We start from the raw sequence: 57,671 nt of genomic DNA on the forward strand, positions 1-57,671 counted from the left end.
ACCGCGAGTTTCAGGAACACATGTCCGTATAAATAGGACTCCCAGTAAACAAATACCACCGAAGATGGCAAAAACAGCTTCTTGAGGCATAAAAGCAATCATGATTGGGAAAAGCAATCCGACCAAGAAAGAACCAATCCAGTTAAATGATGAAGCTAATCCTGACGCACGTCCGCGAATGGCTAGCGGGAATATTTCTCCAACTATGACCCAAGTTAAAGGAGCCCATGTGAATGAATAAAACGCAACATAGATACTTAGAAAAACAACCATCATCATCGGATTCACATTAGGAATTAGTATGTTTAAGATGGCCGGAAAAATAAAGGAGAGTCCCATAATGGTTCCGCCAACTGTTAATAAAGTACGGCGCTTAAATTTATCAGCAATGACCAGGAATACTAATGAACCTATTACGAGGATAATCCCCTGAATGATTGGCCACATCAACGCGGAACTGGCTGCATGACCCGTAGCATTTTCCACAATCAAAGGAATGTAATAGAAGATGGCATTTGCACCCTGGAATTGTTGAAAAGCTGCTACACCTACACCCGCAAAGACCAAGTAACGGTATTTACCACTTAAGAGAGTTCCCCAAGACGTTTTCTGACTTACCGTTTTTTCTTCTTTTGCAGCTTCTTGAATTTGTTTTATTTCAGCATCAATATCTTTTTTATTTGAACGAATATAGCCCAATACCTTACGAGCTTCATCAAATTTATTATTCTTAATTAAAAATCTTGGTGATTCAGGTAACTTTAACATTCCAAAAAATAAGATGATAGCAGGTACTGCAGCCAAACCAAGCATCATCCGCCATGCCATAGTTTCTGGCAGGTCTTTCAATAGATAATCAACAATGTATGAGAGCAACATCCCAGAAACGATCATGGTTTGATTTATTCCTGACAGACGACCGCGCAATTTTGCAGGCGCCATTTCCGACATATAGGCTGGAACCAACGCAGAGGCAGCCCCAACAGCTAGTCCTAGAAACATCCGTGATACAATCAAAAATAGTATTCCATCATGGGGGGCTATGCCTGACAATATGGATCCCACAACAAAAATGACAGCAGATATTAAAATCATTTTGCGTCGTCCTAAACGGTCAGACAGCTGACCAGCTACGACACCTCCAAAAATAGCTCCAAACATTACCGAAGAGGTAATCCAACCAATAGCGGTAGCTCTTCCTTCGAGGCTCCAATCACTTTCTAAAAAAGGTAATGCTCCCGTCATAACACCTATATCATAACCAAAAAGAATGCCGGCAAAAGCTCCAAAGAAATAAATAAAGCGACTTGATATTTTCTTTTCATTAACCATGAATGTTCCCTCCACTAGGTGCAAAAATATATTGCTAGAAATCCTACCACTAAGACTATTAATAGCCTTAACATATATAAAAGCGTTTTCAAGTCCTGCAAAATTGCTATAATACCAGTAAGTTTTTAATAGAATATTTACGTTCATAGCTTGTCTTACATGATAGTAGGTGTTGCCTATTTAATAATAGAGATGCTCTGTTTAATTTAATGAATAACGCATTAGGGTACTTTTGAATCAAATATAATGAATCCAAAAACATTTAGTTTTATTTCTTCATCTTAAACGCTTTCATATATATAAACAAAGAACACGCTTACAAATAAAAGCATCTTATTCTACCTTCTGGGATAATCTATTATCCTCCAAGAAAGCATAAGCCCCCTCGGAGGATAAAGCCATTACCTAATAACTACATAATCTAAGTCAACAAGCTTTGCATACGTGATAATTTGATCTGTTGTCAGATTCAATGAAACAACTGTATGGTGACCGCCGCCATTCTCAATCCACGCTTTAACCCCATCCTGGAAGTTTGGCTTTACTTCCCATAGTACACGTGCTACTGGAAGATTAGGTGCTTTAACAGTTGGCTCAAAAGCAGAAACTTCATTAATCAAAAGCTTGTAATGTGTACCAAAGTCAGCCATTGAAACAACAACACCATCTCCTGCCTTACCATCGAAAACTAAACGAGCCGGATCTTCACGATCACCGATACCTAATGGAGATACGACAATTTTTGGCTTGTTGCAAGCTAATGTTGGATCTACTTCAAGCATATGTGATTGAAGAGCAGCTTCTTGCCCAACAGCTAGTTCATAAGTGTAATCCTCCATAAATCCAGTCGATTGGTTATGGCTCATCACTTTAAGTAAGCGATCTAGGGCTGCAGTCTTCCAATCCCCTTCACCAGCAAATCCATATCCTTGGGCCATCAAACGTTGCACTGCAAGGCCAGGAAGCTGTTTCATGCCATATAAGTCTTCAAAGTTAGTTGTGAATGCATTGTAACCACCATCATCAAGGAAACGCTTAATGGCAATTTCATAGCTTGCTTGCACCTTCACGCTCTTTTCCCAATCTTCTTTGCTGTATATGCCATAATCAAATTCATATAGTTCCGCATACTCAGCAATTAAATCGTTCACTTCTTCGTCCTTAACGTCATTCACATATTGAACAAGATCGCCTATACCAAAGTAGTCAACAGTCCATCCAAATTGAATTTGAGCCTCTACCTTATCCCCTTCGGTTACTCCAACATTACGCATGTTATCACCAAAACGAGCAACTTTTATATTGAAGCTTTCGTTATAAGCAACCGCTACATCCATCCATTCTGCTATTTGCTTTTGGACTTCAGCACGTTTCCAGTAACCTACTACAACTTTATTTTGCTTTTTCAAACGCGCATTGATAAATCCATATTCACGATCACCATGAGCTGATTGATTCAGATTCATGAAGTCCATATCAATGGTTTCCCATGGAATACTTTCGTTAAACTGCGTTGCTAAATGTAGCAATGGCTTTTGTAATAATTTTGTTCCGCGAATCCACATTTTTGCTGGTGAGAAGGTATGCATCCAAGTAATTACGCCCGCAACCTCATCACGATAGTTCACTTCTTTCATAATGCTTGTAATTTTATCTGCACTTACAGCTAAATCCTGCAATACAAGCGGGTAAGGTAATATACCGCTTTCATTTAAGGCATCCGTCATCGTTTGTGCGTGTGCTTTGACTTCCGCCAGTGCTTCTTCCCCATATAGATGCTGTGAACCTACGACAAACCAAAACTCTTTTACTTTAGACATAATAATCCTCTTTTCGTAGTTTGATAGTTTGTATTATTTTTGCCCATAGTAGGCATTTTTTCCATGTTTACGTAGATAGTGCTTATCTAAAATACGTTGTGGCAATTCTTCAGCAAAATGATTTAGTTCTCGTGTAAATAAATTCATTTTTGAGACCTCTTCTAATACCACACTGTTCATAACCGCTGATTTTGCATCTTTGCCCCAAGTAAATGGTCCGTGTCCATGAAGTAAAATACCGGGAACTGCCAATATATCTAATCCACGTTGTTCAAATGTTTCGATAATGACCTTTCCAGTTTCCACTTCGTACCCACGGTCAACTTCCTCTTGAGTTAAAAACCTTGCACATGGAATGGAACCATAGAATGTATCGGCATGAGTAGTTCCCATCGCCGGAACATCTAAACCTGCTTGAGCCCATATAGTCGCCCAGGTTGAGTGCGTATGCACAATGCCGCCAATCTCTGAATAATGCTTGTAAAGTACTGCATGAGTTGCTGTATCTGATGAAGGATTCAATTCCCCTTCAACCACCTGACCATCCAAATCAACAACCACCATATCACTTGGCTTCATCGTCTTATAATCAACACCGCTCGGTTTGATAACAAATAAGCCACTATCACGGTCAATTGCACTTACATTTCCCCATGTATATTTGACGAGTCCATGCTTGGGCAATTCTAAATTTGCTTCAAATACTTCCTCTTTTAACTTTTCTAACACTTGAACCCCTCCAAACTTGGACTCATAAAATCAAATGATCGACAGCTGCCTGCTCAATTACAAGACCTTTTTTATATCGCTCTATAAATTTCTCAAAACCTTTAACATCAAACTGATCCGGATATATTTCTTGACTATCAACCTCGAAAAAGACTTTTTGGTCAAGGAATTCTTCCAAGTATTCCTTCTCATTTTTGTTCATCATGTAAGAAGCCAGAATAGCCATCCCCCACGCACCGCCCTCTCCGGCTGTTGCCATAACGGATACTGGTGCATCAATGGCAGCTGCGACGATTTTTTGACCTACAATAGGTGTTTTGAATAATCCGCCGTGAGCCAAAATGCCGTCAATTTCAACACTTTCTTCTTTAGTCATAATGTCCATTCCAATTTTTAATGCGCCAAATGCAGTAAAAAGATGAGCTCGCATAAAGTTTGCTAAATTAAACTGACTACCAGGAGGTCGTACGAATAGCGGTCGCCCCTCATCTAATCCTGTAATATTCTCACCGGATAAATAGCCATAGCTTAGCAATCCGCCAGCATCCGGTTCAGCCTCCAAAGCTTTATTCAGCATCACTTCATATAATTGATCCGTTTCTATCTTTTGGCCCATTGCTTCAGAGAACTCACGGAATAATTTCAGCCAGGCATTTAAATCACTGGAGCAGTTATTAGCATGAACCATCGCTACAGGACTGCCATCAGGTGTTGTTACTAAATCAATTTCCGGATACACTTTTGAGAGTTCTTTTTCCAGTACAATCATGGCAAAGACTGATGTTCCTACTGAAATATTACCAGTACGCTTTCTCACACTATTTGTAGCAACCATTCCTGTACCCGCATCACCTTCCGGCGGACAAAGCGGAATACCTGGTTGTAAATTCTGTGATTGATCAAGAATTTTTGCCCCAACTTCAGTCAATTCACCAGCTTGTTCTCCTGAAAGATAAACTTTAGGAAGAATCTCCTCTAGGCTCAAAGGACAACCCTTCGTGGAAATTAGTTCATCAAATTGCTTAACCATTGATTCATTATAATTCTTTGTTGATTCATCGATTGGAAACATACCTGAAGCATCTCCAATACCGATCGCTTTATTACCAGTCAGTAACCAGTGGATATAACCTGCTAAAGTCGTAACATAATCAATACGCGGCAAATGTTTCTCTTCATTTAAGATAGCTTGATAAAGATGAGCAACGCTCCATCGTTCTGGGATATTGAATTTAAATGTATCAGTCAATTCTTTAGCTGCCGCACTCGTTGTTGAGTTACGCCAAGTACGAAACGGAACAAGTAATTCTCCTGTATGATCAAAGGCCATATATCCGTGCATCATGGCTGAGATTCCAATAGAACCAATCTTCCGAATCGTTATCCCATAGTTTCTTTCAACTTCTTGCTTCATCTCACGATACGCTGCTTGTAGTCCAGTAATAATATCGACTAGGCTGTATGTCCAAAAACCATCCTCCAAGCGGTTTTCCCACTCATAGCTTCCAGATGCAACCGTTTCAAAATTATGATCAATTAACACTGCCTTGATACGTGTAGAACCAAATTCAATTCCAAGAGAAGTCTCTCCCCTAGCAATTGCCTCTTGTATGTTTGCTTTGTTCTTTCTCATATAAACCCCCATCTGATAGCGGTTTCAATATCCGGAATGATTACGCTTTCTATTTGTTAACTTGATTATATTTATTTGTACGTACAAATGTCAACTAATGTGTAATTAGTACACACAAATTTAACATTCTCGATTTTAGTACAAATCAAACAAAGACCCACAAAACCATTTATTGGGTATACTGTTAAAAGAACTAATGAAAGATGTTACTTATAAAATAGAATTAGATTGCTTATTTTATTTCTTACTAATTCAAAGTAAAATATGTACATACAACTATTTCGAATCAATCAATTAGTGCAAGAGCACCAATGAAGGAAGTGAGCTATAAATGAAACCAAAATATCAGGTCATCATTGATGATATAAAAAGCAAGATTCTTTCGGGAGATTATAAAGTTGGTGACCAAATCCCTACTGAAGCTTCCCTCCAAGAAAAATACGAAGTGAGCCGACAAACTGTTCGTAAAGCTATTTTAGAACTATCAAACGAAGGATTTTTAAGAAGTGAAAAAGGGTCTGGCACTTATGTCAGTAACCAATATCAAGCAAAATCTGGCGGTCAATCTAACACTAAAACAATCGGAGTCATTACAACCTACATTTCTGATTATATTTTCCCCTCCATTATTCGAGGGATTGAAGGCAGATTAAATGAAGAGAATTATTCGTTATTATTAGCCAGTACAAATAATGATGTCGAACAGGAAAAGAAAGCTTTGGAAATGATGCTGTCATTTGGAGTGGATGGTTTGATCATAGAGCCTACGAAAAGCAATCTATATAATCCAAACATCTCTTATTACCTGTCATTTAAAGAACAAGAGGTTCCATTCATTATGATTAATGCTTATTATGAAGAATTAAGTGTTCCCTTTCTTTGTCTTGATGACGTCCAGTCCAGTTATCTCGCAACAAAGGAATTAATTTCGAAGGGACATACACATATCGGGCTAATATCAAAATCAGATGACCTACAGGGAAAATATCGAATGAAGGGATATATAAAAGCGCTTGGAGAAGCCAAATTAGGATTTCGACCTGAGCATGTGCTTACATTCGATACAGAAACAAAGCCCAATTTATCAGCTAGCTTGAAGAAATTTTTAGAGGAAAATATTCACCTATTAACCGCGATTGTTTGCTATAACGATGAAGTCGGTTTAGAAGTAGTAAATGTGTGTAAACAGCTTAATATTTCCATTCCAGAGAAGTTATCAATAATCGGGCAGGACAATTCCTATATTGCCAAAAATGCTACTATTGCACTGACAACATTAACCCACCCACAGGAACAAATGGGACGTGATGCAGCTGATTGGCTCATTAAGAAATTGCAAGGAAAACGAGATTTACCAAACGAAACCTATTATCAGCCAGTGTTAGTTGAAGGAGAAACAGTAAAAGATTTAGAGATACATTAAGCAATAGTTATGAATATATTTTATTTCATATGGTGCTACTAAATTACTTAATGAAAAAGAAAAGCCCTGTTTATGCTCGTTATGATACCCGAGCATAAACAGGGCTTTACTCTATTTCTGCTATATATGGTATTTGACTGTGCACTAATCAAATCTTAACTACCAGTTAGCTACTTCCACCTCTGCTTTTAACCATTTTTCCCAAACAGAATCCGTTATTTTGAGTAAGCTTAATGAAATACCTTTCATATCTAAGGAAGTTAAATGGTTTCCAACCTTCACAAATCTAATATCCAAGCCTTCCAGCTCGCATAAACGTCGGATGTCATTGGTAAAGATATACTGTTCCATCAGCGGTGTAGCCCCTAACCCATTCACCAAAATGGCAAATCGATCTCCTTTTTTCCATCGATAAAGACTTTTAAGTTTATTCATAAGCTCTATGGCTAAAATTTCAGAGGAATGAAATTCTTCTTTCCGGTATCCCACTTCACCATGAATCCCAATTCCGTAAAATACTTCATTATCCTGTAGTATAAATGACCTTCTATCTGTCTCAGGATGGGTTACCGGTGAAAGTGCAACTCCCAATGTATGTAAATGATTGATGACAGACTGGCCAATTTCCGTTAGTTCGTTTAGAGAATATCCCTCACGTGCAGCAGCTCCAAGTATTTTATGGACAAACACAGTACCAGCCACACCACGTTTCCGCTTATTGAAGGAATTGTCGTCTTCAATGGAGACATCATCACTTACAATGACATGATCAACAGTCCAGCCTTCTTTTTGGGCGATGGATTCAGCCATCAAAAAACTCTCTAAATCTGCTTTAAAATTTTTGACTATGAGCAAGACACGCTTATTTTTATCAATCATCCGAATGGCGGCTACTATTTGCTCAGTTGTTGGCGGCGTGAAAATTTCTCCATTAACAGAAATGGAGAGCATTCCTTTCCCTACATATCCATAATGAGCCGGTTCGTGTCCGCTGCCGCCTCCGCTAATAATGACTACCTCCTCTCTTATATCTTTTAAATCTTTCCGATAAACAATATCATGCTTGGGCTCATAAGAAACCCTTTCTTTATGTTCAAAACAAAATCCAGCCAACATGTCTCTTACAACATGCTGAACATCATTAATTATTTTTTTCATTCTTATTCCCTCTCGCTGCTCACTCCTGCAGAAATGGCAGTAATTGATCATTTATCATATATTTCATCAAGGATGACATCGTGGAAGATTCGAGAGTGCAATCTTTCTCAATCCACTCTTTGATTATCCCTACAAACCCATAGCTATAAAAAGAAGCCATTAATTCTTTCCTTTCATTAGAAACCTTTAATCCGCTTCCGTCCAAACGGTTAGTAATAATCTCAAGATACAAATTCTTTGTGTGTTCATATAAGTATTCGTTAAAGGAATTTTGCTCTTCTACTTTAAATGCATTTTGATAGAATCGTCGATTCTGACTGAAGTATTCCAATAACAAATGCAAGATGTTCTCCCACTTTTCATATCCAATAAAGTCTGTAATATTTTCCTTCGTTTCTTCTTTATAAATCCAGCCAAGCAATTCATATTTATCTTGAAAATGGTAGTAAAATGTTTGCCTTCGCATCTTACAGTTTACCATAATGTCGCTTACTGAAATTTTATGAAAAGATTCAGTTACCATTAAATCTTTTAATGATTTTGCAATTATTTTTTGTGTGATAATCGATGAGGTCATGGGTTACCTTCCCTATTAAAATTGTAATTTAATTATACAAAAATGATATAATTACGGCTATTTTGACAAATACGGTTATTTGTCCGTTTACTTTAAAACGCTTACATTATACTGTTAACAGTATGAATAAATTTAGCAAGACTACCAATTTTTAATAGAAACGGGAGGCAATACAAATGAAGAAGATTATAAATAAACCTGAGAACCTCGTAATGGAGATGGCTAATGGATTAATCATGGCACATCCGGAACTCGAGTTTCTGAAGAAATATAAAATTATTAAGAAACGAGTAATAAATGAAAACAAAGTGAGCTTAATTAGCGGGGGAGGCAGTGGGCATGAACCTGCACATGCGGGCTTTGTCGGAAAAGGTATGCTTGATGCTGCAGTATGCGGGGATGTGTTTGCTTCGCCATCACAAATACAAGTGTATCAGGGAATCAAAGCAGCTGCCGGTCAAAAAGGGGTCCTGATGATTATTAAAAATTACAGCGGTGACATCATGAACTTTAAAAATGGTGCCGCTTTAGCAATCGAGGATGGTATCCAGGTTGAATATGTTCGAGTAGCTGACGATATAGCCGTTGAAGACAGTCTGTATTCTGTAGGACGCCGCGGTGTTGCAGGAACTGTACTTGTTCATAAAATTGCCGGTGCAGCTGCCGAAGAAGGCAGAGACCTTATGCAGGTAAAAGCAATTGCAGAAAAAGCCGCAGAAAATGTAAAAAGCATCGGGGCAGCTCTTACATCCTGTACCGTTCCAGCTAAAGGAACTCCGACATTCAAATTAGAAGAAGATGAAATCGAATACGGTGTCGGCATTCATGGAGAACCAGGAATCAGAAGAGAAAAATTGATTTCTGCAAATGAGTTGGCTAAACAAATGATAGATGATCTTCTAAAGGATTTTGGACAAGATGGGGATGAAACATCTGATATTGCTATTCTTGTAAATGGCTTCGGAAGTACTCCACTTCAAGAACTCTATTTATTTAACAATTCGGTTATGAGAGAAATGAGTAACAGAAATATTCATGTTTATAGAACCTTTGTCGGCAATTATATGACAAGTATTGATATGGCTGGAGTATCCTTGACAATTATGAAGCTTGATGATGAGCTGAAATCATTATTATCAAGCGAATGTTCTGCTGCGGCATTTAAAGTGGATGCACCTGTTGAGGGTGTTCAGTATACCGATCCTATTGATGAGATTGAAGAAAGAAGCGTTTCATTCAATACTGAGACAAGTGAGGAATACGCTGTAATCCACGATGATGTCCTTTCCTTAGAGAACATCATCTATCTCATTGATAAAATGAGCGAAGTCATTATCCGTAATGAGATACCATTCTGCGAGCTTGACTCTCATGCCGGTGACGGAGACTTTGGTATGAGCGTTGCTAAAGGATTCAAGCAATTGAAGCGAGAATGGAGTTCTATCTTAAACCAAGAACCATTAACTATTGGAGCATTCCTTGATGCATGCTCAATGGTCATTATGGAATATTGCGGTGGAGCGTCCGGTCCAATTTGGGGTTCTGCATTCCGTGCAGCCGGCAAAGCCGCAGGCGATAAAAATGAATTAACGATCGAGGAGTTTGCAAACCTATTACAGGCAGCTGTTAAAGGAATACAAGTAACTGGAGAACGTTCATTTGGTAGAGGTGCAGTCGTCGGTGACAAAACTCTGATTGATGCTTTAGTTCCATGTGCTGACTCTTGGTCTGAGTGCGCAAAAGCTGGAATAGACTTTAAAACTGCCTTTGAAAATGGGGCAGCAGCTGCTGTTAAAGGCGCTAAATATACAGAAACAATCGTCGCCCGCATGGGACGTGCTGGTACGGTTGGAGAAAGAAGCCTGGGTTATCCTGATGCTGGAGCTTATGGACTTGGAGTTATCTTCACAGAGCTCTCCAGCAGCCTAAGATAACAGCATTGATTGCCAACCATACAATTCTTATAACCTAGCCACTCTAAGGAGCTGCAACTTTGCAGCTCTTTATTTATCATTTAGTCTTAGAATAATAAAGCAGCTTCAGTTGAGAGGGCTATTTTCGAAGGATTTTAACAATGTAAAAAGAAAAATTAAATGACCAACTTTTGATCATCCTTGTTCAACTTAGACATCTTTAATAAATATTATTTAAATAATAGGTATAGAACAATGGCACCGACTACGACTATTCCCCCTATTGTTGGACTTCCATAAACGGTTCTATTCCAACCATCCTCGGTGTCTATCTTATTTTTGTTACGCTTATCTTGGTCCTCATTCAACAATAACACCTCCATATAATTGCTATAACACTATTAAAGAACTACTACCTTAGGCGATGAAATTTTGAAAAAGATGGACGGTCAAAACTGTTGTTAACAAACACCCACAGGAAGTTAAGATTATTGTTTTTCTATTGTCTTGTTTTTCTTCAGGTTTATTTAACTCATTAATTTGTATAATCCATATTGTCATAGTTACAAGGGCAAGAATTCCGATGGACATACCAATCACTTCCTTTTCCCTATTATTTTTTTGTAAATTATCCCACTTCGATTGTAACATTCTGTAAATTTGTAACAAGTCTTTCTTCGCTAACTTGTCCCTTTACTACCATAAGAAATTTAACATGAAAAGGCATTAATCCTTCTTGGTCAACTTGGCCTTCTGCTCTTTCCCCTGTCAATTCCAACCTTTCCCCCTTAAATCCACTCTTTTCCGTGTTCACGAATGAATTTAATATCGTTTTGATAATGTTCAAGGTGTCCTTCATCTATCATTTTTTGAAAATTACTATCGCCTTCTTTAGCTTTTCTTTCAATTGTTTTACATAGCCCTTGTAATCGCAACAATACCATCTCTAAAAAGTCTTCTTCCACTTCCTTTCCATAGGATTCAAAAAACAATTTTACTCTGTGTTTTATTTTCATAGCGTGGTCTAAGAAATTATAAATAACTTCTTCACCTGTTTCAGATTGATAAGTTCTACTTAAAGGAATACAAGTATAAAGGGTATAGGCAATGTCCCAGAGTCTCGGTCCAGGACCAGCAACATCAAAATCGATTATCCCTACCGGTCGTTTACGATTAAAGATAATGTTATATATAGCGAAATCATTATGACAAAGCACCTCGAATGGTTGCGGAGTATTATCTATCGACTTCCAATCTTCTTCAATTAAAAAATCACTCACTGAATCGTGGTAGAGACTAAGCATCTGAGCTATTTCTTTTAAAACTTCATCAGACCACATATATCCCTTTAAAGGATAATTACCAGCTTCACCTTCTATATATGACAAAATCTCTCTACCTTTTTCATCAATGCCAAAAAATTTAGGTGCATAAGCGAATCCTTTATTTTCCAAATGTATTAATAGCTTGTGAATTTTCGTACTGTCTGGCTTTAAATCTCTTCGAACGGTATCTCCTAAACGATATACGGTTGAGACATTTCCTCCAGTTAGAATTTCTTCTTTTTCGTATTTTGACATTTCACAAATACCCCTCAGTATTATAATATTTGCCCCCGTTTTAGTTTCTGCCTAGTGTTCAACATTCCTGCTTTTTTATCTCCATAAGAAATTCAACACGAAAAGGCACTAATCCTCCTAAGATCAACGCCCTAAAGTTTAAGTGAGAATTCCACTTACTATATGAATTATAAACATGGCTAATTACGTTTTTGGATTATTTGACGCACAGGAGATGCCAAAGCTAAAAATATAAGTGCTATAAAAGCTATATTAATTAAAGAAATTTGCTCCATCATAGGTGTATGCGTTGAACGGCTCGAAGAAAAGATAGACCACCAACTTGGTTCGACATATTGTAGAGATACTCTGTACCAAATGATAAAAATTGAAAACACTAATAACCGGTAAATCTTCATAAAAACTCTCCTATACTTTTTAGATAAGTAAGGCTCGAATTAGTTACCATTATCTCTTATTTTCCGAACTTTTCAGCCAGTGTCTAAGTCCTTTGCCAGCATAGGGTTCATCGCTAAATCGCGGAATAATATGTAGATGAGAGTGCATAAAATGTTGACCTCCAATCGCATTGCAATTCCAACCAATGTTGTACCCATCAGGTCGATATGTTTCATCCAGGAGATCTTTCACTTCTTGCAGTAATGAATAGGTTGCAGACCATTCATCTTCTGTTAAGTCAAACACTGTTTCACGGTGTTTTATTGGAACTATTAAACCTGACCCGACTAATACTTCTTGTGGCATTTGTAGAAACATACAATGTTCATTTTTTACAACAACTTCTTGCAGTTCTATTGTGTCAGGATTACAAAATGGGCATTCTTTCACTTCAATAACCTCCTCAGTTTCAGTTTTATTTTATATTATTTTACTCTTATTATAGTAACCTTTAAGAAAACAATTTTTAGAATAAACAAAAACGCAAAGGCAGTCATATAATCCTCCAAATTTAAAATTTGGTTAAATAATTCGATTAAAACATATAAATCCTTCTTAATCTAACCTGCATTCCTAGTTAACCGGCTTGTTATAGGAAATCAATTGAAAAAGATAGGAAAGGGTCCTCCAGAAAGTCAGTAAAACTAACGTTCCGGATAACCCCCAAAAACTATTGTTATGCTTTTGTTTTTCTCACTTCGTAAAATGAATAAGCCCCGATTAATATATATGTTATAGCTAAACCCATAATTAACTGCAATTCTTCATTTAAAGTTGTTCGAGCTAATACGATGGTCGGTAAGTGAAATGAAATTAAAAAAACGGGCAGGATTGCGGTTTTTGCCCAAATGGAGAATGTAACGATAAAGCAAAGAAAAAGTAAGCCGATGACTGTACTCCCTAAAACACCAAAGTTAATGGTTGGTGTAGGATAGATTGAATCAGCGACAAGCAAACCCATAAAGACGACCATACTAATGAAAATAGGGGCTAATAATATTAAAAACTCTCGAATTTTAGACACTTGATTCCTGGCTGTATAGCGAAATGCAATCATTACTCCGATAAAAAAGAGCACACAATACACAGCCGTTCCAATGATTTTTAATACACTATAGCTTAATGTACCTTTCAAAAGATCTCCGAAAATCGAAAATGACATTGCTCCAGCTATAATCAGGGGTATATATTTTACCCATGCTTTATAATCCGTCCTCATTTCATTGGAGATACTCTGCATATACTCTTTAGGAGAAGATCCAATAATCTGATCAATAGATTTACCATTTAGCTCGGCTTCATATAAATGCTCCTCAAGTTCTTTCGTAATATCATTAATCTCCTGATCATTTTTTCCACTTGAAAACAAGTATATCTTTAAATCATCAATAAACTTCTGACTTTTATCAGACAGTTGAAGTTGCTCCACTTTTGCATCACCTCATCCTTCAATTTCTTTCTTAATGACCGCGTTTACGCTGTTCTCAAGGTAACCCCATCTAACCAGAAAATTTTCTAAAGCTACCTGTCCTTCATCTGTTAATGAATAATATTTTCTCTTTGGTCCAGCAATTGAATCCCGGCGAACAGACGTAATAAGTCCTTCCCGTTGCATTCGGAGCAATAATGGATAAATGGTACCTTCGCTGATTGTCTCAAATCCATACTCACTTAAACGTTCTGCCATCTCATATCCATAACATTCTTTTCCTTTGATAATAGCCAAAAGGCAACCATCCAATATACCCTTCATCATCTGGGTTTGCGACATCTATAATCCACCACTCTTTTTATCTTGCATTGCAAGGTATATTACCAGTATAAACCACACTACCTTGCAATACAAGATAATTGTTAATTACTTACAAATATCTTTCTTATATGAAGGTCAAAAAGAAAACACTAGGGCAAGATCCCCTATTAAATTCAAGTCTCTCCATCTCTCAAATAGAAAGAAGCAATGTAGCCCACTACATTGCTTCTTTAATGAATCCGCTCGATTAATTTATAAGCTTATCCTTCTATTTATTTTTTAATTGGTATCCATATTTCTGAATAATAATCCTTAGAAGATGGATCTCCATCACTTAAGTAAACCTCCATCTCAGGTCCACCCGAATGCTCATAGCCTGTTGCCGGAAACCATTCAGAGAAAATTCGATTCCACACCTTTGGCATGGCATCAGGCATAGCGCCATGAACAGGAAAAACAGCCCAGGTAGCAGCCGGAATCTGTCGTTCTTCCCAATCATTTGGGACATGTTCTATATGTTTCTCTGCCCCGATCAAGTAAGTTAGATTTTCTTGTAGTTTATCAAAGTCCATACAAACTCCAATTAATCCAAGAGATCCACTATTTTTAGCAAGTACAGCGGCGAATCCATTCTGATTAGATTCATCCCAGAAAGAGGCTATTTTCCGATTGTTCTCTCCCCCACTAGTACTCGTGCGTATGCTTTTCCCAACAACCTTAAATGCTTCCTTTTCGACAATCTTATAATCCATTCCCACATCACCCTTTAACTGAATTTGAAAGGAGAGCCTCGGATAAGCCTTCAAGGATTGAGTATTTTTCTTTGCAGATGACGGACTGATTCCATGAATTTTCCGGAATGCTTTTGCAAAGGATTCCGGAGTTTCATAGCCGTATTTCAGTGCAACATCGATTACCTTCGACTTGGAATATACCAGTTCCTGCGCAGCAACTGTGAGACGGCGATTCCGAATATATTCACTCACGGTATATCCCGTCAGCATACTGAACATCCGCTGGAAATGAAATTTTGACATACAAGCAATTTCAGCAATATCTTCCATACAAAGATACTGTTCCAAATTACCTTCTATATACTCGATACTGTCGAGCATCCTTTGAAGTCCCTCCATGTAAGCACTCTCCTTTCTAAACTCAGTCTACCAACATCGGTTTAGTAAATCCGGTTAATCCGTGCTCTTTTATGACAGTCCAGAAAAGAATAAGAGCACCCAATTAGTTCATTAAGCTATCTCTATTTAACTACCTGAATATCACATAACAAAAGTTTTACTCAAACAATTATCAGAGTTCACTTTCCCAATTCCAAAATTCTATTTCGTCTACTTCTAATTCACTTACTTTTCCTTCATCCTGTAATTTTAATACTTCTTTAGTTGGTCCTGTAATAACAGCCCCATAATGCTTATAACTATGTTTTTCCATGTATTGAATACGTTTTGAAAGATTTAAATCTCCTATATAAAAATTTTCTGCTTTTTCTTCATATTCTTCCAGGAATTACAGTGTTTTTCGGAATTGCTTATGCAGTGGTTTTCCTTCGCCTACCTCGTATTCCGGTGAAGAAGACCCTTCAGAAACTATTTCTGTTCCAAAAAAACCTTTTTCCTCTTGTTGAAAATCTACGATCATGTCATCTTCATGCCAAATTGGTTCACTAGGAAAACCAATTGGTTTAAAATAGCTTCCTCTTTCTTTTCAAAACCAGTATCTACTGCAAGCCATATTAATCTCATATCCTTAGCCTCGAATAATGAAAATACCTCTTCTGTCTCTAGTAAATCAGTAAATGAAACATAGGCTGAAACAACCGTCCCTTCTGGAACCTTTTTTAATCGTTCCCACCCTGAAAAACCTCGTGGGCTTGAGCCCGGATAAATAAAAGCAGGACTGTTATTAGATATAGGGCTGAAATAGGTAACTTCAGGATATGACATCCTTGAGAAGAAAAAATCAGTTTCCATTTCACCTACCTTGATCGTATCATCTCCAATAACTTTATTTATATCTTTTGAGGCTGTCATTCCAAAATAGGCAGAAGTGCTCGTACTTGTACCATCCATATGACCATAAGGATTCATTACAGTCAGACTGTAATCAACGATATTACGTAATTTCTCTACTCGGTCAGGAGCTCCGAACGAGTAATACATCAGAGTTAGGATGGAAGAAAAGAATGAAAATAGAAGAAATAAACCTATAGCCATAAGTGCTGTTTGAAATCTTGCCTTCCATTTTGCAAATTTCATAATTCGTTGTTGTTTTTTTATGCCAATATCAGAATCAGTTAACTTTCCCCTATTTTCTTCATCAGTTTCTTCCAAATATCTCTCCATGCTCTCCAGTTCTTTCTCAATCTCTTTTGCCTCTTCTGCAGAAAGTTCACCTTTTTCATATGATTCCAGGCGCTTTTTAAATTCATCACTCATATTCTTTACTCCTTCTTTTCCTTATTGCTTTTCTCCCGCGAAATAAAAGAACTTTTACATATGCCTTACTAACCTTCATTACTTCAGCAGCTTCCTCATATGATAGACTATTAAAGTCACAAAGCAGTACTGCCATCTTATGTTTTTCAGGTAATGCATTCACTTCACGTAATAGCTCTTCTATTTCCTCATGAATCACAATCGTTTCATCAATCGCTCTGTTCTTATCTAAAAATCTAGAAAAATAGCCTTCATCCTGAATTGTTACTCTTTTATGCTTTCTATGATGATCAATATATGCATGATATGCTACCGTAAAAAGCCATGCCTTTACACTTCCACTTTGATAATTCTCAATAAATAGGCACGAAAGAAGGTCTCTTGAACAAGGTCCTCCGCTGTATGATGATTATGACAAAGAGAGAAAAGGAAACGATATATATCAGAAAAATAAGTGCTATAGAGACTATCTATTGAATCAGCCTCATTACCCCCTCTCACTAATACCATGTATAAATATAAAAAAGGTTACAGAAAATAAAATATTTTCCAAACCACCAATCATTATGAGCATACCAAAAGAAGCGGAATAAAGTTTATTTTTGATTGGTTTGACGTTTATATAAACATCAAAAAGACATCAATAGATGCCTTCTTTCGTGCACAATAAATGTATATAACCACCAGGGGGGATGGATGATAAAAAAAAAAAGACCCGAATTCGTATAATTCACGAAACAAGGATCGATCTGGCAAATGTATTTTTCGGAGTCTTCAAGTATACTACCTCATTACAAAAGTAATATCGATACTATAATTCCTTTTTAGACTTGGATGAATCAACTAATTAACTTATATTTACTTTCCTCGATTAACAAAACAATATTCTTTATATAACTTGATTAATTCTTGGACAATTCCAGGTCTCTGCTTCGTTATCTAAGCGTTCATTTAGAAAACCGAGAAAGAATACTGGATTAAATATGGAACCTAAAAGAAAGATTTATCATTTTTTTGTCGAATTCTATTATATATAGCTTAACTAAAATAGCCTCCAGCATTTTAGGAAGAGACAAAATTAGAATAGAGATAGGGTGACGAAGACATGGACAGTATTTCAAACAAAATAAAGTTTGAATACAATTTTGTAGTAGATAAAGAAATGATCTCAAAAAAGCATAAAAGGGATGTGCCTGCCATATTAGCCGTGGATGCCACATTTACAATAAAAATCAACAACGAATTATACTTTGAAACAGAACTAGCTATACTCGAATTCTATAAAGCATTGTATAGATGGAAAGAAGAGATTACGAAGAAGAATCCTACACCGGAATTCCATTATTACACGATTGAATATGCTGACTATGAGAATGGAGCTATCCTGTCATTAATCCCCTTTTCCAATAAGGCCAGAGTGAAATCAATCTGGGCAGAACAAGATCTATATAATGTTTTCGATCTAGACTATATTGTAATGGAATTCATTCTACTAGAAGAGATACTAAAACGGGATATAGAGGATTATTTTGATATAAGATTAAAAGATTTCATCAAACACATTCCTGTCCAAATTTCAAACCCGCTTTTGCTAAAGGGGAATTTGTAAATGGTTTAGGTAGCAGGACATGTTCAAAAAATTATATTAAATAGACAAACCTATCTGCTAATCGGATTCAATAAAAAAAGACCCAGTTTTCATAAAAGATTATTTATACGAAAACTGGGTCGATTAACAAATGTTTATTTAGTTAGCCAAGAGTATTTTTATTGGTTACACCTTCAACATAATCTCCACAACGCACTCAATATGAGAAGTTTGTGGGAACATGTCCACTGGTTGGATATATTTTGGTCTGTATTTTTTGCTTAGGTAGTCCAAATCCTTGGCCAGTGTGGATGGGTTACAGGATACATAGACGATTTTTCTTGGACGTGTGCGCAGGATGGCATCCATTAATTTATGATCCAAGCCGCTTCTTGGCGGATCGACGACAACGACATCTGGCTTCCAGCCTTCGCGCAGCCATTTAGGCATGAGAACTTCTGCTTTGCCTACTTCGAAGCTGACATTATCCATATGATGCTTTTTAGCATTCTGAATGGCATCTTCAATTGATTCCGGAATGACATCCATGCCTCTAACTTCTTTACAAAAATCCGCAAGCCACAATCCTATCGTTCCTACTCCGCAATAAGCATCTACTACTCGTTCATGACCGTGAAGGCGAGCTGCTTTTTTCACTTCATCATAGAGCTTCACGGTTTGTACTGGATTCAATTGGAAGAAGGTACGCGCTGATAGCTCATAGGATAAATCGCCAAGTTCTTCTTCAATTGCTTCTTCTCCCCACAGATGAATCGTCTTTTCGCCGAATATAAGCGGAGTCTGTTCTTTATTCACGTTTTGAACAATGGAAACGACTTCCGGTAAACGTTTGTTGATTTCTTCTATGATTTGGCGCTTCTTAGGAAGCTTTTCAGAAATGGTGATGATCACCACTTGGACCTGATCCGATGAGAAGCCGACACGGGTTACGACCGTTTTAACAATCCCGCTTTTCTTTTTCTCATCATAGGATGGCAATCCAAATTCCTGCAAAATATCCAATACTGTACGAGTAACCTTGTTCGTTGCTTCATGCTGAACGATACAATTTGGAATATCAATCAAGTTATGAGTATTTGCCGCATAAAGGCCGGCAATCAACTCTCCAGTCTCATTGGTGCCAACCTGGAATTGGTTTTTATTACGGTAATTCCATGGATTCTCCATCCCAATTGTTGGACGGATATCTACATTGCTGGCATCGTATTGGCTATGGCGCTCCAATGATTGAATAACGATATCACGTTTTTCCTTCAATTGTTGGCTGTATTCCAAATGCTGCAATTGGCATCCACCACATACGTCATAAACCGGACATGGTGCTTCGACTCGATGTGGCGATGCCTTTTTAATCTTTTTGACAAGACCTTCCGAATACTTCGGATGGACCTTCGTAATCTTTACTTCTACAATTTCATCCGGCAGAGCACCCGGTACAAATACAACCTGACGTTTATAGTAGCCGACTCCCTCACCATTTATGCCAAGGCGTTTAATAGTTAGTAAAATCTCTTGTCCTTCACGGACTAATGTTGCCTGTTGGTTCATCAATATTCCTCCGTTTTTCAATGCTTCTCCATAAGTAAAGTGAAGCGTAGCTTAAATAAGGATGCCACTCCTTACTGAATTGCTCCATCTCTTCCATTGTTGGCTTTCGTTCTAGGTTATATAGCAGCTTAATAGCATTCTGAATGCCGATGTCTGCTTTTGGAAATAAATTCGGGCGGCCAAGACCAAATAACAGGAAGTTTTCAGCCGTCCATCTGCCTACACCTCGAATTCTTGTTAATTCTTCTATAATTTCTTCATCTGTCTTTGTGCGCAACTCTTCCAACCTGAGTTCACCGCTTGCAATCTTTTCTGAAAGGCCAATGACATACTCTGCTTTTCTGCCGCTGAATTTCATTCCTTTTAACTCATCTACTGTGAGAGCAGCGGTTGTCTCTGGAGATGGATAAAACGATACTCCGTCCTTCTGATACCCATAGGCTGTGACAAAATCCTTCGTTAGTTTTTGAGCAAACGCCATATTCAGCTGTTGATGGATAATACTTTTCACGAGACAGCCATATAGGTCGAATTCTAAAATAAGCGGGGTACCGCGATGGCGAGTAAAAATATTATTGAGCTTCGTCTCGCCAAAGTGAGCATGTATATCAGAAAGTGGCAAATGCCACTGAAAAATCTCCTTTAAACGATCCGTTGCCAATACTTGTTCCTTTTTGCCGCTAATTGTAAAGGCCGGCTTATCTACCGTACCGATCGCTTGGACGGTATAAACATTGGGCTTACCATGAATCAGTAAAGGGACCTGAATCAAGCGATTGCGGTAATCTATTTCATACAGAGGATCAAGACCGATCCTTTCCAATACCAGGTCAAAATCATAGGGAGCTTCTACATGAATGGTTTCTTTCCACATCATTATCACTCCTTTATGGACTAGTCCAGTTATTATAACAGGTTTTGCAGCTATATGGGTACATAGGAAAACGGCCCATTAAATTGGAGCCGTATCCATGTTCTTCTTCGTTATTACCGCTTTAATCGCACTGTAGCTGATTTCATTAGGAAGATGCTCTTTAATTGGCTTTAAAAAATCATTCCCCACTTCCTCAATCGCCTGTAGAACCTGGATTTCCTCCTCAGGTGAGAAGAAATACTCCCAATTCAGAGGCAATCCTTCTTCTGCACATCGGAATAGATGCCTTTCTACTGTTTGGGAGGATAAATCTCTTTCTTTTGCAATCTCCTTCAGCGTAAGCCCTTGTTTATATAATTCATACGTATCCATATGTGAGTTGGCAGTACCTGCCTTGGATTTTTTCACCGCAGGCATTTTTTCCTCTTGTTCTACAATTGGTGCTTCATAATCATTTTCCTTTATAAACGCTGTGATCACTTCCACAAATCGCTCACCATACTTATCTGTCTTTTGAGCTCCGACTCCCTTCACCTCAAGGAACTCATCTGTGGTTTGCGGTTGTTTAACGCACATATCGCGCAAAGCTTGGTCGGAGAATATCAAATATGGAGGCACATTTTCCTCTCCTGCAATTTGTTTTCGCAAATTACGCAGCACTTCGAATAAAGGATCATCTGTTGAAATAGCGGTGATCCGCACAGCTTCTTTTCTCATTACCGCACGTTTCCCGAGCAACACTTCTTTGCCGGCAGCTGTGACATATAAGAGCGGATATTGCCCACCCGTAATCCCAATTAATTGCTCAGATGTTAGAAAATCAATCAGTTCAGCGACCTCTTTGGTTGATTGATTTTTCATTAACCCATACGTTGATAAGGATTGAAAGTTTTGTTCAAGCAATTTCTTATTGGATGAGCCCGTTAACACTTGGGCAATCATTGTTTTTCCAAAACGTTCGCCAGTTCGGATTATACAGGATAAGACCATTTGGGCATCTTTTGTCACATCCTTCGCACTTCGTTCATCTAGACAGTTAGAGCACCGCCCGCAATCATCTGCCTCCTGCTCACCAAAATAGTGCAGAATATAAGCTTGCAGGCAGCCTTGTGTATGGCAATAGTCACGCATTTGATACAGCTTTTGCAACTCTTGATTTTTATGGTTTTCATCACCAAACGATTGATCAATCAAAAAGCGCTGGACCTGAACGTCCTGTTCAGATTGAAGCAATATACATTCACTCGGCAAGCCATCACGTCCGGCACGGCCTGCCTCCTGATAATAACTTTCCATATTTTTAGGCATTTGAGCATGAATCACATATCGTACATTCGATTTATCTATCCCCATCCCAAACGCATTCGTTGCGACCATGACAGTAATTTCATCACTTAAAAATTTGTTTTGCTCTGTTTCACGTTCTGTACTTGATAAACCCGCATGATATCTCCCAACTGTTATACCTTTTTGTTGGAGACGTTCATATAGATGGTCCACTGTTTTTCGTGTGGCACAATAAATAATCCCGGATTCCTGTTTATTTTTTCCTACATACGCATCAATATATTTTTGTTTATTTTGCCCTTTCACGACCTGGAAGCTTAAATTTTCCCGTTCGAAGCCAGTTATAACCGTATGTGACTCTTCAATATTCAAGGATCGGCGAATATCTGCCTGCACTCGCGGAGTTGCTGTTGCTGTCAGGGCAAGGACAACCGGATTGGAATTCAATTGTTCGGCTAATGATTGGATGCGTAAATAACTCGGGCGGAAATCATGACCCCATTGTGATATACAGTGAGCTTCATCTACAGCAATTAATCCAACCGGCAATTTACGGATATCCTCAATAAAGCCATGGGATTCCAGTCTTTCAGGCGCCAAATATAAGAGCTTATAGGCCCCCTGCTGGATGTCATACAAACGATCATTCACTTCACTCGCGGTTAGGGAACTATTAATAAAGGTGGCGGGTATTCCGGCCTGATCCAGTGAATCTACCTGGTCCTTCATGAGAGAGATTAATGGAGAAATAACGAGGGTAACGCCCGGTATTATCATCGCCGGGATTTGATAACAAATTGATTTACCTCCGCCTGTCGGCATAATTCCTAGTGTATCGATTCCTTGTAGCACCTGCTCAATAATTTTGGCTTGTCCATTGCGAAAAGAATCATAACCAAAATACTTCTTTAAAAGAGAGCTTGCTTCTGTAAGCATGAATTCCCTCCTCCATTCATTGATCATTCTACCATCCATTATAGCTTATAGAGATTGATCTATACTAGTGAGACAAGATAGCTGGAGTCTTAAAAATCACCAAATATATCCTTCTTATGATAAACTGATAGTAATCTATAACTGGAGGTTTTCCGATGCTGGCTGATTCCTTGAAATCATATCAAATAATAGATGAAACTCGTGAAATGGAAGATTTAAATAAACCAATTTTGATCAGTACTTTCACTCTTATGGTCGGATTGCTTATCCCCTATTGGTTCATTTGGAAAATCGGTGAGATTGACCTATTCTTTTTAATTGAACTGGCTGTTGGATACATCCTCCTAATTTTCATGCATGAAGTACTGCATCTAGTAGGCTACATATTTTTCGGGAAAGCCAAAATAAGTGAGGTTAAACTGGGTGTTTTATGGAAGTATCTTACTCCTTATGCCCATTGCAAAATACCAATCAGGATCAAAGCTTATCGGATCAGTGTTTTATTACCGATTGTCCTCGGAATCGTGCCATTAATTTATGCATTTTTAAACGGAAATGATTATTGGTTTTTTATTGGATTGTTTATGACTATCGGATCATTAGGGGACCTTATCATTCTTTGGATATTGCGCAAGTATTCAGTAGATGTCCTTGTTCAGGACCACTCCAGTAAAATTGGCTGTATTGCTTACACTCCTCAATCTTAAATGTTTTTCGATTCCATACTGTCAATGAAAATGAAAGTGAAAGGCTCCCAAATCGATTGACAGGAATCCAACCATCAAAAAGGGAACCCCACACAGGAATGCCCTTATCTTACCATTTTCTCAAGATAAATATGATGCCCGTTGTTTTTTCAATATTAATACTAAAAACCGCTTATTATTTGTAAGCGGTTTTTTTGTTTAGGCACATTATATCTTTATGTCTATTTTCTGTTTTTGTGGTGTCTTCTGTGGTTTTTCACAATTCATATCATCCAAGCTTTTAAAGGTATACCCTCTCTTTTTTAAATCTGTAATCACCTGGCCAAGTGCTTCTGCATTGTCCTTAGACACAGAATGTAAGAGCAAAATGGCACCGGGATGAATTTGAGCCATAATTTGATCATAGGAATGCTTCCACCCCTGCTGACGATTCACATCCCAATCAAGAAAAGCAACCGACCATAAAATATGTTTATAGCCCAGATCATTTGCCACCTGTAAAGTTCGTTCACTAAATATTCCTCGTGGCGGTCTGATATAGGACATATCCTTTTGCCCTGTTAATTCCTCTGTCTTCTTCTTAACCCGTTCCAGTTCATCAGCTATTTTATCATCCGATACCTGTGTGAAATTGGGATGGCTCCATGAATGATTGCCAACTATATGCCCTTCCTTCACCATTCTTTTCACTAACGGTTCAGCTGTATTCAAATAATGACCTGTAACAAAAAAGGTAGCCGGAACTTTATGTTCTTTCAGTACATCCAGTACCTTCTCCGTATATCCATTTTCATAGCCATTATCAAACGTTAAGTAAATCTCTTTCTTTGTCGTGTTTACTTTATAAACAGCACCGTATTTTTCAACGATTGCATTATATTTAGGCCCTGCATCAGCAGGCTGTTCATTCTTTCCCTTATTAAAGCCCCAACCATACTGTACGTTTGAAATCGCCTCAGCAACGCCCAGGAATAATGTCCCCGAAAGCATGATGGCAGATAATCCGGTGATAAGCCATTTTTTCACTATTTTCCCTCCTGAATATACTTTTGATAAAGATAGTTTTAATCAGAGTAAGGGAATTTATGCAGCACAGCGAATGATTGCATTAACGATATAATATAAAAAAGACAAATCCGCTTATAACGGATTTGCCATATAATCTTATTCATTTATACCTCTTTATTAGGTTCTGTTTCCGGTCGATTTTGAAAGCTTTGAAACTTCTCCTCAATTGAATCCACGATTTCAATTAGGCGGTCAATATCTTCAATATCCGCTGTTTCAGGCTCAATCCGGTCTAAAACCTCCATAAATAACTCAAGTCGGTCTTTTAAGTATTTTACTTGTTCATCTTTATTATAAATCGGTGTTGTCAAACTAATCCGGCTCCTTTCATCATAAATATTATCCTAAACGATAGTAGCCTATTTCGCAACTGACCATTTTCTATTTTACCCAAAAGCAAGAAGCTTCAACCAAAACCGGCTGAAGCTTGCAGACTTAAACGGCAATCAATATGGTCGGTTGACCGCTCTGAACTGGAATGAAACATGATCTTGAATAGGAATCCAGGCTCCAATCCCTTGTGAGGTTACATTCCTTACTACAATCTCACGTTTGCTTCCTTTCAATACTAAATAGACCTCACCATATGTGACTTTACCCTTCTCGTTTATTGCCGGCGCATACCCATAGAGGTAGCCAAGTCTCATTGGCGGTATATTGTATACTCTGTCTTTTTTTGTACCGCTACCTATGATGGTCTCAAATGCCAGTGGCAGTTTAGATTTTTCTGATGCTCTCGCCAGCATCATTTTTTGAATATCCTGACTGGAAGGTACTTTTGCTGTCAATCCTCCGCGCACCACTTTTTGTGTCTCTTGGACATAATGAATTTGGAAATTCGTATCCCCGCCACGGTTATCATAAAAATTCGTATTGATTTTTTGATACTCCCAGTTTGGAGAGGTTTCCATCGATTCATAATTTAAAGCCCACTTACCTAAGTAAACAGTGGCTCTATACCAAAAGGCAACCGGATTGGTTCCGATATTGGTTTCATTAAGCATGTGAACTAATTCAGGATTTTCTATTTTAACGTTGCTGGACTTAAGCAATTGTTTGGATAACTCACTTGGCTCAAGCATTGGCGTGTCCTGACTGGAATTGGGATATGTGTTTTCTTTATTGATCGATAAAACGGACTCCGGAATTTTATACTTAGCTTCCTCAACCGTAGGGTCTGCTCCTTCTTTTGGGGCAGCCCAGTTATGCTGGGTTGGAATAATAACGAGCATGGCTATAACGATCATGATAAAAAAATTTCTTCTCATGCTTGAAGCTCCTTTCTTACATACAAAAAAGAATGATTGTTCCGTTATTTTCCCTCTTAAGCAAAAAAACTATTCAAAAATCAGGATTGTTTTATTACACCTTGCAGTTACTAGAATTAACAGATTGTTAAGCTATATTAACTGTTTATTTAGCACATTACAAACCAGTATTTTTTGTCACAGTTTTGTAAAATTCAGAATATTTACAAAACTACAGGAAGGTGCTATACTAAAACCACCATATCGTAAAGGAGGCGAAATCAACAGCCGGAATAACTGCAGGGAGGAATGCTTATCGAAACCATCCTCACACGGAAAACTTAATGTAGATTTCGTCACAAATCAGGACAATAAAGATAAAGGATGTGACCTATAGGGCTAACTAACATGACTGTTTAAAACAGAAATATCTACCTTTGAAAAGATACATTTATTTTTGGAAGGATTAGAATTTAGTTAGACATGACTTATGATGAAGCAAATTGGAAAAACATAAAAAAGACTCTGAATCCATAGTAGATCAGAGTCTTTTTTAATTTATTATTATAACAGAAAGAAACCTATCCCCATCACTAAATAAGCAGCAAGTAAGGTGAGTCCTTCAAACCAGTTTGTTTCCCCATCGTTCGTTATTACAATCATTAAAAAGACAGATAGCACCATCGCCACAAGTTCAGGCAATGTAAAGACAAGTGGCATTTGCGTTTCAAATAATAAAGATACCAGAACAAGTACCGGTGCTACAAACATGGCCACCTGTAAAGTAGAACCAACAGCAATTTCAACAGCAATGTCCATTTTATTTTTGTAAGCGAAAATAATGGCAGATGCATGCTCAGCTGCATTTCCGACAATTGCTACAATGATAACCCCGATAAATAATTCAGACCAGCCCAATTGATTCCCTACGTCTTCGAATGTATGTACCAAATTCTCAGATACATAGGCTACTGCCACTGTTGCCAAAGCTAGGACCATAATCGACCATTTTTTGCTCCACTCTGCTTCTTCAGTTTCTTCCTCTGCAAAAGACAAGTCTTCCTTACGTTGATAGACACCGCGATGGGTGACCAATTTAAAGAATAAAGCAGCCAAATATAAACAGATCAGGATAATGGATATGCCTGTACTCATGACCATTTGGTTACTTCTTTCCATCTCTCCGGCAAATACTTCAGGAATGATAAATGCAACTAATACACCGAATGTTAATAGCCCTGCATTGTGCCTGGCATCAAATACATTAAATTTTTGTCTTTTATACTTAATACCACCCAAGAAAAATGAAGCCCCACTAACTAATAATAAGTTACCGATGACACTTCCTGTTAAAGAAGCCAATACAATTCCCACCAGTCCCGCTTTAAGAGAAAAAATGGAGATGATCAGCTCAACAGCATTTCCAAATGTTGCATTTAGCAATCCTCCAATCCTCGGTCCGGATATGATTGCTAAGCTTTCTGTCGCCCTTCCCATAAAACTTGCCAGAGCAATAATCGTTAAACAATAAACAGCAAACATGAGCAGACTTGGCCAATGTAAAATGGAGCCGGCTATGGATACCGGTAGGCCAATCATTAGCATTGCAGAAAATATTTTTTGTCCCATCCCTTGAATTCCTTCTTTCTAATCTAAAATATATTCATTTATTCCCGAATTACCTTTAGATTAGTCTTCAAAATCTCCTTGCTAAAGTTTGTGAACAACTCTAATATTGATTCAGATAGATATAGGAGAGATAATTATGAACTATCAAAAAATTAGATTTTCTGCACTTATTATTCTAGTTGCTGTGTCAGGTTTCTCACAGGGAATGCTGTTACCCTTAATTGCCATTATTTTTGAACAGGATGGAGTAAGCTCCGGTCTAAACGGATTAAATGCTACAGGACTATATCTGGGAATACTATTAATCTCACCTTTCATGGAAATTCCTCTGCGAAAATTTGGTTATAAACCCCTGATTTTTTTCGGCGGACTGTCGGTGATTATTGCGTTTCTGTTATTTCCGATCCTAGATTCTTTCTGGTTTTGGTTCATTCTCCGTATGATTATCGGAATTGGAGATCATACCTTACATTTCACAACCCAAACCTGGATAACCGCTTTTACGCCAGTAAACAAGAGAGGCAGAAATATATCCATTTATGGCTTATCCTTCGGCATAGGTTTCGCAGTTGGGCCATTACTGACTAATTTAATTGAAGTTAATCGGGCATTACCCTTTATCGTTGCATCAGCAATCAGTCTTATTGCTTGGTTGACCGTCTTTTTATTAAAAAATGAATTTCCAGATGAAGATTTGGAAACAACCAATGTTTTCGGTACCTTACATCGTTTCAAAAAAGTTGCCAAGTATGCATGGGTTGCGTTCTTGCCTCCTTTTGGTTATGGATTTTTGGAAGCATCCCTAAATGGAAATTTCCCTATCTATGCTTTACGAATTAATATGGATGTTCAACAAGTCTCCATCATCTTGCCTGCTTTTGCAGCAGGCAGCATTATTACCCAGATCCCATTAGGAATTTTAAGTGATTCCTTAGGGAGGAAACGCGTTCTTCAATATGTTCTTTTTAGCGGTTTTGCCATCTTTTTAACAGCTGCCTTAATTGAACAAACCGTTACAGGTTTATTTATCTGTTTCTTTATTGCAGGTATGCTTGTCGGCTCCACCTTCTCTTTAGGAATCAGTTATATGACCGATCTATTGCCTACACAACTGCTTCCTGCCGGCAATATTATTTGTGGAATAGTCTTTAGCCTTGGAAGCATCTCTGGGCCATTTTTTGGCGGCTTGGCCATTCAATATCTGCCTAATGGGAATTTCCTTCTTGTAATCAGTGTTATCCTGTTACTGATTTTCATCGCTCTTAGCAGATTTAAAAGAAATCCAATTAATGACCAGATTCAAACCTCTGTGTAAGCAGAGGTTTTTTCATTCGACTTTATTACTGTAATTGTTGCTGTATTTATTCATCCACTCAATTTTATCTCATATTCACCTTCACGCATCTTCAGTTAAAATTTCCCCTATCCACAAATAAGCAAGGTAGAAAATTGCTATTTTTTCTTTTCCAAATAAATTCACTTAACTTCTTTAGCGACTCATGTTATACTAATATGTAGATAATAATTATTATAAATAAGAAAGAAAAATGTTGCTGTCACAGTATTTGTGGCAGCATCCGTTATTTTATAAGCCTAATGATTTTGAACATCATTCTCAATTAGAAAAGAAAAACAACGAGATCTATTCTCAATTACAAGGAGGTTATTCACATGGAAACAGCACTGAATAAATCAAGCTTGAAAAATTCACCTAGCCAATATAATAGATGGAAAGAATTCACCTCTAAACTTACGTCCAATTGGGAGCTCTTGGCTGCCGGTTTAAGCGGAATTCTGATTTTATGCGGCTGGCTATTATCAACAAAGGATTTGAATGCCTCATCTGCCTTCGTCTATATACTGGCATATGTAATTGGGGGTTATGCCAAGGCTAAAGAAGGCATCACTCAGACGATTGAAGAGAGAAAACTGAACGTAGAGCTTTTGATGATTCTGGCAGCGATTGGGTCAGCCATTATCGGATATTGGACTGAGGGAGCAATCCTGATTTTTATTTTCTCTTTGAGCGGTGCACTTGAAACGTATACGATGAATAAAAGTCACAAAGAAATTTCTTCATTAATGGATTTGCAGCCTGAACAGGCTTTGAGAATAGTCGATAACACTGAAGAAATAGTACCGGTTTCTTCCCTGAAAGTTGGAGATTTGATTTTAATTAAGCCTGGGGAACGCATCCCCTCAGATGGAGAAATCTTATTTGGAGAGACTGCTGTTGATGAAGCTGCAATTACCGGAGAATCGATTCCCGTCAGCAAATATATTCAAGACGAGGTATTTGCAGGGACGGTTAATGGACATGGAACCATAAAAGTTAAGGTTACAAAACCTAACAGTGAAACTTTATTCCAAAAAATTATCACACTTGTTCAAAATGCGCAAAGTGAAAAATCTCCTTCTCAATTATTTATTGAAAGATTTGAGGATACGTATGTAAAAGTTGTTCTTGTTGTCGTTGGAATTATGTTGTTTCTCCCACATTTTGTTCTGGGTTGGTCCTGGACAGAGACCTTCTACCGGGCAATGGTTTTGTTAGTGGTAGCTTCTCCATGTGCATTAGTTGCTTCTATCATGCCGGCTACTTTATCCGCGATTTCGAATGGCGCTAAAAGTGGGATTTTATTCAAAGGCGGTATCCATCTAGAAAACCTAGGCAATGTAAAGGCCATTGCTTTCGATAAAACAGGGACACTAACTCAGGGGAAACCCGTTGTGACGGATATTTTAATCCGCGATGACATCGATCAAAAAGAATTTTTATTAAGTGTAGCTTCCATTGAACAGAATTCGAATCATCCGCTGGGACAATCCATTGTTAAGCATGTTGAACAGCTTTATTCACAGACCATGCCGCGCGTAGAATCTGAAGAAATATCCGGATTTGGTGTTCAAGGACATGCAAATGGGCACTATTGGAAGATTGGGAAGAAGGATTTTGTAGGCGAAGAAGCCGCCATGTCATTTAAAAATGGAGCGGCACTTGAATTAATGTCTGAAGGGAAAACATTGTCCTATGTAAAAGATGAGAAAGGTATTGCAGGAATAATTGCATTAAAAGATATCATTCGTAAAGAGACTGCCGATGCTCTCGAAGCATTGAAGGAACTGGATGTATATACATGCATGCTGACTGGAGATAACGAGCACACTGCCAAGGTAATCGCCAAAGAAAGCCATTTATCTGGGTTTGTTGCTGGATGTTTACCTGAACAAAAGGTAGAAGAAGTTAAAAAACTTAGAGAGAAATATACTACCGTTGCCATGGTTGGGGATGGCATTAATGATGCGCCTGCGTTAGCTACTGCTTCTGTCGGAATTGCCATGGGTGAAGGATCTGATGTGGCTCTTGATACAGCTGATATTGTTCTCATGAAAAATGACTTACCAAAAATAGCAGAAGCCATTCAATTATCCAAACGAATGAACCGAATCATTCGCCAAAATGTTATCTTTTCAATTTCCGTCATTATGATTTTAGTTGTATCAAACTTTTTTCAGGCTCTCGACCTACCATTCGGTGTAATCGGCCATGAAGGCAGCACCATATTAGTCATCCTAAACAGTCTCCGTTTATTAAAATCTAAATAGAATACAAATAGAGGCTATCCTGTAAGTCTGTTAATGACTTTCCGGACGGCCTCTATTTTCTTTATTCATGGGAAGTTAATCTGAAACACATCAAATCTTCCTAAAACTACGGTGGCTGTTCATTTAATAATCAATCACCGTTCGTCCGCACATTAGTTCTGAACCATTATAATTTGAATCCACGCTCTACTTATTTAATCGTCCAGTGCCTCTTATTTCTGGACAATACTGCATTAATTTCTCCGCCTACAATAATGACAAGACCTGATATATATAACCAAAGCATTAAAACAATCAAGCCTCCGAGACTGCCATATGTGGAAGAATAGTTACCAAATGTACTCACGTAAACTGAAAATGCCCACGATGATAGCGCCCATCCGACACTCGCGAAGATTGCCCCTGGTAAAACGTCTCTACATTTCATTTTAAGGTTGGGCCCAATCCAATACAAAATTAAAAATACAAAGGTAATGACAGCAATAGAAATCACCCAGCGCAGTAAATCATAAACAAAGGAAGGCTCGTATCCTAGGAAATCAAATACAATATTGAGAATATATTTCCCAAACACTGGCAATAGCAAAGAAACCACTACAACCAGGATTAATCCAATGGTTAAAATCAAAGCTAATCCTCTTGTTTTAATAAATGATCTGGTTTCCTCAACATCATATGCATGATTAAGAGCCTTTATAATGGCATTGGTCCCGTTGGATGCTGACCACATCGTTGCCAAGATACCAAAAGATAACAAGCCGCCGTTTTGGTTAGCCATGACATCTTTTAAACTCGATTCTAATAAATTTGCCGATTCTGCAGGAGCATACGTATGCAAAAGCTCCATCAAATCCGCTTGGGAAACCTGCAAAAAAGGCAATAACGTGATAACAAATATTAAGAGCGGAAAAATTGAAAGTAAGAAGTAATAGGCTAATTGCGCTGCCAAGCCTGTTACTTCATCACCTTGAATTTTATCGTATAAATGTTTAAATACGCTTTTATTTACATACTTCTTCCTACCTTCCATTCCAGTACCACCTCTATTCAGCTTGTTTGACTTTATTTGCGCGTAGAAGTGGTACTTATATCATCAGATACAGAGGAAGTATTACTGTTCTCTGTCGTAGAAGCCGAACCATCAGAAGATTTTTTGTCTACCAGTACTTCTTTTGTTTCCTTAATAACCCCTGCTACTTGCGGTGGCATTTCTTTCATTTCATCTACCTTTTCAGATATAAAAGATACATCCTGACCAATTTGATCTATGTTTGTACGAATTTTACCAGACATCTCCTTCACATTTTCCACTATAGAATTCGGATCTTTAGCCATCGATTTAACATTCGTTATCATTTTTTGGCCGCCTGTCATTACTGTTTTGCGAGTGTTCTTATCCAATAGGCTGATTGCAAAACCTGCTGCTGCTCCACCTAAAATTCCTAACCATAGCTTATTGCTCTTTTGACTGCTTCTACTCATTATTTATCCCTCCCGAATTAATTTTACTTGCTTATTCTTATATTTATTGATTTACCTATAATAGCGGAATTCTAAACATAAAATGGCAATTAAGTATTTTTTATCTTGACGCAAAATTGTTTCAAGAATATTCTTAATATTAACAACATACAGATAGGGTGAATTTACTTGATTGACTTTTTGAATAAGTTTTCAAAAGATTTGACTGTACTTTTAGAAACAATAAGTAATTTTCTTTGGGGGCCACCCCTCTTAATTTTAATTGTTGGTACAGGTATTTATTTAACATTTCGAATTGGATTTTTACAAATTAAATTATTGCCTTATTCATTAAAATTGGCCTTCACTAAAAGCCAGGATAAAAAATCGGACGGAGATATTTCCCATTTCCAGGCTTTAATGACTGCTCTTGCAGCAACAGTCGGAACTGGGAATATTGTTGGAGTGGCTACAGCAGTCGTCAGCGGTGGACCAGGGGCCGTCTTCTGGATGTGGGTTGCTGCCTTTTTTGGTATGGCGACGAAATACGGAGAAGCAGTACTTGCGGTTAAATACAGAATCGTAAATGCTAATGGTGAAATGTCAGGTGGACCTATGTATTATTTAGAAAAAGGGCTGAGAATGAAATGGCTTGGCGTCGCCTTTGCGATTTTCGGTGCGATTGCAGCTTTTGGAATCGGTAATATGGTCCAAGCTAATTCAGTAGCCAACACGATTCATGATACTTTCTCCATCCCAACCTGGGTAACCGGGATTGTCCTGACTATTTTTGCCGCTCTTGTGTTAGTCGGAGGCATTAAAAGCATCGGTAAAGTCACCTCCTATTTTGTACCGGTTATGGCCGCCTTTTATTTAATTTGCGGAATCTTAATTCTTATCTTAAATGCTGAACTCGTTCCAAATGCAATTAAACTGATTTTCACAGATGCCTTCACTGGACAGGCAGTAGCTGGCGGTGCAATCGGTACTGTAATCCGTTGGGGTGTGGCTAGAGGTGTCTTTTCGAATGAAGCTGGTTTAGGGTCAGCTCCGATTGCGGCAGCTGCGGCTAAAACGGATTTTCCTGCCCGACAAGCACTTGTATCAATGACGCAAGTATTTATTGATACAATCATTATTTGCTCAATAACAGGAATTTCACTTGTAATGGCAGACCAATATCATAGTGGATTAGAAGGAGCAGAACTGACATCCGTCTCCTTTGATTTATTATTAGGTCCTGTTGGTTCCTACATCGTTTCAATCGGGTTAATTTTCTTTGCTGCCTCCACAATTATTGGTTGGGCTTATTATGGTGAGAAATGCTATTCCTACTTATTTGGAGATAGGACCGTGATTAGCTATCGAATCGTTTTTGTTTTAGCTGTTTTTATTGGCTGCGTAAGCTCCCTTGATCTTGTTTGGAGCTTTGCTGATATTATGAATGCTTTAATGGCAATTCCTAACTTGATTGGCCTCCTCGGACTTTCAGCTGTGATTATAGCTGAAACAAAAATCATTATCAGAATTATTAATAGTGAAAAACAAAATAAGCAGAGAAAGACATTTGAAACTTGAATTTGACAGATAGCGAATTCCATGGAATGATATTTCTATCTAGTGCGGAAGGGATGAATGAAGTGGCAGATTTATCGGTTAAATCCACTGAGAATATTAAAATTATGATTAATGGCATCCAAGAAAAATTACAAATGATCAACAGTTCAGCTATGCGTGCAGACAGCTTTAATGATAGCTCCTATGAGGATTTACTGGAGATATATGAAATGGTCATGTCCAAGGACCGCTTCAGCCCTAGTGAAATGCAAGCAATTGTCGAAGAGATTGGCAAATTGAGAAAGTAAATAGGCAATAAAAGCTCCTCTGTTCATTGAACAGAGGAGCTTCATTTTATTTGGACAGCAATGCAAGGGATTCTCTGTTGAAAGCTGGGATATCATCAGGCTGTCTGCTTGTTACTAATTGTTCTCCACATACAAATACCTCTTCATCATGATAAGTGGCACCTGCATTCTCGAGATCAACTTTAATTGATTTGTAACCTGTTGAATCTCTTCCTTCCAGCGCTTTTGCAGTAATCAACAATTGCGGACCATGGCAAATTGCGAATACTGGTTTCTTTGCGTCCATGAATTCCTTGGCAAAAGAAACAAAACGATCGTCTCCTCTTAAAATGTCAGGAGAGAATCCACCCGGAATAAATAAAGCATCAAACTCATTCGCTTTTACCTCATCAATGCCCTTTTGAATTTCCACCGTTTCTTTTCCTTGCTTACCTTCAACATTTTGTCCACTTTCAAAGCCGATGGTTACTACTTCATGACCAGCTTCCTTATAAGCCTTAGCAGGGTCTGTATATTCTACATCTTCAAACATATCCGTTATGACACATGCAATTCTTTTACTCATACTATCAATCTCCTTTTTTGAAAAATAATAGTTACAGTTTCATCTTTCCCTCGGCAAAATTTTCATAAACATTCTCTTTTATGTAATCAAGGAATATAAAAACAGTGTGAATGATATTCACACTGCCCAAGTCACTCGTTTAAAGATTTCCACATTTCCCTAATAGACTTCACTATTTTCCAATGTCTCCAAAATTTTTGAACTAAGCCTCATCCTATCTAAATTCAGATACCCCTTCTAAATTCATTAACCAACTTAACGGATAATCCACTACTCACCAATTAATGTTTTACGGGGCATGATGAGGATTTCTACGCGTCTATTTTTCTCCCGCCCACTGTCAATGGTATTAGGCGATACTGGTTTAAATTCTCCAAAGCCTTTTGCACTAAACCATTCCGGTTTTAATTTTTTATTATCTTGAAGAAGCTTCATAAAGTTAACAGCTCTCATAACGCTTAATTCCCAATTTGACTCAAATTCTGCATTACGAATCGGAACATTATCCGTATGTCCGCTAATGATAATATTTCTGGGTGGTTCCATTACAAGCAGTTCAGATATTTCCTTAGCAATTATTTCATCTCTCTCTCTGACCATTGCGATCCCCGAGTCAAACAATACATTATCACGAATGGTTAACAGCAACCCTTCCTCTGTCAGAGATGTCTCTAAATTGGTTTTTAAATGACTGTCATTAATATAAGTATCTATTTTTTCCTGGACTACCTTTAATTCTTCCAATTCAGGACTGGCTTCCTCTGTTCCTTCTTCCTCTTTCCCATCAAATTTCTCTGGGTCTGTTTCTGTCATCATCCCTTCAGGCATTGGGCTCGGATGCTCAAAAACACCTGTTCCTCCATCTAATGCTTTATTAAAGGCTCGTGATAGTTCAGAGAACTTTTGGGCATCTACAGAACTCATAGCAAATAAGACAATAAATAACGCTAATAATAAGGTTAATAAGTCACTATATGGGAGCAGCCAGGATTCGGACATATGCTCCTCATGCTGAGATTTCTTTTTTCGCCTGGACATTGTTTCTCATCTCGCCTTCCAACCACTTCTTCCTTTCCGCAGCAGGTAAATAAGAAGATAGTTTTTGCTCTATTGTCCTTGGTGCTTCACCTTCTAATATAGATAGAATACCTTCTACCATCATCTCTTTAATACGTACTTCCTGTTTAGATTTTCTCTTTAATTTATTCGCAAACGGGTGCCACAATAAATATCCCGTAAAGATTCCCATCAATGTAGCAACAAATGCTGCACTTATGGCATGGCCCAGTATCTCTGTATCACTCATATTGCCCAAGGCTGCAATTAATCCTACTACTGCACCTAATACCCCGAGGGTCGGAGCATAGGTACCAGCCTGTGTGAAAATCTGAGCCCCAACAGCATGCCTTTCCTCCATGGCATCTATTTCTTCTGAAAGGATGTCGCGAATATAATCTGCACTTTGTCCTTCAACCGCCAAATTCAAGCCGTTCCTTAAAAACGGATCTTCAACTGATTCTGAAATTTTTTCTAGCGCCAGCAAACCTTCTTTACGAGCTGTTTGTGCCCAATCGCAAAATGTATGAATTAATTCTTCCGTTGAGACCATTGCTTTTTCTGAAAAAATGATGACAAATAGCTTAGGAAGCTTAATCAATTCATTAACTGGAAAAGCAACTAATATAGCTGCAGCCGTTCCTAAGAAAATGATTAATATAGCAGCTGGATTGACGAGAACTGCGATATCAACACCTTTAAGCACCATTCCAACACCTACTGAAACGATGGCCAACATAATCCCTATGATTGAAGACTTGTCCATATAATTCACCCGTTTTCTACTATTCTTTTATCTCTTCTAGTATCGACATTTCAATAAATTCCTTAACACTAATAAGCTTTTAAAAAGATATGAGAATCAATTTTAGGTAAAAAGACATAAAAAAAAGTGATGAAAACATCACTTTTTTTAATCGATTAAGAGTTGAATCAACAATTACAGATACCTTGCAATAGCAATTCTGAGGAGAATGACTTAACTTTATCCCCTCTATCATTTAATCTTCCATGAATATAATATGGGGTTTTTTAACAAATATGTCGAAGTAACCAAATTTCTGTAATATTTTTGTAAATTAAATTCAATAATGCTGTAACCATAGAAACTAGTATTTTAGTTATAGTAAAAAAGTAGAGAAAAAGGCGGTAAGATTTACCAATGCTGCCAAAAAAACATTTCGGGGGTCACTATGAAAAAAATAATTATTGCTCTTGCTATTTTTCTGTCATCCACGCTTGTGCCATTTGGACCATTTGAATCTAAAGCCTCAGCCGCTATTTCGACAAGTAAAGCTAACAAAGTTGTTTCAACCGGGAAAAAATATGTAGGAACGCCTTATCGATACGGCGGAACAACACCTAAAGGATTTGACTGTTCTGGTTTTGTGGGGTATACCTACAAAAAAGCGGCAGGAAAGAAACTTCCAAGGACCTCAACCAGTATGTATAAACAGGGGAAAAAGATCGCTAAATCTAAGTTAAAAAAAGGTGATTTAGTTTTCTTTAATACTTCTGGAAAAGGAGTTTCCCATGTAGCAATCTATATTGGCAGCAACAAAGTCATTCACTCTGTATCTAAAGGTGTAAAAATAGATTCATTAAGCTCTTCATATTGGAAGAAGCGTTATGTAGGTGCTAAAAGAATATAAACTCTATTTTCCAGGCGGACATCCTTCGCCTTTTTATTTTGCCTTTTTTTTACCCACTTGTAAAAAGTGTAGACCTTTTCATCGAGTATAGCTTGCATACTGTCTTAACCAGTCAGCATCTCACTTGATGGTATTTCACTATAGACTCTGATCTCTCCTTTTCTTTTCAGGAAGGTTTTTAAAGCATCTATTTTTTTATTGGTCGCATTAATGCGTATAAGTCTTCTTCCAAGCGTGCAGCATATGCTTCAGCATGTTTCCCTGCATCCTTCACTCCAGCATTGTAAAAATGAGGTCCTAACGTTTCTGTGAAAAACTCCAAAATATTCTCAGCAGCCAGTTCTCCAATCTCTTCATCACGCTCTTTTTGAAAATATTGTTGAATTTGACCAATTATCCATCTTTTATCTTCTGCTTTCCAATTGATTAGCAATTGTACCCCTCCTTTGAAATTTACTTTATCTTTCATTTATAACAAAAAAATAGTAGGATATAAACCTTCATGTGGTTTATCCTACTATTTTTTAAGCGCAACACCTATTGTTTGTGCCTTTAATTATTTAATTTAGTCTTCGCTCTACTTTTCAAGCTGGCTTTTTCATATACTTGGTTAGCATTTTGTAGGCATGCTCTACTTGTTCATCACTAGGAGATTGGATTCCCGCCAGTGGATATTTGTAGCCAAGTGTTTCCCATTTATAAACACCTAATTGATGATATGGTAAGATTTCTACCTTTTCAATATTATTAAGTGTACCTAAGAATTGACCCATTCTTTCCAAGTATTCATCCTGGTCATTAACCGTTGGAACTAGTACGTGTCTAATCCAAACCGGTTGTCCTTTGTCAGAAAGATAACGGGCACAATCCAAAATATGTTCATTCGGTTTACCAGTTAGCTTAATATGGCGTTTACTATCTATATGTTTAATATCCAGTAGGATTAAGTCTGTATATTCAAGCAGTTCATCGAATTGCTCTAAAAATTCTGGTGATCTCGAAAAACAGCCAGCTGAGGAATCAATGGTCGTGTGAATTCCTCTTTCCTTACATAATTTAAACAGTTCTATAATAAAAGGAATTTGCAATAGCGGTTCTCCGCCGCTGACGGTAACTCCCCCGCCTGATGCATCCATGAATGGTTTATATAATTCAATATCTTTAACGATTTCTTCAGGACTCATTTGCTTGCCTGTTCCAATTGACCACGTATCGGCATTATGGCAATATTGGCAGCGCAACAAACAACCTTGCGTAAAGACAATGTAGCGGATCCCCGGGCCATCTACTGTGCCGCATGTTTCAACGGAATGTATATTTCCATATGTTGTCATGAGATCCCATCCTTTCTTTTCTAAAAATATCCAATTGGAAGTTAAAAGTTAGTCTCCCTGCTAATACAGGGAGACCTCCTAGTAACAAGTACTTCTATATTACATAGTTTCGTGGAACGTACGATTGATAACGTCAATTTGTTGCTCACGAGTCAACTTGATGAAGTTAACAGCGTATCCAGATACACGGATTGTTAATTGTGGATACTCTTCTGGATGTTCCATAGCAGCTAGCAATGTGTCACGATTGAATACGTTGATATTCAAGTGGTGACCTTCCTTGGAAGCATAACCATCCAAGATTGCAGCAAGGTTCGCTTCACGTTGCTCTTCTTCACGTCCAAGTGCTTTTGGCACCATAGAGAATGTGTTAGAAATACCGTCTAAAGAGCAATCGTATGGAAGCTTAGATACAGAAGATAGAGAAGCTAGAGCACCTTTTGTATCACGTCCGTGCATTGGGTTCGCACCTGGTGCGAATGGTTCGCCAGCGCGACGTCCATCTGGAGTGTTACCAGTTTTCTTACCATATACTACGTTAGAAGTAATTGTAAGAATGGATTGTGTGTGCACAGAGCTACGGTATGTTTTATGCTTTTTCAATTTAGTCATAAAGTTACGAACAAGCTCAACAGCCATGCTATCTACGCGATCATCATTGTTTCCGTATTTAGGGAAATCACCGATGATTTCAAAGTCAACTGCTACACCATTTTCATCACGGATTGGTTTAACTTGTGCATATTTAATCGCACTTAATGCGTCGGCTACTACAGACAATCCAGCAATTCCCGCTGCCATTGTGCGAAGGATTTCAACATCATGTAATGCCATTTCAATACGCTCATAGCTATACTTGTCGTGCATGTAGTGGATTACATTCAATGTATTGATGTATAGCTCTGCAAGCCATTCCATTGTGCTATCGAAGTTAGCCATAACTTCATCATAATCTAACACGTCAGAAGTAATTGCTTTGAAGTTCGGTCCAACTTGAATTTTAAGTTTTTCATCCACCCCACCGTTGATTGCATAAAGCAATGCTTTTGCAAGGTTTGCACGTGCTCCGAAGAATTGCATTTGTTTACCGATACGCATTGCGGATACACAGCAAGCAATACCGTAGTCATCGCCGTATTCTCTGATCATGATGTCATCGTTTTCGTACTGAATCGCACTTGTTTGGATAGACATTTTTGCACAGAAACGTTTGAACCCTTCTGGGAACTTCGTAGACCATAATACAGTCAAGTTTGGTTCTGGAGCTGGTCCAAGGTTTGTTAATGTATGCAAGAAACGGAAAGAGTTTTTCGTTACAAGTGTTCTTCCGTCTAATGCCATACCACCGATTGATTCTGTTACCCAAGTAGGGTCTCCACTGAACAATTGGTTGTAATCAGGTGTACGAGCAAATTTTACAAGACGAAGCTTCATAACAAAGTGATCGATGATCTCTTGTGCTTCTTGTTCAGTTAATGTGCCTTCACGAAGGTCACGTTCGATATAAATATCAAGGAAGGAAGATGTACGTCCTAGTGACATCGCTGCACCGTTTTGTTCTTTAATTGCAGCAAGGTAAGCAAAGTATAACCATTGTACTGCTTCTTTTGCATTTGTAGCTGGTTTAGAGATATCATAACCATAAATCTCAGCTAATTGTTTTAATTCACCTAAAGCACGGATTTGCTCGCTTAATTCTTCACGTTGACGAATAACTTCTTCGGACATTGTTCTTAATCCGTAGTTTTTCAAATCTTTCTTACGTTCAGCGATCAAGAAGTCTACACCGTATAATGCTACACGACGGTAGTCACCGATGATGCGTCCGCGTCCGTATGCATCTGGAAGACCAGTGATGATACCAGCCTTACGAGCAAGCTTCATTTCATCCGTATAAGCATCGAATACACCTTGGTTATGTGTTTTGCGGTAATCAGTGAAGATTTTTTGCACTTCTTCATCTACTGTGAATCCGTAAGATTCAGCTGCAGCTACCGCCATACGGATACCACCGAATGGTTGAAGAGAACGTTTGAATGGTTTATCTGTTTGGAAACCAACAATTGTTTCAAGTTCTTTATTTAAATATCCAGGACCATGTGATGTAATAGTAGAAACAATTTTAGAATCAAGATCAAGGACGCCGCCTGCTTCACGTTCTTGTTTAGTAAGTTCCATTACTTGCTTCCATAATTCTTTTGTAGCTTCTGTTGGGCCTTCTAAGAATTCATCGTTTCCTGTGTATGGAGTGATGTTTTTCATAATGAAGTCACGTGTGTTAACTTCATTCTGCCAATCTCCGCCAGCAAAGCCTCTCCATGCATCTTTTTTAGTTACATTATCCATAACCATTGCCATTTTATTTTACCTCCTAATATTACGTTCAGGAATATTATTTCAAATTTCTAGATGTTCAGCTTTTTTAAATTATATAACAGCTTTCTATACTCTTATAATACACATTATATGTGAAAAAGTGAACATGTAAATTATGACAATCTGGTGAAATCAAAAACAACGTTGTTAAATCAATCTTTTCTTTCTATTTTCGAATAATTCTAATATCAGGAACCCTTGACAGTAAATAAAACTGTTATAGTAAAATCCACTCTGAAAGCTAAACTGTACTATAAAAGGCATCTGTTCTTAAATACAGATGCCTTTATAGATACCATTATATAACAATTCTGTCATTTATGCACGTCTGATCTATTTTTAAAGGCTTCCTTCGTCACAATATATTGTTCGTGGTTTGTATGTTGTTCCTGATTTCCACCCGTTTCAGCATGGTGAGGAAAATTCCCAGGATGACTTTTACGTTTATGATTAAAACCTTTACCTCTCGCCATAATCCTACCTCCTTCCCTTATTATCATTTTCTACAGAAAGGCGAGAATTATGGCAGGTAAGTTGAGGCAATATAGTACAAAAAGAACATCATTATTGGCAGCCATAGACCACTTGTTTAAGCAATTTGGGAACAACCTCAGTGGAAAATGGAATATGCAGCCTTTCTGTACGTTTGTGTGCGTCCTTACCATATGGACCGATATTTACGGCTGGTATATCCAATTCCCCAATAATAGAAAGCGGAAGATTATACCCCTTCCCGTATAGAGGCATTTCATTTTCTAACACCGGCATCACTAAATCACGATCACGTAAACGGCAATAGCTTACATCGGAAAGCCCTGGAAAATAAGACATGATCTTTATTTCTTCATTAAATTTCTCTTTAGCGATCCTAACGCAGTGCTCTACTATACCTTTTGCTTTCTGATCCCTTTCATCATCTTCCAAATAAACGTGTGGATAATAAGGTGGAGCGAGCATGATCATATAAAAAGGGGCCTCTGATTTGAAAAACGCTGCCACTACATCTGCAATTTCAGCTGTTAATTTGGCCATATTCATGCCTGCGTCCTGTTCGAGCAATGCAATCTTTGCGTTTATTTCTTTCATAAACATATGGCCATATTCTCTACAGCCTTTATCAAATAACTCTTGATAAGTATATACACTGGGCTTAAGGTTAGGTTTTCTTGAACCATGTCTTCCATACCCAAGTAAATCATAAATATTTGATAACCGTCCTTCTATATACCTGCTGCTTTCTTCGCCAATATCTTTCAGCTTGTTTATGACTTCTTCCGGATTTTGCTTTAGCGTAAGGATATTAGCTAGTACATATGCTGCAGTTGGCGTTTGGACATTATATGCTTCTTTTAGATCCATTAATTTTAAGATCGTAGGCAGAGGGTTCTGTTCCCCGCGTTCTTGTTCTAAAAAGGCTAAGGATAACTCCAGTCTTTCCGCTATCACACCTGCCATCCAGGCGGCATTCATGCCCTCAAGCGGTTCGCCCACATGTGTTTCAGTTCCTACACAAAAAATTAAGGGCAATAACTTACCCACAGATCCTGTATAAAAATATTTTGTACGGTCTCCTGGATATGCACCAAAACTCGGCTCCGAGCAAATGGCCACTTCCAAATCCAGTTGATATTGGTCCTTGAGTCCCTTAATCAACTCAACTCCCGCAAACATTCCGGCCGAATATCTCTCTTCATCCGGTGTAGCTAAAAATAATAGGTTATGTTTCAAATTGCCATGTTCGGCAGCTTCTGATAGTAAAGCCATCTGAATAGCAAGTCCGGCTTTCATATCCATAATTCCTCTTCCAAAGATCCACTCTCCAGACTTCAAATCCTGCTCGGCATCAACTGAAAGGTTTTCCTCTGCCATTGCACTTGTACATTCCAATGGTGAAAAAGCGAGCGGTGCAAGGCGTCCGTAATCTTCAACCCCAACTACATCATAATGGCTTAAAAGTATAATTGTTTTTTTACTCGTTTTACTACCTTGATAAAACGCAGCAACTGCTTTTCGATTTAATAGATCTCCTGTAATTTCTTTTCTGTATATTTGATCGGGGTAATTTTGAAAATAAGGCATTTCCTTAAGGATCGCAGAAATTTCGTCCTCCATACGCAACTCACCTCTTGTTCCCGTTACACTTGGCACTTTTACAAGGCGGTATAATAACTCCAAAATCCCTTCCTTTGTATTCCAATGACCCATACCTTATCCCCCCACTTTTTCTATCTTTTTCTAAAATTATAGCAGTATTTGATTGAATATTCAGTTAAATATTAATAGTATAGCTCTCTATTTTGCCGTTGCTAATTAGATATGTTACGGTATTCTTACAATTAAAGGAGCGGGTACAATGGATATTTCTATCAATATTAAAGAGATTACTCTCCACTATATTTCAATGGAACTAAAGAATTCCTTTACTACTAGCTTTGGAAGCTTGAAGGATAGAGAAATGATTATTATTGAAATGGTTGATTTGGACGGTATGGTTGGGTGGGGTGAATGTGTTGCCTTCCGAGAACCTTGGTATACGGAGGAAACACTCCAAACTGCTGCACATATTATGAAAGATTTTTTAATCCCCAAACTCATCCAGCAGCCAATCTATCATCCGGATGAACTTCAGCATCTTTTTTCTCCTGTTCGCAAAAATCCAATGGCTAAATCGGCTCTCGAAGGCGCAATTTGGGATTTATATGCGAAGAAAAATAATAAATCCTTATCGAGAGCTTTAGGTGGAACTAAAAATGAGATTGAAACAGGAATTAGTATTGGACTGCAGACCTCAGATGAGCATTTATTTCGCCTGATTGATCATAGCCTTGAGCAGGGATATAAGAGAATTAAGCTTAAAATCAAACCCGGTCAGGACATCTCTCTTATTCGGACAGTTCGTAGGAGATACCCATACCTACCCATTATGGCTGATGCAAATTCAGCCTATTGTTTAGCAGATATGGACCTCCTAAAAGCGCTGGATGAATTTGATTTAATGATGATTGAACAGCCGCTTCATTTTGACGATTTTTATGAGCATGCCATTCTTCAGCAACATATCACAACACCGGTATGCCTGGATGAAAGCATTCAATCATTCGAGAACGCCAAACAAGCAATTGCTCTGGGCAGCTGCAAAGTGATTAATTTGAAAATTGGACGAGTCGGCGGTTTATCAGAAGCCATTAAAATTCTTCATCTTTGTGAAGCCAATAATATTTCCGTTTGGTGCGGCGGTATGCTTGAATCTGGAATTAGCCGAGCCCATACGATTGCACTGGCTTCCATGCCACAGGTTAATCTGCCTGGTGACATTTCGAGCTCCAGCCATTATTGGGAGCAAGATATCACGTCCCCTAGCGTGATTGTCGAGAACGGTGTCATTCAAGTTCCTGAACAAGCCGGAATGGGTTTTGAAGTTAATCGAAAATGGCTAGCCCATTACTCAACTCACAAAGAGTCCTTCACTTCCAAATAATGTGTATTCTTATTCTATAGGGGTATAGAATAAGAAACGAACAATGGGAGTGAATACACATGACAAAGGAAAAACCATTATCGAAGAAAAAAATGGACAATCCTGAAAACTCAATGACTGACAAAGAGCATATGCTCGATAGATTTGAAGATGAACAGCATGTAGACACCATTCCTATCGAAGATTTACGAGAAGAAAATCTTGAAGAAAAAGATAAGACTGCTACGAAGAGCACTTCTTCCAGCGAAAAGAAATACGAGCCCGAAAAACAGTAAGCATGGAGCCAGTTTATCTGGCTCTTATTTATTTCGCCTTTCCAAAAATCCCCTAGCTAATATCCCTCTGTAAACTCCGTAATTAAATTCAAAAATATTCCTCAAAAAGTCATCCAAGACCCTCTATATTTCTTATACAAGGGGGGGGTTCTAAGTAGGCCAATAAAGTTCAAAACATACTCAATCCGCTTACAGCCAAATCTCAAAGGATTGCAACAGAGATTATCCGAATATCCAGCTTTACACAGGAAAGTTCTGCATCCTCACAGGAGATTCTCGCTAATATCAAAGAGCAAAACCAGCTAATAACCGGTATTTCTCATAGCTTTAATGAACTTGATAATCTAGTTGAAAAACTGGATGGATTAGTGCAGATTTAAATAAAAAACCCGCTATTCATGTTTACGCAGCACCTATTCGATGCGGATTCATGATTGACGAGTTTTAATGTAACTCGTCGTATTTAGTCCCTATCGTTAAAGGACTTCAACAAATGTCTAATACTAACTATTCTTTAATATGTCGCAGTCCCTTTAATCAAAAAATGACGTGTCCCCACGTCATTCATTAATAAACTTATTCCGATTTCACTTTTTCATATCCATTGACGACAACAGATAATTCCCCGGTCGATGGATGAATAACCATTCCCGTTACTGGTATATATGCAGGCATTAACGGATGATTCTTAACCAGATTAACACTTTCCGTTACGCTTTCATGGACATTAGAGAAGCCCTTAACCCACTGCTTCACATCTATTCCTACATGCTCCAAAGTAGAAAAGGTCTCATTAGGTACTCCATTATCAGTCATTTGTCCAATCAATTGATTTGGATCCATGGCAGCCATACCGCAATCCTCATGGCCTACAATAAATACTTCTCTTGCTCCCAATGCATGAATTGCCACAATGATGGAACGCATCACACCGCCAAATGGATGATTTACGATTGCCCCGGCAGTCTTTATAATTTTGACATCTCCGTTAGCAATATTCATGGCCTTTGGTAACAACTCAACCAGCCTGGTGTCCATACAGCTTACTATAACCATTTTTTTATCGGGAAATTTAGTGGTCTCATATGGCAAGTATTCTTCCTTGTTTACAAATTCACGATTATAAGCAAGAATTTCATCTAATGTATTCATTTATTTCTCCCCTTCATACAGCCTTAAATCCATTGTACCTAAGTATTTATAATAGTTGAAATAATATACAATTTCATCCGAAGGAAACTTTCAACAAAAGATGCGTACACTATCATAACAGGTTACTAAACAGTATTGCCGGACAACTAATGAAAGGATCCATATACTTTGAAGACAAAACTTAGGCAACTTGAACCCTATATACATTCCATTTTTGAATATTTACACTCACATCCTGAGATAAGCTGGAAAGAGCATGAAACTGCAGCCTTTATTGAAAAGCGATTAATCGAAGAAGGGGTTAAGTGTAACGCTTTCCCCTCATTTCCCGGTTTAGCTGCTGAAATAGGCTCCGGCAAGCCAGTCATTGCTTTACGAGCGGATATGGATGCCCTTTGGCAGGAATGTGATGGAACCTTTAGAGCTAATCATTCATGCGGACATGATGCGCACATGTCAATCGTTTTGGGTGTAGCCTTGATGCTCAAAGAATTGACTGAGACTGAAAAAGAAAAAGGAACAGTTCGATTTATCTTTCAGCCGGCAGAAGAAACGGGTGAAGGTGCCAAGGCTGTAACGAATCTTGGAATTGTAGATGACGTTGATTATTTATACGGTCTCCATCTTCGTCCAATAGAAGAGCTGCCTCTTGGCATGGCAGCTCCTGCGATCAATCATGGGGCAACCTACCATCTTTCAGGAAAAATCATTGGAGAAGATGCACATGGAGCGCGGCCTCACTTAGGGACAAGTTCAATAGATGTCCTAATTATGATGCATCAGCTGCTTCAACAAATTAAACTGTCGCCGATGAAACCACATTCCATCAAAATCACCAGATTCGAAACAGGTAATGAAAATTTAAATGTTATACCAGGTACTGCTTTGTTTGGAATTGATGCCAGGGCTCAATCAAATGAAGACCTGAACATCATTAAAGAGCAAATAAAGCAAACCTTTGCTCAATTAGAATCAATCTTCCGCATTCATATCCAACTAGAACCATATCCAGATACACCGGCTTCCATCATCTCCGCCAAGGCGGCTCAGTTTATGGAAAAAGCTATTTTGGATACAATGGGGCATAAAGCATTAAGCCCTACAGTGTTAACTCCCGGAAGTGACGATTTTCACTTTTATACGAAACTTCGCCCTTCCATAAAAGCAACCATGCTGGCACTTGGTGCTGATTTAACTCCCGGACTTCATCACCCAAATATGACATTTGATCGTTCCTGTATAATAGAAGGCATCGAAATCCTAACAAGAGCTATTCTCCATACGTTAAAGGCTGAATCTCTATAATAAAGATTCAGCCCCTTTATAGTTATACCTAATCATTTCCCAGCGCTTGTTTTATATCCCCCCATAGATCTTGCCAGTTTTCCAATCCAACGGATACACGCAGCAATTGGTCTGTAACACCCATTTCCAATCGTTCAGATTCCGGAATAATAGCATGAGTCATTGAAGCCGGGTGACAAATCAATGTTTCAACATCACCTAAGCTGACTGCAATTTTAATAAGCTTCATCCTGTTAAGGAAGGCTTGTGCATCCTCTTTACTGCCTTTTATTTCGAAAGCGATAATCCCTCCTGGCTGACGCATTTGTTTCATAGCTGCCTCATATCCAACGTTTTGCTTATCTCCAGGATAATAAATCCGCTCAACTTTTGGATGTTCTTTAAGCTTCTCATAAATTTTTTGAGCATTTTCGCTATGACGGTCCATCCGAATTGGCAAGGTTTTGATTCCCCTTAACAATAGCCATGCATCAAAAGGCGCCATAATTCCCCCGACGTCCTTTAACATTGTTTTTCTAACTCGTGATATGAATTCACGGGAACCCGCAGCCAAGCCCGCTACAACATCCCCATGTCCGCAAATATATTTTGTTGCACTGTGTACAACTATGTCACATCCCAGCTGAAGGGGCTGTTGCAAGTATGGCGAAGGAAATGTATTGTCCACAATGACGGGGATCCCATTTCTTTTAGCCACCCGTGCCACCATTTCCAAGTCAATGACTCTCATAGTTGGGTTTATTGGCGTTTCAACAAATATACACGTTGTTTCAGGTTTAATTAACTCCTGTATTTGTTCCTCTGTTTCCATCGGACTAAAGTCATGATGGATGTTATACTTCTCTTTCATCATGACTAATAAATCGAATGTACAACCATAAATACCGAGTGAGCATAGAATATGGTCATTTGCCTTGGTAAGTTCCATTAAAACAGCTGATACAGCAGCCATACCAGACCCAAATGCAATTCCTTCCTCAGCTCCTTCCAATACTGCTATCTTCTCTTCTAATGAGCGTACGGTTGGATTGCCTAATCTCGAATAGATAAATCCATTATCTGTACCGGCAAATCGCTGTTCCCCCTGTTCAGCAGATTCAAATGTAAAGGTGGAAGTTTGATAGATTGGCATAGAAAGGCTTCCTTGATGTTCGTTTGAATCATATCCGGCATGGATAGCTGCAGTTTCAAAGTGGGTATATTTCTTATTCATATAGCTCCCCCTATTTCAAATGTAAAAAATTTCAATCCCCACTTTATCATATGGCATTCACCCAAAAATTGTAAACAGTCTTATCCAGATATTTTAAAACCCGACTTTCATTACATACAAACTACTGACCCAACATTAAATAGAACTCATCACTTCATACAGAGAAAAATAAGGACCCAATACTTATTAAATCCGGTGTATCTGTTTACTAATCTCCCTAAATTACAAGAAAAAAAGGCCCTAATCAGACCTTTCACCCATGTATAACGTCAGCAAAATCGCCATCTACTACTGATGTAAGTAAATCAGCAACCTTTACTTTCATTTGCACTCCTATTTTTCCTGCACTGACTATAATTTTTTCCTGAATTTCAGCTGATACATCTATGTATGTTTTATACTGCTTTTTCATCCCAACCGGTGAACAGCCACCGCGGATATACCCCGTATATTTTTGTATGTCTTTCATAGGCAGCATTTCAACTTTCTTTTCACCAGAAACTTTAGCTGCTTTTTTCAAATCTAGCTCTGAATCTACAGGAATCACAAATACATAAACAGAGCCAGTCCCTGAAATGGTAACGAGAGTCTTATAGACAAGACGATAATCCTGGCCTATCTTCTCTGCAACGGAAATACCATCAATTTTCCCATCGCGATTTTCGTATTGAAATATTTCATACTCAATTTCTTTTTGATCTAATATGCGCAGTGCATTCGTCTTCACATTTCCCACTTAAAAACTTCCTCTCAAAATCTGCCCGATTTAAAAATTGAATACAGTAAATACAGTACCATTAAGGTTGCGATAATGGATCCAATTTCAATAATAGGCACTTGCCATAAAATAGAACCGCTGCCTCTAGATGATGACCCTATAATCAAGCCTGCCATAATAATACTAAAGGATAAGAGGATAATCGCATAGGAAAGCTGGTTCACGACCTTATCCATTTTACCAAGGAACACATTTAGTTGCGGCACCTCAATTTGTACACGAAATTTACCCTCTTTCAGCTTCTTCATCAATTCATTTATATTGCGAGGCATTTCGTCCAGGATATCCGAGTATTCCACCACTTTGTTCCACAAGGAGTCCGCCAGGTTTTTAGGCTTCAGTCTTTCTTTAATCAACTTCTCCCCAAACGGCTCAATTACATCAATAATATTGAATTCCGGATTCAAAGTTTCTACAACACCTTCAACTGCAAGGAAGGTTTTACCCAGCATAGTCAAATCAGATGGGATACGGATATGATGTAAGTAGGTTAATGTAAAGAAGTCATTCACTGCTTCACTCATATTTAAAGTATTTAAAGGATGACCATAATACTTATCGATAATTTCTTCTACATCAGATCGCAGTTTATCATAATTGATATCATCAGGTGTGAAGCCCAGCTTCAGGATTGCACGCATGACACTATCCGTATTACCTCGTTTTAAGGCAATAATCAATGTTGCAAATGCATACTTTATCCGTGTATCCAGGTGTCCAATATTACCGAAATCAATCAAAACAATTCGATTTCCAGGTTGAATCAGAACATTGCCTGGATGTGGATCTGCATGAAACAGACCGTTGATTAAGATTTGATTCATCATCGCATCCGTAAAGCGCTCACTGATTAGTTGCCTGTCAAACCCAAGTTCATCTAGCGTTTCGATTTCATTTATTTTAATACCTTCTACATATTCCATCGTTAATACTCGCTTAGTAGAGTAGTCCCAATAAATAGATGGTATCTTAATTATGTCATTATCGATAAATTGATTAGCTATTTTTTCGGAATTTCTTCCCTCAATTCCATAATCCAGTTCCTGATGTAAGGATTGAGAAAATTCATCCACTATATCACTTATGCCATAATCTCTAGCCCAGCTGAATCGCTTTTCTGCCAATCTAGCAATATTATGCAAGATTTCTAGATCTGTCTCAATATTACCCTGGATATTAGGGCGTTGCACCTTTACAGCGACCTCTTCCCCTGTATGAAGAACAGCCTTATGTACTTGACCAATAGAAGCCGCAGCCAATGCTTCTTCTGTAAAGTCGGAAAACAGTTCATCAATTGTTGCTTCCAGATTCGATTCGATAATCTTTTTGACTTCTTCAGGGGAGAAGGCAGGCACATGATTCTGCAGCTTTTCCAATTCCAAAATAACGGAAGGAGGAACGATATCAGGTCTTGTACTCAGCATCTGCCCAAGCTTTACAAAAGTCGGGCCCAATTCCTCAAGAATGGCACGAATCCGCTCGGCAGCCGGCCGATTTTTAACCTCCTTGCCTTCAAACGTCCACTGCCCTCCAAACGGTAGCATATCGGATAATCCCAGTTCTTTGGCAATGGATCCAAATCCATTATGAATCATTGCACGGATGATATCCTGGTACCGATTAAAGTGACGTATTCTCTTTTCAAGCATCTGCTTCCCCCCTAACCTGCTCATTCATAAACTTGTGTTGTTATTGATTTTTCTCCTCTAACAAAGCAATTCGATTTTCCAATCGTGCAATGTCTTCTTTTGTGGCAAGATCCATTTCTGCCAGACGTTGCTTAACCTTTAAATTAATTTGTTGTTCAAATTCTGTCCGGGCTTCATTACCCTTTTTCACTAGATCTTCCACCATTGATTTAGATTCTGCCTGAGTTACTTCACCCTTTTTCACCAATTCATCCACTAATTTTTCAATTTGTTCCTTGCTTGTTACAGCTGCTCCAATTCCCATAGAAAACGTTTTGTTTATAATGTCCCTAATCATGCTCACTTCTCCTCCTTGAACTTATGATTAATAGAATAAAGCAAAGTTTTTCCCACTATTACCTTTCCACCCCTTAATTAAAACAAACCTATAAATTGTGTATTTTTTTTGAATTAATAAACATCTCTGCTTATAAAAAATAGAAGACCGCCCTGCCGGTAGCCTTCTATTAAAAAATTATTCAGATTCTCTTTCTGTACTAAATACAATTCCACTTTCTTTTCGGGAGTACTCTGTAATTTCCAGTACCCCTCTACTAATCTCAATTAGCTTTTGATAATCTGGCTGTTTATCATGGTTGATAATATCGATAAAGGTATCAATTTCATACACCATATCATTCTCTTTTTGAGGAATTGAAAAGGGTTCGCACACTTTTGTTTCTCTATCAATATACTCAAGCTTTTGAATGGTTCCTGATCCAGGAAAGATAATATTCCCCGTCTCCCCATGAATTTCATTTGACCCATAGGAATTAACTATTTTCGAGCAAACAATTGTACATACAAAATCAGAATACTTGAGGATTAGTGTTCCTCCTCCATCAACGCCACTATCAAGCATAACTGGAGTATAGCTGGTCGAGATAGGTTTTCCGAAAAGGGCGAAGGCCATGGCAAGAGGATAAACACCTAGGTCCACCAAAGCACCACCTGAATAATCAGCTGAGAAAATATTAGGAATCTCCCCCTCCAGTAGTTGATCATATCTGGAAGAGTATTTCATATATTGTAAGTTTATATTACGAATTCTCCCCACTCGTCTAATATTATCCTGCAGTAACTTGAAGTTGGGTGTATGAAGGGTTCTGATGGCTTCAAAAAGATAGACGTTATTCCTTTTAGCGATTTGATATGCCTGATCCAGCTCTGCCACATTAGAGAATAACGGTTTTTCACATATGACATGTTTCCCGTTTTCTAACATTAAAACCGCTTGTTCAAAATGACATGAGTTCGGAGAAGCGATATAGACAATATCGATTTCCTTACATTTAGCTAGTTCCTCCAGCTGATTAAAAACAAGATCGACCTCATGCTTATTCGCAAAACGAGATGCCTTATCCAAATTTCTTGAATAAATCGCCTTTAGATAAAGACCATCGCTTTCTAAAACTGCATCTATAAATTGTTCTGTAATGCTACTAGTACCAATTGTTGCTAGATTCATAAGTAACCTCTCCCTCGCCTACCAAAATAAAAATCATAATTTCAAAAGTGCCATTATATTCTTACTAGTACCCCAATAAAGGAGCATGCTTACCTATAATAAGAATTTTTTATAATTACGAACGCTACATAAATCATATCAAAAAATGAGTGCAGACATTACAATTAGATGCAAAGATTGGTTGTTACTAACTGTTTAATTGGCAATGAAGATGGGATAAGGATTTAAGCAAAAAAAAGAAGGCAAAATTTGCCCTCCTGTTTTATTAATCCTCATCTTTTGCATCCCAATCTTCAGGAATCGGTTCAGTTAACCATTCCTGGAAAAGCTTTTTATATTCCTGCAGCTGCTCTTGATAATTGGAGAATTGATCATTGTTAATCAAATACTGCTCCCCGTCAAATATAGCCCGGATTTTCTTTTGCTTGATAAGAGTTTCAAGATAGGATTCCGGCAATGATAAGTATTCTGCTGTTTCTTTCACGGAAAGGTACACCAATCATCCCCCTCTTCTCCCGAAAATATTGTTTATTAAGTCTATCATATTTTCTACTGTTCTTCATTCAGTTGAGGATTTAGAGTATACATACCTTTCATATCTGGTACTGTTATCTATTATAGAAATCATTAATTCTATCCAGAATTTCTATCCAGAATTCAATGTAACCATACACTGTTTTTCTTCAAAAACCTATATTTTAAAATAATATATTTTTTTAATTTATTGATAAATTACACGAACGTAAAGGAACCGTAAAGTTATAGTTAAATATGACTGTTTAGTATTTACTTTCAACTTCTTGTCAATAATAATGATAATCGAAAATATTTTTCTAAAATAATGTTGAGGTGTAAACAGTGGATGTAAGTATTCAAGAAATGCTTTTTCAATTTCTCGGCGGATTGGGTATCTTCCTATTCGGTATCAAATACATGGGGGATGGACTCCAAAAATCCGCAGGTGATCGACTAAGAGATCTATTGGATAAATATACAACCAATCCTATTATGGGGATTCTGGTTGGTATTCTAGTTACAGTTTTAATTCAAAGTAGTTCAGGTACAACAGTTATCACGGTTGGATTGGTAAGTGCCGGATTTATGACACTCCGCCAGGCTATTGGTGTCATCATGGGGGCAAATATCGGTACAACCATTACTGCCTTCATTATCGGTATTGATGTTGGCGAATATGCATTACCAATTATCTTTGTCGGTGCATTTTTATTATTCTTCTTTAAAAACCAAAAGCTGCACAACTTCGGTCAAATCCTATTTGGATTCGGATTATTATTCTATGGCCTAGAGCTTATGAGCAGTGGAATGAAGCCTCTACGTACCTTCGAATGGTTTCATGATCTAACTGTCAGCTTAAGTGATTATTCCATACTCGGTGTTGTAGTAGGAACAGTCTTTACATTATTAGTACAAAGCTCCAGTGCTACAATCGGAATCCTTCAGGGATTATTTGGTGAAGGGCTTATTGACCTGCAAGGTGCCTTACCGGTACTATTCGGAGATAACATCGGAACAACTATCACTGCCCTTCTTGCATCGATTGGTGCATCAGTTGCCGCTAGACGTGCTGCTTGTGTACACATACTTTTCAATGTGTTCGGTACAATCATTTTTATGATTTTGCTCGTTCCATTTACGTCCCTTATTGGCTGGTTCCAACAAACACTTGGACTAAATCCGGAAATGACCATTGCCTTTGCACATGGAACATTCAACATTACAAACACACTGATCATGATTCCATTCATTGGTGTATATGCGTGGATTGTTACTAAACTCATTCCAGGAAAAGATACTGTTATTGAGTATAAACCAGAGCATCTGGATGAGCGAATCATCGACCAATCTCCTTCTATTGCACTTGGACAGGCGAAAAAGGAAACTTTGCGAATGGGCGAGTTTGCTATTAAAGGATTGGAAGAAACGTATAACTACCTGTTAACTAATGAAACTGCTTCATTGAATACAGGTAATCAAATTGAAGAGGCTCTTAATAATTTAGATCACAAAATAACAGATTATCTTGTTAAAGTCTCCACAAGTTCACTGTCTGCTAATGAATCTGACGAACATAATATTCTAATGCATACCATTACAGATATCGAACGCATTGGCGATCATTTCGAAAATATTCTGGAATTTGCAGAGTATAAAAATACAAATAAAGCAACATTTACAGATGAGGCCACAGAAGGCATGTCTCAAATGTTCACACTAACTATAGAAGCGGTCAAAGAAGCGATGGCGGCAATAGAGAATCAAGATAAGGAAAGTGCATATAAGGTGCTTGAATTGGAACGTAAAATCGATAAGATGGAGCGCCAATTAAGAAAGCAGCATGTCATCCGCTTAAATAATGGATCCTGCTCTGCACAAGCAAGCCTCGTTTACGTTGATATTTTAAGTAATCTTGAACGTATCGGCGATCATGCGAAAAACATTGCCGAAACGATTATTGGTGAACAAGAATAATCAGGAAGTAGACTCTCCTCGGAGGGTCTATTTTTTTATTCCTTCATTATTTCACTATTATAAAATGCCCTAAACACACTCTCTCCCCATTAACTATTTTATCATCCTCAAAAATCCTCCTGTTTTCATTATTTATAAATCAAAATTACAACGGTAACTATTGATGAATGAAATATTTCACTATCAATATAGTGTAAATAGTATTCTTTTTGCTATGAAAGCGCTTTTTTCGAGCAAAAAGTTTTGTGAATTTATACACAAGGAGTATGCTTAAAGTAGAGGATTTATGGTTATATAAATATAACTAATTTAATTTTTCGCTATAACAAACAGAAATGGGGTATTTGCTATGTCAGACACAATGAAACAGCAATCAGAGACACAATCCTCTCCGGTTGCTTCACAAGAAGAATTGTTAAAACAATTATCAAAACCAGAGGTTCAGGAATCATTAGTTACACTATTAAATCAATTACCACAATTAACTGAAGTTGTAACAGCACTGAACAAATCATATGAATTCGCTCAATCCGTCGCTACTGATAAAGTATTAGTAAACGATTTTGCCAGTACAGCGAAGGAATTTGCAGAGCCTGTTACGAAAACAGCCAAACATATAGCTGTCAATGCTATGGAAGCAAAGGAAAGAGCTGAACAAAGCAAAGAAGTGATCAGTGTATTCGGTTTGATGAAAATGCTAAAAGATCCTCAAATCCAAAAGGTTCTTCGTTTTGCCAGCGCTTATCTTCAAGTAAGCAACGAACGTTCTAAATAAAAGCTTATTCATTTATACAAAAAGCACTTATTAAATGATTTTAATAAAATACTAGATTAAAAATATTACAAACAAGGGTGGAACATATCATGGCACAAGAAATTGTTATTTTAGGAGCAGGGTATGGCGGTCTTCTTTCAGCATTATCAGCACGTCAGCATTTAACATCTGAAGAAGCTACTATTACAGTTGTTAACCAATATCCGACACATCAAATCATTACTGAACTGCATCGTTTGGCAGCAGGCAATATTAGCGAAGGCAGAATTGCTATGCCATTAGATCGTTTGTTTAAAGGAAAAGATATTAATCTAATCATCTCTAAAGTTGAATCTATTTCAGCAGATGAAAGAAAGGTAACCCTTTCAAGCGGAAAAATCTTAACCTATGATAAATTAGTCGTTGGATTAGGCAGCCAAACTGCTTATTTTGGCATTCCTGGACTTGAAGAAAATAGTATGGTCTTAAAATCAGCAGAGGATGCTAATAAAATTAACAAGCATATCGAAGATCGAATTAAAGAATATGCACAAACTAAAAATCCAGCCGATGCAACCATTGTAATCGGTGGCGGTGGACTAACCGGTGTTGAATTAGTTGGAGAAATTGCGGATACAACTCCTAAAGTTGCTAAAAAATATATGGTTGATCCTTCTGAGCTTAAATTTATCCTAGTTGAAGCAGGTCCAAAAATTTTACCTATGCTTCCTGATCATTTAATTGAACGTTCAATGACAAGCTTAGAGAATCGTGGAGTTCAATTCTTGACTGGACTTCCTGTCACAGGTGTAAACGGAAATGTGATCGAATTAAAAGATGGTCAAAAAATTATCGCTAACACATTTGTATGGACTGGCGGTGTACAAGGCCTTCCTGTTATCGGCGAATCTGGTTTAGCAGTAGATCGTAACCGTGCTACTGTTAATGAATATCTACAATCTACTTCACATCCTGATGTTTATATTGCTGGTGACAGTGCAGTTGTCTTCCCTGCTCCTGGTGCGAGACCATACCCGCCAACTGCACAAATGGCTTGGCAAATGGGTGAATTGATTGGTTATAATATTGCGGCATCCATTAAGGGTACTCTTCCTGAAGTATTTGCTCCAGTAAACTCAGGAACATTAGCAAGTCTTGGACGTAAAGATGGCGTAGCCATTATTGGCGGGAACTCAACACCATTAAAAGGCTTACCGGCTACAATGATGAAAGAAGCAAGTAATATCCGTTATCTTTCACACATTAAAGGTTTATTCAGCATAGCCTATTAATAAATGTTAAATCCTGTCCGCTAAACCAGCGGACAGGATTTTTTATTGGCTTTATACACCTCTCTCTTGTCCTATTAACCTTTTCCATGGATAAGTAGCTGACGGACCAATCAACTACTTGCGGCCAAAGATTATTTCTACAGATTGCCCTC

Annotated in this window: 56 protein-coding genes (1 of these 56 only partly in view); 15 read left to right on the top strand and 41 right to left on the bottom strand. The window is 38.0% G+C overall.

What is annotated here, in order from left to right; translation table 11 throughout:
* The 4 genes from AC4BHA_RS13770 to AC4BHA_RS13785 form a co-directional block, all read right to left on the bottom strand.
* Window positions 1-1,332: the 5' portion of a sugar porter family MFS transporter gene (locus AC4BHA_RS13770; RefSeq protein WP_066108204.1), read on the bottom strand. The gene continues 63 nt to the left of window position 1, outside the view; the window shows 1,332 of its 1,395 coding nt (coding positions 1-1,332); its start codon is at window positions 1,330-1,332; its stop codon lies off the left edge, out of view.
* Between the two features lie 401 nt (window positions 1,333-1,733).
* The gene (gene araA / locus AC4BHA_RS13775) at window positions 1,734-3,152 is read right to left on the bottom strand and encodes an L-arabinose isomerase (protein ID WP_066108207.1); all 1,419 of its coding nucleotides are present in this window, start codon (window positions 3,150-3,152) and stop codon (window positions 1,734-1,736) included.
* Between the two features lie 33 nt (window positions 3,153-3,185).
* Window positions 3,186-3,881, bottom strand: coding sequence for an L-ribulose-5-phosphate 4-epimerase (locus AC4BHA_RS13780; protein ID WP_066108210.1), 696 nt, complete (start codon window positions 3,879-3,881; stop codon window positions 3,186-3,188).
* Window positions 3,882-3,903: 22 nt separating this feature from the next.
* Complete coding sequence (locus tag AC4BHA_RS13785; protein WP_066108213.1) at window positions 3,904-5,514, bottom strand: xylulokinase; 1,611 nt, start codon at window positions 5,512-5,514, stop codon at window positions 3,904-3,906.
* A gap of 331 nt (window positions 5,515-5,845) precedes the next feature.
* Here AC4BHA_RS13785 and AC4BHA_RS13790 point away from each other — a divergent pair, with 331 nt between their 5' ends.
* On the top strand, window positions 5,846-6,937 hold the full coding sequence (locus AC4BHA_RS13790) for a GntR family transcriptional regulator (RefSeq protein WP_139892720.1): 1,092 nt from the start codon (window positions 5,846-5,848) through the stop codon (window positions 6,935-6,937).
* A gap of 159 nt (window positions 6,938-7,096) precedes the next feature.
* On the opposite strand, the gene dhaQ is transcribed toward AC4BHA_RS13790, so the two are convergent.
* The gene (gene dhaQ / locus AC4BHA_RS13795; protein ID WP_139892721.1) at window positions 7,097-8,095 is read right to left on the bottom strand and encodes a DhaKLM operon coactivator DhaQ; all 999 of its coding nucleotides are present in this window, start codon (window positions 8,093-8,095) and stop codon (window positions 7,097-7,099) included.
* A 19-nt stretch (window positions 8,096-8,114) separates the two neighbouring features.
* Window positions 8,115-8,672, bottom strand: a complete 558-nt coding sequence (gene dhaS, locus AC4BHA_RS13800) for a dihydroxyacetone kinase transcriptional activator DhaS (RefSeq protein ID WP_490558806.1) — start codon at window positions 8,670-8,672, stop codon at window positions 8,115-8,117.
* A gap of 176 nt (window positions 8,673-8,848) precedes the next feature.
* Here dhaS and dhaK point away from each other — a divergent pair, with 176 nt between their 5' ends.
* The gene (gene dhaK / locus AC4BHA_RS13805; RefSeq protein ID WP_139892722.1) at window positions 8,849-10,606 is read left to right on the top strand and encodes a dihydroxyacetone kinase subunit DhaK; all 1,758 of its coding nucleotides are present in this window, start codon (window positions 8,849-8,851) and stop codon (window positions 10,604-10,606) included.
* A 209-nt stretch (window positions 10,607-10,815) separates the two neighbouring features.
* Here the strand turns inward: dhaK and AC4BHA_RS13810 are convergent, their stop codons facing one another.
* From AC4BHA_RS13810 to AC4BHA_RS13860, 11 genes are all read right to left on the bottom strand, one after another.
* Complete coding sequence (locus tag AC4BHA_RS13810; RefSeq protein WP_490553083.1) at window positions 10,816-10,953, bottom strand: hypothetical protein; 138 nt, start codon at window positions 10,951-10,953, stop codon at window positions 10,816-10,818.
* 260 nt (window positions 10,954-11,213) lie between these two features.
* A complete protein-coding gene (locus AC4BHA_RS13815) occupies window positions 11,214-11,363 on the bottom strand; it encodes a hypothetical protein (RefSeq protein ID WP_180350019.1) in 150 nt (49 codons plus the stop codon).
* Window positions 11,364-11,373: 10 nt separating this feature from the next.
* Window positions 11,374-12,165 (bottom strand): aminoglycoside phosphotransferase family protein, encoded by a 792-nt coding sequence (locus tag AC4BHA_RS13820; RefSeq protein ID WP_490558807.1) that lies wholly within the window; start codon window positions 12,163-12,165, stop codon window positions 11,374-11,376.
* 447 nt (window positions 12,166-12,612) lie between these two features.
* Window positions 12,613-12,993: an HIT family protein gene (locus AC4BHA_RS13825; RefSeq protein WP_490558808.1), complete on the bottom strand. Its 381-nt coding sequence runs from the start codon at window positions 12,991-12,993 to the stop codon at window positions 12,613-12,615.
* A gap of 286 nt (window positions 12,994-13,279) precedes the next feature.
* Window positions 13,280-14,032, bottom strand: coding sequence for a DUF1129 family protein (locus AC4BHA_RS13830; RefSeq protein ID WP_490558809.1), 753 nt, complete (start codon window positions 14,030-14,032; stop codon window positions 13,280-13,282).
* A gap of 12 nt (window positions 14,033-14,044) precedes the next feature.
* The gene (locus AC4BHA_RS13835) at window positions 14,045-14,374 is read right to left on the bottom strand and encodes a PadR family transcriptional regulator (protein ID WP_066108236.1); all 330 of its coding nucleotides are present in this window, start codon (window positions 14,372-14,374) and stop codon (window positions 14,045-14,047) included.
* Window positions 14,375-14,628: 254 nt separating this feature from the next.
* Complete coding sequence (locus AC4BHA_RS13840) at window positions 14,629-15,489, bottom strand: AraC family transcriptional regulator (RefSeq protein WP_490558810.1); 861 nt, start codon at window positions 15,487-15,489, stop codon at window positions 14,629-14,631.
* A 172-nt stretch (window positions 15,490-15,661) separates the two neighbouring features.
* Entirely contained in the window at window positions 15,662-15,874 is a 213-nt protein-coding gene (locus tag AC4BHA_RS13845; RefSeq protein WP_490558823.1) for an anti sigma factor C-terminal domain-containing protein, read from the bottom strand.
* A 131-nt stretch (window positions 15,875-16,005) separates the two neighbouring features.
* Window positions 16,006-16,806, bottom strand: a complete 801-nt coding sequence (locus AC4BHA_RS13850; protein WP_490558811.1) for a sigma factor regulator N-terminal domain-containing protein — start codon at window positions 16,804-16,806, stop codon at window positions 16,006-16,008.
* Entirely contained in the window at window positions 16,799-17,164 is a 366-nt protein-coding gene (locus AC4BHA_RS13855) for an RNA polymerase sigma factor (RefSeq protein ID WP_225983701.1), read from the bottom strand. Before AC4BHA_RS13855 ends, AC4BHA_RS13850 begins: the two co-directional genes overlap by 8 nt.
* Complete coding sequence (locus AC4BHA_RS13860; RefSeq protein WP_373925502.1) at window positions 17,137-17,316, bottom strand: sigma factor; 180 nt, start codon at window positions 17,314-17,316, stop codon at window positions 17,137-17,139. The genes AC4BHA_RS13855 and AC4BHA_RS13860 overlap by 28 nt, the downstream gene beginning before the upstream one ends.
* A gap of 595 nt (window positions 17,317-17,911) precedes the next feature.
* Here AC4BHA_RS13860 and AC4BHA_RS13865 point away from each other — a divergent pair.
* Window positions 17,912-18,415, top strand: coding sequence for a DUF7878 domain-containing protein (locus tag AC4BHA_RS13865; RefSeq protein WP_066108243.1), 504 nt, complete (start codon window positions 17,912-17,914; stop codon window positions 18,413-18,415).
* Between the two features lie 165 nt (window positions 18,416-18,580).
* On the opposite strand, the gene rlmD is transcribed toward AC4BHA_RS13865, so the two are convergent.
* The 3 genes from rlmD to recQ form a co-directional block, all read right to left on the bottom strand.
* The gene (rlmD, locus tag AC4BHA_RS13870; protein WP_139892728.1) at window positions 18,581-19,963 is read right to left on the bottom strand and encodes a 23S rRNA (uracil(1939)-C(5))-methyltransferase RlmD; all 1,383 of its coding nucleotides are present in this window, start codon (window positions 19,961-19,963) and stop codon (window positions 18,581-18,583) included.
* Window positions 19,935-20,837, bottom strand: a complete 903-nt coding sequence (locus tag AC4BHA_RS13875) for a DNA-3-methyladenine glycosylase family protein (protein WP_490558824.1) — start codon at window positions 20,835-20,837, stop codon at window positions 19,935-19,937. The genes rlmD and AC4BHA_RS13875 overlap by 29 nt, the downstream gene beginning before the upstream one ends.
* 78 nt (window positions 20,838-20,915) lie before the next feature.
* Window positions 20,916-23,060, bottom strand: coding sequence for a DNA helicase RecQ (recQ, locus tag AC4BHA_RS13880; protein ID WP_490558812.1), 2,145 nt, complete (start codon window positions 23,058-23,060; stop codon window positions 20,916-20,918).
* A 155-nt stretch (window positions 23,061-23,215) separates the two neighbouring features.
* Here recQ and AC4BHA_RS13885 point away from each other — a divergent pair, with 155 nt between their 5' ends.
* Entirely contained in the window at window positions 23,216-23,767 is a 552-nt protein-coding gene (locus tag AC4BHA_RS13885; RefSeq protein WP_490558813.1) for a DUF3267 domain-containing protein, read from the top strand.
* Between the two features lie 207 nt (window positions 23,768-23,974).
* Here the strand turns inward: AC4BHA_RS13885 and pdaA are convergent, their stop codons facing one another.
* From pdaA to cax, 4 genes are all read right to left on the bottom strand, one after another.
* Window positions 23,975-24,757, bottom strand: a complete 783-nt coding sequence (gene pdaA / locus AC4BHA_RS13890) for a delta-lactam-biosynthetic de-N-acetylase (protein ID WP_148631125.1) — start codon at window positions 24,755-24,757, stop codon at window positions 23,975-23,977.
* A gap of 182 nt (window positions 24,758-24,939) precedes the next feature.
* Entirely contained in the window at window positions 24,940-25,146 is a 207-nt protein-coding gene (locus tag AC4BHA_RS13895; RefSeq protein WP_066108258.1) for an SE1561 family protein, read from the bottom strand.
* A 135-nt stretch (window positions 25,147-25,281) separates the two neighbouring features.
* A complete protein-coding gene (locus AC4BHA_RS13900) occupies window positions 25,282-26,103 on the bottom strand; it encodes a YfkD famly protein (RefSeq protein ID WP_066108261.1) in 822 nt (273 codons plus the stop codon).
* 543 nt (window positions 26,104-26,646) lie between these two features.
* Window positions 26,647-27,711, bottom strand: coding sequence for a calcium/proton exchanger (gene cax / locus AC4BHA_RS13905; RefSeq protein ID WP_066108268.1), 1,065 nt, complete (start codon window positions 27,709-27,711; stop codon window positions 26,647-26,649).
* 136 nt (window positions 27,712-27,847) lie between these two features.
* Between cax and AC4BHA_RS13910 the strand changes: the two genes are divergently transcribed.
* The gene (locus AC4BHA_RS13910; protein WP_066108271.1) at window positions 27,848-29,026 is read left to right on the top strand and encodes an MFS transporter; all 1,179 of its coding nucleotides are present in this window, start codon (window positions 27,848-27,850) and stop codon (window positions 29,024-29,026) included.
* Window positions 29,027-29,382: 356 nt separating this feature from the next.
* On the top strand, window positions 29,383-31,317 hold the full coding sequence (locus AC4BHA_RS13915) for a heavy metal translocating P-type ATPase (RefSeq protein WP_490558814.1): 1,935 nt from the start codon (window positions 29,383-29,385) through the stop codon (window positions 31,315-31,317).
* A gap of 190 nt (window positions 31,318-31,507) precedes the next feature.
* Here the strand turns inward: AC4BHA_RS13915 and AC4BHA_RS13920 are convergent, their stop codons facing one another.
* Together AC4BHA_RS13920 and AC4BHA_RS13925 are read right to left on the bottom strand one after the other, a co-directional pair.
* Window positions 31,508-32,347, bottom strand: coding sequence for a YihY/virulence factor BrkB family protein (locus AC4BHA_RS13920; RefSeq protein ID WP_066108277.1), 840 nt, complete (start codon window positions 32,345-32,347; stop codon window positions 31,508-31,510).
* A 32-nt stretch (window positions 32,348-32,379) separates the two neighbouring features.
* Window positions 32,380-32,799 carry a YtxH domain-containing protein gene (locus AC4BHA_RS13925; protein WP_140462155.1) on the bottom strand — a complete coding sequence of 140 codons (420 nt, stop codon included), beginning with the start codon at window positions 32,797-32,799 and terminating at the stop codon, window positions 32,380-32,382.
* 201 nt (window positions 32,800-33,000) lie between these two features.
* Here AC4BHA_RS13925 and AC4BHA_RS13930 point away from each other — a divergent pair, with 201 nt between their 5' ends.
* Together AC4BHA_RS13930 and AC4BHA_RS13935 are read left to right on the top strand one after the other, a co-directional pair.
* Entirely contained in the window at window positions 33,001-34,356 is a 1,356-nt protein-coding gene (locus AC4BHA_RS13930) for an alanine/glycine:cation symporter family protein (RefSeq protein WP_066108579.1), read from the top strand.
* Window positions 34,357-34,409: 53 nt separating this feature from the next.
* Window positions 34,410-34,643, top strand: a complete 234-nt coding sequence (locus tag AC4BHA_RS13935; RefSeq protein WP_066108582.1) for a DUF1128 domain-containing protein — start codon at window positions 34,410-34,412, stop codon at window positions 34,641-34,643.
* Between the two features lie 46 nt (window positions 34,644-34,689).
* Here AC4BHA_RS13935 and AC4BHA_RS13940 read toward each other — a convergent pair whose 3' ends face one another.
* The 3 genes from AC4BHA_RS13940 to motA form a co-directional block, all read right to left on the bottom strand.
* Window positions 34,690-35,208: a type 1 glutamine amidotransferase domain-containing protein gene (locus AC4BHA_RS13940; RefSeq protein WP_066108283.1), complete on the bottom strand. Its 519-nt coding sequence runs from the start codon at window positions 35,206-35,208 to the stop codon at window positions 34,690-34,692.
* Between the two features lie 270 nt (window positions 35,209-35,478).
* Window positions 35,479-36,246, bottom strand: a complete 768-nt coding sequence (motB, locus tag AC4BHA_RS13945) for a flagellar motor protein MotB (RefSeq protein WP_490558815.1) — start codon at window positions 36,244-36,246, stop codon at window positions 35,479-35,481.
* Window positions 36,215-37,030, bottom strand: coding sequence for a flagellar motor stator protein MotA (gene motA, locus AC4BHA_RS13950; RefSeq protein WP_066108286.1), 816 nt, complete (start codon window positions 37,028-37,030; stop codon window positions 36,215-36,217). Before motA ends, motB begins: the two co-directional genes overlap by 32 nt.
* Before the next feature lie 427 nt (window positions 37,031-37,457).
* On the opposite strand from motA, the gene AC4BHA_RS13955 reads away from it, so the two are divergent.
* Complete coding sequence (locus tag AC4BHA_RS13955; RefSeq protein ID WP_066108289.1) at window positions 37,458-37,916, top strand: C40 family peptidase; 459 nt, start codon at window positions 37,458-37,460, stop codon at window positions 37,914-37,916.
* A 187-nt stretch (window positions 37,917-38,103) separates the two neighbouring features.
* Here the strand turns inward: AC4BHA_RS13955 and AC4BHA_RS13960 are convergent, their stop codons facing one another.
* The 5 genes from AC4BHA_RS13960 to AC4BHA_RS13980 all read right to left on the bottom strand — a co-directional run bounded on the left by AC4BHA_RS13960 (window position 38,104) and on the right by AC4BHA_RS13980 (window position 43,831).
* Window positions 38,104-38,349, bottom strand: a complete 246-nt coding sequence (locus AC4BHA_RS13960) for a DUF2164 domain-containing protein (RefSeq protein WP_066108292.1) — start codon at window positions 38,347-38,349, stop codon at window positions 38,104-38,106.
* Window positions 38,350-38,500: 151 nt separating this feature from the next.
* Window positions 38,501-39,250, bottom strand: coding sequence for a pyruvate formate-lyase-activating protein (pflA, locus tag AC4BHA_RS13965; protein WP_066108295.1), 750 nt, complete (start codon window positions 39,248-39,250; stop codon window positions 38,501-38,503).
* A 99-nt stretch (window positions 39,251-39,349) separates the two neighbouring features.
* Complete coding sequence (pflB, locus tag AC4BHA_RS13970) at window positions 39,350-41,608, bottom strand: formate C-acetyltransferase (RefSeq protein WP_139892733.1); 2,259 nt, start codon at window positions 41,606-41,608, stop codon at window positions 39,350-39,352.
* Between the two features lie 332 nt (window positions 41,609-41,940).
* Window positions 41,941-42,099, bottom strand: a complete 159-nt coding sequence (locus AC4BHA_RS13975) for a hypothetical protein (RefSeq protein ID WP_175354311.1) — start codon at window positions 42,097-42,099, stop codon at window positions 41,941-41,943.
* A gap of 91 nt (window positions 42,100-42,190) precedes the next feature.
* Window positions 42,191-43,831 (bottom strand): M20/M25/M40 family metallo-hydrolase, encoded by a 1,641-nt coding sequence (locus tag AC4BHA_RS13980; protein ID WP_066108300.1) that lies wholly within the window; start codon window positions 43,829-43,831, stop codon window positions 42,191-42,193.
* A gap of 148 nt (window positions 43,832-43,979) precedes the next feature.
* On the opposite strand from AC4BHA_RS13980, the gene menC reads away from it, so the two are divergent.
* Window positions 43,980-45,104 carry an o-succinylbenzoate synthase gene (gene menC, locus AC4BHA_RS13985; RefSeq protein WP_490558816.1) on the top strand — a complete coding sequence of 375 codons (1,125 nt, stop codon included), beginning with the start codon at window positions 43,980-43,982 and terminating at the stop codon, window positions 45,102-45,104.
* A 59-nt stretch (window positions 45,105-45,163) separates the two neighbouring features.
* Complete coding sequence (locus AC4BHA_RS13990; protein WP_066108303.1) at window positions 45,164-45,379, top strand: YczO family protein; 216 nt, start codon at window positions 45,164-45,166, stop codon at window positions 45,377-45,379.
* 576 nt (window positions 45,380-45,955) lie between these two features.
* On the opposite strand, the gene AC4BHA_RS13995 is transcribed toward AC4BHA_RS13990, so the two are convergent.
* Window positions 45,956-46,531 (bottom strand): beta-class carbonic anhydrase, encoded by a 576-nt coding sequence (locus AC4BHA_RS13995; protein ID WP_066108306.1) that lies wholly within the window; start codon window positions 46,529-46,531, stop codon window positions 45,956-45,958.
* 168 nt (window positions 46,532-46,699) lie between these two features.
* Between AC4BHA_RS13995 and AC4BHA_RS14000 the strand changes: the two genes are divergently transcribed.
* On the top strand, window positions 46,700-47,836 hold the full coding sequence (locus AC4BHA_RS14000) for an amidohydrolase (protein WP_066108308.1): 1,137 nt from the start codon (window positions 46,700-46,702) through the stop codon (window positions 47,834-47,836).
* A 28-nt stretch (window positions 47,837-47,864) separates the two neighbouring features.
* Here AC4BHA_RS14000 and megL read toward each other — a convergent pair whose 3' ends face one another.
* From megL to AC4BHA_RS14030, 6 genes are all read right to left on the bottom strand, one after another.
* On the bottom strand, window positions 47,865-49,049 hold the full coding sequence (gene megL, locus AC4BHA_RS14005) for a methionine gamma-lyase (RefSeq protein WP_490558817.1): 1,185 nt from the start codon (window positions 49,047-49,049) through the stop codon (window positions 47,865-47,867).
* Between the two features lie 253 nt (window positions 49,050-49,302).
* Window positions 49,303-49,785, bottom strand: coding sequence for a Cys-tRNA(Pro) deacylase (gene ybaK, locus AC4BHA_RS14010; RefSeq protein WP_490558818.1), 483 nt, complete (start codon window positions 49,783-49,785; stop codon window positions 49,303-49,305).
* A 14-nt stretch (window positions 49,786-49,799) separates the two neighbouring features.
* The gene (locus tag AC4BHA_RS14015) at window positions 49,800-51,476 is read right to left on the bottom strand and encodes an ABC1 kinase family protein (protein WP_490558819.1); all 1,677 of its coding nucleotides are present in this window, start codon (window positions 51,474-51,476) and stop codon (window positions 49,800-49,802) included.
* 40 nt (window positions 51,477-51,516) lie between these two features.
* Window positions 51,517-51,813 carry a phasin family protein gene (locus tag AC4BHA_RS14020; RefSeq protein WP_225983642.1) on the bottom strand — a complete coding sequence of 99 codons (297 nt, stop codon included), beginning with the start codon at window positions 51,811-51,813 and terminating at the stop codon, window positions 51,517-51,519.
* Between the two features lie 177 nt (window positions 51,814-51,990).
* On the bottom strand, window positions 51,991-52,983 hold the full coding sequence (locus AC4BHA_RS14025) for a Gfo/Idh/MocA family protein (protein WP_066108319.1): 993 nt from the start codon (window positions 52,981-52,983) through the stop codon (window positions 51,991-51,993).
* A 265-nt stretch (window positions 52,984-53,248) separates the two neighbouring features.
* The gene (locus AC4BHA_RS14030) at window positions 53,249-53,479 is read right to left on the bottom strand and encodes an excisionase family DNA-binding protein (RefSeq protein WP_066108321.1); all 231 of its coding nucleotides are present in this window, start codon (window positions 53,477-53,479) and stop codon (window positions 53,249-53,251) included.
* A gap of 362 nt (window positions 53,480-53,841) precedes the next feature.
* On the opposite strand from AC4BHA_RS14030, the gene AC4BHA_RS14035 reads away from it, so the two are divergent.
* The 3 genes from AC4BHA_RS14035 (at window position 53,842) to AC4BHA_RS14045 (ending at window position 57,519) form a co-directional block, all read left to right on the top strand.
* The gene (locus AC4BHA_RS14035; RefSeq protein ID WP_175354313.1) at window positions 53,842-55,473 is read left to right on the top strand and encodes a Na/Pi cotransporter family protein; all 1,632 of its coding nucleotides are present in this window, start codon (window positions 53,842-53,844) and stop codon (window positions 55,471-55,473) included.
* 349 nt (window positions 55,474-55,822) lie between these two features.
* Window positions 55,823-56,248: a DUF1641 domain-containing protein gene (locus AC4BHA_RS14040; RefSeq protein ID WP_066108324.1), complete on the top strand. Its 426-nt coding sequence runs from the start codon at window positions 55,823-55,825 to the stop codon at window positions 56,246-56,248.
* Between the two features lie 89 nt (window positions 56,249-56,337).
* On the top strand, window positions 56,338-57,519 hold the full coding sequence (locus tag AC4BHA_RS14045) for an NAD(P)/FAD-dependent oxidoreductase (RefSeq protein ID WP_490558820.1): 1,182 nt from the start codon (window positions 56,338-56,340) through the stop codon (window positions 57,517-57,519).
* Window positions 57,520-57,671: the final 152 nt, after the last annotated feature.

This window comes from Pradoshia sp. Z3_51, assembly GCF_058215915.1.

Coding starts and splice junctions, on each gene's coding strand:
- AC4BHA_RS13785 (WP_066108213.1), bottom strand. CDS start 5,514: ATGAGAAAGAACAAAGCAAACATACAAGAGGCAATTGCTAGGGGAGAG.
- pflB (WP_139892733.1), bottom strand. CDS start 41,608: ATGGCAATGGTTATGGATAATGTAACTAAAAAAGATGCATGGAGAGGC.
- AC4BHA_RS14040 (WP_066108324.1), top strand. CDS start 55,823: ATGTCAGACACAATGAAACAGCAATCAGAGACACAATCCTCTCCGGTT.
- AC4BHA_RS13955 (WP_066108289.1), top strand. CDS start 37,458: ATGAAAAAAATAATTATTGCTCTTGCTATTTTTCTGTCATCCACGCTT.
- AC4BHA_RS13820 (WP_490558807.1), bottom strand. CDS start 12,165: ATGTCAAAATACGAAAAAGAAGAAATTCTAACTGGAGGAAATGTCTCA.
- AC4BHA_RS14025 (WP_066108319.1), bottom strand. CDS start 52,983: ATGAATCTAGCAACAATTGGTACTAGTAGCATTACAGAACAATTTATA.
- motA (WP_066108286.1), bottom strand. CDS start 37,030: ATGGACAAGTCTTCAATCATAGGGATTATGTTGGCCATCGTTTCAGTA.
- dhaS (WP_490558806.1), bottom strand. CDS start 8,672: ATGACCTCATCGATTATCACACAAAAAATAATTGCAAAATCATTAAAA.
- AC4BHA_RS14045 (WP_490558820.1), top strand. CDS start 56,338: ATGGCACAAGAAATTGTTATTTTAGGAGCAGGGTATGGCGGTCTTCTT.
- AC4BHA_RS13840 (WP_490558810.1), bottom strand. CDS start 15,489: ATGGAGGGACTTCAAAGGATGCTCGACAGTATCGAGTATATAGAAGGT.
- motB (WP_490558815.1), bottom strand. CDS start 36,246: ATGTCCAGGCGAAAAAAGAAATCTCAGCATGAGGAGCATATGTCCGAA.
- megL (WP_490558817.1), bottom strand. CDS start 49,049: ATGAATAAGAAATATACCCACTTTGAAACTGCAGCTATCCATGCCGGA.
- AC4BHA_RS13910 (WP_066108271.1), top strand. CDS start 27,848: ATGAACTATCAAAAAATTAGATTTTCTGCACTTATTATTCTAGTTGCT.
- menC (WP_490558816.1), top strand. CDS start 43,980: ATGGATATTTCTATCAATATTAAAGAGATTACTCTCCACTATATTTCA.
- AC4BHA_RS13850 (WP_490558811.1), bottom strand. CDS start 16,806: ATGAGTGATGAATTTAAAAAGCGCCTGGAATCATATGAAAAAGGTGAA.
- dhaQ (WP_139892721.1), bottom strand. CDS start 8,095: ATGAAAAAAATAATTAATGATGTTCAGCATGTTGTAAGAGACATGTTG.
- AC4BHA_RS13925 (WP_140462155.1), bottom strand. CDS start 32,799: ATGAGTAGAAGCAGTCAAAAGAGCAATAAGCTATGGTTAGGAATTTTA.
- AC4BHA_RS13935 (WP_066108582.1), top strand. CDS start 34,410: ATGAATGAAGTGGCAGATTTATCGGTTAAATCCACTGAGAATATTAAA.
- AC4BHA_RS13885 (WP_490558813.1), top strand. CDS start 23,216: ATGCTGGCTGATTCCTTGAAATCATATCAAATAATAGATGAAACTCGT.
- dhaK (WP_139892722.1), top strand. CDS start 8,849: ATGAAGAAGATTATAAATAAACCTGAGAACCTCGTAATGGAGATGGCT.
- AC4BHA_RS14015 (WP_490558819.1), bottom strand. CDS start 51,476: ATGCTTGAAAAGAGAATACGTCACTTTAATCGGTACCAGGATATCATC.
- AC4BHA_RS14020 (WP_225983642.1), bottom strand. CDS start 51,813: ATGATTAGGGACATTATAAACAAAACGTTTTCTATGGGAATTGGAGCA.
- AC4BHA_RS13990 (WP_066108303.1), top strand. CDS start 45,164: ATGACAAAGGAAAAACCATTATCGAAGAAAAAAATGGACAATCCTGAA.
- pdaA (WP_148631125.1), bottom strand. CDS start 24,757: ATGCTTTCGGGGACATTATTCCTGGGCGTTGCTGAGGCGATTTCAAAC.
- AC4BHA_RS13915 (WP_490558814.1), top strand. CDS start 29,383: ATGGAAACAGCACTGAATAAATCAAGCTTGAAAAATTCACCTAGCCAA.
- AC4BHA_RS13900 (WP_066108261.1), bottom strand. CDS start 26,103: ATGAGAAGAAATTTTTTTATCATGATCGTTATAGCCATGCTCGTTATT.
- AC4BHA_RS13875 (WP_490558824.1), bottom strand. CDS start 20,837: ATGTGGAAAGAAACCATTCATGTAGAAGCTCCCTATGATTTTGACCTG.
- AC4BHA_RS13790 (WP_139892720.1), top strand. CDS start 5,846: ATGAAACCAAAATATCAGGTCATCATTGATGATATAAAAAGCAAGATT.
- AC4BHA_RS13865 (WP_066108243.1), top strand. CDS start 17,912: ATGGACAGTATTTCAAACAAAATAAAGTTTGAATACAATTTTGTAGTA.
- AC4BHA_RS13995 (WP_066108306.1), bottom strand. CDS start 46,531: ATGAATACATTAGATGAAATTCTTGCTTATAATCGTGAATTTGTAAAC.
- AC4BHA_RS13835 (WP_066108236.1), bottom strand. CDS start 14,374: ATGTCGCAAACCCAGATGATGAAGGGTATATTGGATGGTTGCCTTTTG.
- araA (WP_066108207.1), bottom strand. CDS start 3,152: ATGTCTAAAGTAAAAGAGTTTTGGTTTGTCGTAGGTTCACAGCATCTA.
- AC4BHA_RS13920 (WP_066108277.1), bottom strand. CDS start 32,347: ATGGAAGGTAGGAAGAAGTATGTAAATAAAAGCGTATTTAAACATTTA.
- AC4BHA_RS13980 (WP_066108300.1), bottom strand. CDS start 43,831: ATGGGTCATTGGAATACAAAGGAAGGGATTTTGGAGTTATTATACCGC.
- AC4BHA_RS13940 (WP_066108283.1), bottom strand. CDS start 35,208: ATGAGTAAAAGAATTGCATGTGTCATAACGGATATGTTTGAAGATGTA.
- cax (WP_066108268.1), bottom strand. CDS start 27,711: ATGGGACAAAAAATATTTTCTGCAATGCTAATGATTGGCCTACCGGTA.
- rlmD (WP_139892728.1), bottom strand. CDS start 19,963: ATGAACCAACAGGCAACATTAGTCCGTGAAGGACAAGAGATTTTACTA.
- recQ (WP_490558812.1), bottom strand. CDS start 23,060: ATGCTTACAGAAGCAAGCTCTCTTTTAAAGAAGTATTTTGGTTATGAT.
- pflA (WP_066108295.1), bottom strand. CDS start 39,250: ATGACAACATATGGAAATATACATTCCGTTGAAACATGCGGCACAGTA.
- AC4BHA_RS13975 (WP_175354311.1), bottom strand. CDS start 42,099: ATGGCGAGAGGTAAAGGTTTTAATCATAAACGTAAAAGTCATCCTGGG.
- AC4BHA_RS13860 (WP_373925502.1), bottom strand. CDS start 17,316: ATGGTATTAGTGAGAGGGGGTAATGAGGCTGATTCAATAGATAGTCTC.